Annotated in this window: 58 protein-coding genes and 1 riboswitch (1 of these 59 only partly in view); of the genes, 28 read left to right on the top strand and 30 right to left on the bottom strand. The window is 67.4% G+C overall.

Going from position 1 to position 55,662, the window contains the following annotated elements; translation table 11 throughout:
• Positions 1-35 precede the first annotated feature (35 nt).
• The 8 genes from gcvP to RQG82_RS17090 form a co-directional block, all read right to left on the bottom strand.
• The gene (gene gcvP, locus RQG82_RS17055; protein ID WP_396653635.1) at positions 36-2,867 is read right to left on the bottom strand and encodes an aminomethyl-transferring glycine dehydrogenase; all 2,832 of its coding nucleotides are present in this window, start codon (positions 2,865-2,867) and stop codon (positions 36-38) included.
• A gap of 61 nt (positions 2,868-2,928) precedes the next feature.
• Positions 2,929-3,306: a glycine cleavage system protein GcvH gene (gene gcvH, locus RQG82_RS17060; RefSeq protein ID WP_311259990.1), complete on the bottom strand. Its 378-nt coding sequence runs from the start codon at positions 3,304-3,306 to the stop codon at positions 2,929-2,931.
• The gene (locus tag RQG82_RS17065; RefSeq protein WP_311259991.1) at positions 3,303-4,487 is read right to left on the bottom strand and encodes a glycine cleavage system aminomethyltransferase GcvT; all 1,185 of its coding nucleotides are present in this window, start codon (positions 4,485-4,487) and stop codon (positions 3,303-3,305) included. The genes gcvH and RQG82_RS17065 overlap by 4 nt, the downstream gene beginning before the upstream one ends.
• A gap of 151 nt (positions 4,488-4,638) precedes the next feature.
• Positions 4,639-4,733, bottom strand: a riboswitch (glycine riboswitch).
• A 125-nt stretch (positions 4,734-4,858) separates the two neighbouring features.
• Positions 4,859-5,695, bottom strand: coding sequence for an ATP-binding cassette domain-containing protein (locus tag RQG82_RS17070; RefSeq protein WP_311259992.1), 837 nt, complete (start codon positions 5,693-5,695; stop codon positions 4,859-4,861).
• Entirely contained in the window at positions 5,692-6,555 is an 864-nt protein-coding gene (locus tag RQG82_RS17075) for an ABC transporter ATP-binding protein (protein ID WP_311259993.1), read from the bottom strand. The genes RQG82_RS17070 and RQG82_RS17075 overlap by 4 nt, the downstream gene beginning before the upstream one ends.
• Positions 6,552-7,532, bottom strand: coding sequence for an ABC transporter permease (locus RQG82_RS17080; protein ID WP_311259994.1), 981 nt, complete (start codon positions 7,530-7,532; stop codon positions 6,552-6,554). Before RQG82_RS17080 ends, RQG82_RS17075 begins: the two co-directional genes overlap by 4 nt.
• Complete coding sequence (locus tag RQG82_RS17085; RefSeq protein ID WP_311259995.1) at positions 7,525-8,520, bottom strand: ABC transporter permease; 996 nt, start codon at positions 8,518-8,520, stop codon at positions 7,525-7,527. The genes RQG82_RS17080 and RQG82_RS17085 overlap by 8 nt, the downstream gene beginning before the upstream one ends.
• A gap of 39 nt (positions 8,521-8,559) precedes the next feature.
• Positions 8,560-10,251: an ABC transporter substrate-binding protein gene (locus RQG82_RS17090; protein WP_311259996.1), complete on the bottom strand. Its 1,692-nt coding sequence runs from the start codon at positions 10,249-10,251 to the stop codon at positions 8,560-8,562.
• Positions 10,252-10,496: 245 nt separating this feature from the next.
• On the opposite strand from RQG82_RS17090, the gene RQG82_RS17095 reads away from it, so the two are divergent.
• The 7 genes from RQG82_RS17095 to RQG82_RS17125 are packed head-to-tail and all read left to right on the top strand — an operon-like array spanning position 10,497 to position 17,833.
• Positions 10,497-11,213: an NrtR DNA-binding winged helix domain-containing protein gene (locus RQG82_RS17095; protein ID WP_311259997.1), complete on the top strand. Its 717-nt coding sequence runs from the start codon at positions 10,497-10,499 to the stop codon at positions 11,211-11,213.
• Positions 11,210-12,547 (top strand): quinolinate synthase NadA, encoded by a 1,338-nt coding sequence (gene nadA / locus RQG82_RS17100; RefSeq protein WP_311259998.1) that lies wholly within the window; start codon positions 11,210-11,212, stop codon positions 12,545-12,547. Before RQG82_RS17095 ends, nadA begins: the two co-directional genes overlap by 4 nt.
• Entirely contained in the window at positions 12,544-14,058 is a 1,515-nt protein-coding gene (nadB, locus tag RQG82_RS17105; protein ID WP_311259999.1) for an L-aspartate oxidase, read from the top strand. The genes nadA and nadB overlap by 4 nt, the downstream gene beginning before the upstream one ends.
• Positions 14,058-14,909: a carboxylating nicotinate-nucleotide diphosphorylase gene (gene nadC / locus RQG82_RS17110; protein ID WP_311260000.1), complete on the top strand. Its 852-nt coding sequence runs from the start codon at positions 14,058-14,060 to the stop codon at positions 14,907-14,909. The genes nadB and nadC overlap by 1 nt, the downstream gene beginning before the upstream one ends.
• A gap of 5 nt (positions 14,910-14,914) precedes the next feature.
• Complete coding sequence (locus tag RQG82_RS17115) at positions 14,915-16,054, top strand: cysteine desulfurase family protein (RefSeq protein ID WP_311260001.1); 1,140 nt, start codon at positions 14,915-14,917, stop codon at positions 16,052-16,054.
• Positions 16,055-16,091: 37 nt separating this feature from the next.
• Positions 16,092-17,039, top strand: coding sequence for a glycosyltransferase family 2 protein (locus RQG82_RS17120; protein ID WP_311260002.1), 948 nt, complete (start codon positions 16,092-16,094; stop codon positions 17,037-17,039).
• A gap of 20 nt (positions 17,040-17,059) precedes the next feature.
• The gene (locus tag RQG82_RS17125) at positions 17,060-17,833 is read left to right on the top strand and encodes an SDR family oxidoreductase (protein ID WP_311260003.1); all 774 of its coding nucleotides are present in this window, start codon (positions 17,060-17,062) and stop codon (positions 17,831-17,833) included.
• 7 nt (positions 17,834-17,840) lie between these two features.
• Here RQG82_RS17125 and RQG82_RS17130 read toward each other — a convergent pair whose 3' ends face one another.
• Entirely contained in the window at positions 17,841-19,886 is a 2,046-nt protein-coding gene (locus RQG82_RS17130; RefSeq protein ID WP_311260004.1) for an ABC transporter ATP-binding protein, read from the bottom strand.
• 171 nt (positions 19,887-20,057) lie between these two features.
• On the opposite strand from RQG82_RS17130, the gene RQG82_RS17135 reads away from it, so the two are divergent.
• On the top strand, positions 20,058-21,536 hold the full coding sequence (locus tag RQG82_RS17135; RefSeq protein ID WP_311260005.1) for a DHA2 family efflux MFS transporter permease subunit: 1,479 nt from the start codon (positions 20,058-20,060) through the stop codon (positions 21,534-21,536).
• Between the two features lie 28 nt (positions 21,537-21,564).
• Here RQG82_RS17135 and RQG82_RS17140 read toward each other — a convergent pair whose 3' ends face one another.
• Positions 21,565-21,708: a hypothetical protein gene (locus tag RQG82_RS17140; RefSeq protein ID WP_311260006.1), complete on the bottom strand. Its 144-nt coding sequence runs from the start codon at positions 21,706-21,708 to the stop codon at positions 21,565-21,567.
• A 92-nt stretch (positions 21,709-21,800) separates the two neighbouring features.
• On the opposite strand from RQG82_RS17140, the gene RQG82_RS17145 reads away from it, so the two are divergent.
• Both RQG82_RS17145 and RQG82_RS17150 read left to right on the top strand, forming a co-directional pair.
• Positions 21,801-22,382 carry a 1-acyl-sn-glycerol-3-phosphate acyltransferase gene (locus RQG82_RS17145; protein ID WP_311260007.1) on the top strand — a complete coding sequence of 194 codons (582 nt, stop codon included), beginning with the start codon at positions 21,801-21,803 and terminating at the stop codon, positions 22,380-22,382.
• Positions 22,383-22,488: 106 nt separating this feature from the next.
• Positions 22,489-23,022 carry a DUF6328 family protein gene (locus tag RQG82_RS17150; protein WP_311260008.1) on the top strand — a complete coding sequence of 178 codons (534 nt, stop codon included), beginning with the start codon at positions 22,489-22,491 and terminating at the stop codon, positions 23,020-23,022.
• A gap of 22 nt (positions 23,023-23,044) precedes the next feature.
• On the opposite strand, the gene RQG82_RS17155 is transcribed toward RQG82_RS17150, so the two are convergent.
• Positions 23,045-23,587, bottom strand: coding sequence for a DNA starvation/stationary phase protection protein (locus RQG82_RS17155; protein ID WP_311260009.1), 543 nt, complete (start codon positions 23,585-23,587; stop codon positions 23,045-23,047).
• A gap of 97 nt (positions 23,588-23,684) precedes the next feature.
• Here RQG82_RS17155 and RQG82_RS17160 point away from each other — a divergent pair, with 97 nt between their 5' ends.
• The 3 genes from RQG82_RS17160 (at position 23,685) to RQG82_RS17170 (ending at position 25,077) form a co-directional block, all read left to right on the top strand.
• Entirely contained in the window at positions 23,685-24,224 is a 540-nt protein-coding gene (locus RQG82_RS17160; RefSeq protein ID WP_311260010.1) for a GNAT family N-acetyltransferase, read from the top strand.
• Positions 24,225-24,300: 76 nt separating this feature from the next.
• Positions 24,301-24,600, top strand: a complete 300-nt coding sequence (locus RQG82_RS17165) for a Fe-S cluster assembly protein HesB (RefSeq protein WP_311260011.1) — start codon at positions 24,301-24,303, stop codon at positions 24,598-24,600.
• A gap of 132 nt (positions 24,601-24,732) precedes the next feature.
• The gene (locus tag RQG82_RS17170; protein ID WP_311260012.1) at positions 24,733-25,077 is read left to right on the top strand and encodes a LysR family transcriptional regulator; all 345 of its coding nucleotides are present in this window, start codon (positions 24,733-24,735) and stop codon (positions 25,075-25,077) included.
• Between the two features lie 3 nt (positions 25,078-25,080).
• Here the strand turns inward: RQG82_RS17170 and RQG82_RS17175 are convergent, their stop codons facing one another.
• Entirely contained in the window at positions 25,081-26,745 is a 1,665-nt protein-coding gene (locus RQG82_RS17175; protein WP_311260013.1) for an ABC-F family ATP-binding cassette domain-containing protein, read from the bottom strand.
• A gap of 139 nt (positions 26,746-26,884) precedes the next feature.
• Between RQG82_RS17175 and RQG82_RS17180 the strand changes: the two genes are divergently transcribed.
• Positions 26,885-27,547 (top strand): hypothetical protein, encoded by a 663-nt coding sequence (locus RQG82_RS17180; RefSeq protein WP_311260014.1) that lies wholly within the window; start codon positions 26,885-26,887, stop codon positions 27,545-27,547.
• Between the two features lie 31 nt (positions 27,548-27,578).
• Here the strand turns inward: RQG82_RS17180 and RQG82_RS17185 are convergent, their stop codons facing one another.
• Complete coding sequence (locus RQG82_RS17185) at positions 27,579-28,115, bottom strand: isochorismatase family protein (protein WP_311260015.1); 537 nt, start codon at positions 28,113-28,115, stop codon at positions 27,579-27,581.
• Between the two features lie 5 nt (positions 28,116-28,120).
• On the bottom strand, positions 28,121-28,684 hold the full coding sequence (locus tag RQG82_RS17190; protein ID WP_311260016.1) for an alpha/beta hydrolase: 564 nt from the start codon (positions 28,682-28,684) through the stop codon (positions 28,121-28,123).
• Between the two features lie 249 nt (positions 28,685-28,933).
• On the opposite strand from RQG82_RS17190, the gene RQG82_RS17195 reads away from it, so the two are divergent.
• Positions 28,934-30,040: a N(5)-(carboxyethyl)ornithine synthase gene (locus RQG82_RS17195; protein ID WP_311260116.1), complete on the top strand. Its 1,107-nt coding sequence runs from the start codon at positions 28,934-28,936 to the stop codon at positions 30,038-30,040.
• A gap of 138 nt (positions 30,041-30,178) precedes the next feature.
• On the opposite strand, the gene RQG82_RS17200 is transcribed toward RQG82_RS17195, so the two are convergent.
• Positions 30,179-30,334, bottom strand: a complete 156-nt coding sequence (locus tag RQG82_RS17200; RefSeq protein ID WP_153302151.1) for a hypothetical protein — start codon at positions 30,332-30,334, stop codon at positions 30,179-30,181.
• A 40-nt stretch (positions 30,335-30,374) separates the two neighbouring features.
• Positions 30,375-32,141 carry a GNAT family N-acetyltransferase gene (locus RQG82_RS17205; RefSeq protein WP_311260017.1) on the bottom strand — a complete coding sequence of 589 codons (1,767 nt, stop codon included), beginning with the start codon at positions 32,139-32,141 and terminating at the stop codon, positions 30,375-30,377.
• 84 nt (positions 32,142-32,225) lie between these two features.
• Between RQG82_RS17205 and RQG82_RS17210 the strand changes: the two genes are divergently transcribed.
• Both RQG82_RS17210 and RQG82_RS17215 read left to right on the top strand, forming a co-directional pair.
• A complete protein-coding gene (locus tag RQG82_RS17210; RefSeq protein WP_311260018.1) occupies positions 32,226-33,005 on the top strand; it encodes an alpha/beta fold hydrolase in 780 nt (259 codons plus the stop codon).
• A gap of 76 nt (positions 33,006-33,081) precedes the next feature.
• Positions 33,082-33,372: a hypothetical protein gene (locus tag RQG82_RS17215; RefSeq protein ID WP_311260019.1), complete on the top strand. Its 291-nt coding sequence runs from the start codon at positions 33,082-33,084 to the stop codon at positions 33,370-33,372.
• A 60-nt stretch (positions 33,373-33,432) separates the two neighbouring features.
• Here RQG82_RS17215 and ychF read toward each other — a convergent pair whose 3' ends face one another.
• Positions 33,433-34,506, bottom strand: a complete 1,074-nt coding sequence (gene ychF / locus RQG82_RS17220) for a redox-regulated ATPase YchF (protein WP_311260020.1) — start codon at positions 34,504-34,506, stop codon at positions 33,433-33,435.
• A gap of 59 nt (positions 34,507-34,565) precedes the next feature.
• Positions 34,566-35,312, bottom strand: a complete 747-nt coding sequence (locus RQG82_RS17225) for a class I SAM-dependent methyltransferase (protein ID WP_311260021.1) — start codon at positions 35,310-35,312, stop codon at positions 34,566-34,568.
• Between the two features lie 59 nt (positions 35,313-35,371).
• Here RQG82_RS17225 and RQG82_RS17230 point away from each other — a divergent pair, with 59 nt between their 5' ends.
• Positions 35,372-35,965, top strand: a complete 594-nt coding sequence (locus RQG82_RS17230) for an exonuclease domain-containing protein (protein WP_311260022.1) — start codon at positions 35,372-35,374, stop codon at positions 35,963-35,965.
• Between the two features lie 44 nt (positions 35,966-36,009).
• On the top strand, positions 36,010-37,377 hold the full coding sequence (gene rmuC, locus RQG82_RS17235; protein ID WP_311260117.1) for a DNA recombination protein RmuC: 1,368 nt from the start codon (positions 36,010-36,012) through the stop codon (positions 37,375-37,377).
• A 2-nt stretch (positions 37,378-37,379) separates the two neighbouring features.
• Here rmuC and RQG82_RS17240 read toward each other — a convergent pair whose 3' ends face one another.
• Positions 37,380-37,676, bottom strand: coding sequence for a hypothetical protein (locus RQG82_RS17240; RefSeq protein WP_311260023.1), 297 nt, complete (start codon positions 37,674-37,676; stop codon positions 37,380-37,382).
• A gap of 157 nt (positions 37,677-37,833) precedes the next feature.
• On the bottom strand, positions 37,834-38,820 hold the full coding sequence (gene glpX, locus RQG82_RS17245) for a class II fructose-bisphosphatase (protein WP_311260024.1): 987 nt from the start codon (positions 38,818-38,820) through the stop codon (positions 37,834-37,836).
• 183 nt (positions 38,821-39,003) lie between these two features.
• Here glpX and fbaA point away from each other — a divergent pair, with 183 nt between their 5' ends.
• A complete protein-coding gene (fbaA, locus tag RQG82_RS17250; RefSeq protein WP_056376098.1) occupies positions 39,004-40,032 on the top strand; it encodes a class II fructose-bisphosphate aldolase in 1,029 nt (342 codons plus the stop codon).
• A gap of 60 nt (positions 40,033-40,092) precedes the next feature.
• Here fbaA and RQG82_RS17255 read toward each other — a convergent pair whose 3' ends face one another.
• From RQG82_RS17255 to RQG82_RS17265, 3 genes are all read right to left on the bottom strand, one after another.
• A complete protein-coding gene (locus RQG82_RS17255; protein WP_311260025.1) occupies positions 40,093-40,632 on the bottom strand; it encodes a DUF6264 family protein in 540 nt (179 codons plus the stop codon).
• A 281-nt stretch (positions 40,633-40,913) separates the two neighbouring features.
• Positions 40,914-41,714 (bottom strand): IclR family transcriptional regulator, encoded by an 801-nt coding sequence (locus RQG82_RS17260; protein WP_311260026.1) that lies wholly within the window; start codon positions 41,712-41,714, stop codon positions 40,914-40,916.
• Positions 41,707-42,765 carry a 4-hydroxy-3-methylbut-2-enyl diphosphate reductase gene (locus RQG82_RS17265; protein ID WP_396653636.1) on the bottom strand — a complete coding sequence of 353 codons (1,059 nt, stop codon included), beginning with the start codon at positions 42,763-42,765 and terminating at the stop codon, positions 41,707-41,709. Before RQG82_RS17265 ends, RQG82_RS17260 begins: the two co-directional genes overlap by 8 nt.
• A 75-nt stretch (positions 42,766-42,840) precedes the next feature.
• Between RQG82_RS17265 and xseA the strand changes: the two genes are divergently transcribed.
• Genes xseA through RQG82_RS17290 form a run of 5 tightly spaced genes read left to right on the top strand, consistent with a single transcriptional unit; the run spans position 42,841 to position 47,149 of the window.
• Complete coding sequence (gene xseA, locus RQG82_RS17270; protein ID WP_311260028.1) at positions 42,841-44,133, top strand: exodeoxyribonuclease VII large subunit; 1,293 nt, start codon at positions 42,841-42,843, stop codon at positions 44,131-44,133.
• A gap of 31 nt (positions 44,134-44,164) precedes the next feature.
• Positions 44,165-44,404 carry an exodeoxyribonuclease VII small subunit gene (locus RQG82_RS17275; protein ID WP_311260029.1) on the top strand — a complete coding sequence of 80 codons (240 nt, stop codon included), beginning with the start codon at positions 44,165-44,167 and terminating at the stop codon, positions 44,402-44,404.
• On the top strand, positions 44,401-45,039 hold the full coding sequence (locus RQG82_RS17280; RefSeq protein ID WP_311260030.1) for a DUF4245 family protein: 639 nt from the start codon (positions 44,401-44,403) through the stop codon (positions 45,037-45,039). Before RQG82_RS17275 ends, RQG82_RS17280 begins: the two co-directional genes overlap by 4 nt.
• Before the next feature lie 2 nt (positions 45,040-45,041).
• Positions 45,042-45,731, top strand: a complete 690-nt coding sequence (locus RQG82_RS17285) for a carbonic anhydrase (RefSeq protein WP_311260031.1) — start codon at positions 45,042-45,044, stop codon at positions 45,729-45,731.
• Positions 45,728-47,149, top strand: coding sequence for a class II fumarate hydratase (locus RQG82_RS17290; RefSeq protein WP_311260032.1), 1,422 nt, complete (start codon positions 45,728-45,730; stop codon positions 47,147-47,149). Before RQG82_RS17285 ends, RQG82_RS17290 begins: the two co-directional genes overlap by 4 nt.
• A 69-nt stretch (positions 47,150-47,218) precedes the next feature.
• Here the strand turns inward: RQG82_RS17290 and RQG82_RS17295 are convergent, their stop codons facing one another.
• From RQG82_RS17295 to RQG82_RS17310, 4 genes are all read right to left on the bottom strand, one after another.
• A complete protein-coding gene (locus RQG82_RS17295; RefSeq protein WP_311260033.1) occupies positions 47,219-47,425 on the bottom strand; it encodes a YbdD/YjiX family protein in 207 nt (68 codons plus the stop codon).
• Positions 47,425-49,656 carry a carbon starvation CstA family protein gene (locus RQG82_RS17300; RefSeq protein ID WP_311260034.1) on the bottom strand — a complete coding sequence of 744 codons (2,232 nt, stop codon included), beginning with the start codon at positions 49,654-49,656 and terminating at the stop codon, positions 47,425-47,427. The genes RQG82_RS17295 and RQG82_RS17300 overlap by 1 nt, the downstream gene beginning before the upstream one ends.
• 147 nt (positions 49,657-49,803) lie before the next feature.
• Entirely contained in the window at positions 49,804-51,078 is a 1,275-nt protein-coding gene (locus RQG82_RS17305) for a PhoH family protein (protein ID WP_311260118.1), read from the bottom strand.
• A gap of 290 nt (positions 51,079-51,368) precedes the next feature.
• Complete coding sequence (locus tag RQG82_RS17310) at positions 51,369-52,148, bottom strand: isoprenyl transferase (RefSeq protein WP_311260119.1); 780 nt, start codon at positions 52,146-52,148, stop codon at positions 51,369-51,371.
• Positions 52,149-52,291: 143 nt separating this feature from the next.
• Between RQG82_RS17310 and RQG82_RS17315 the strand changes: the two genes are divergently transcribed.
• Positions 52,292-52,972 (top strand): hemolysin III family protein, encoded by a 681-nt coding sequence (locus tag RQG82_RS17315; protein WP_311260120.1) that lies wholly within the window; start codon positions 52,292-52,294, stop codon positions 52,970-52,972.
• Positions 52,973-52,988: 16 nt separating this feature from the next.
• On the opposite strand, the gene RQG82_RS17320 is transcribed toward RQG82_RS17315, so the two are convergent.
• The gene (locus tag RQG82_RS17320; RefSeq protein ID WP_311260035.1) at positions 52,989-53,273 is read right to left on the bottom strand and encodes a hypothetical protein; all 285 of its coding nucleotides are present in this window, start codon (positions 53,271-53,273) and stop codon (positions 52,989-52,991) included.
• 69 nt (positions 53,274-53,342) lie between these two features.
• Between RQG82_RS17320 and RQG82_RS17325 the strand changes: the two genes are divergently transcribed.
• Both RQG82_RS17325 and greA read left to right on the top strand, forming a co-directional pair.
• Positions 53,343-53,729 (top strand): DUF4307 domain-containing protein, encoded by a 387-nt coding sequence (locus RQG82_RS17325; protein WP_311260036.1) that lies wholly within the window; start codon positions 53,343-53,345, stop codon positions 53,727-53,729.
• A 96-nt stretch (positions 53,730-53,825) separates the two neighbouring features.
• Positions 53,826-54,314 (top strand): transcription elongation factor GreA, encoded by a 489-nt coding sequence (gene greA / locus RQG82_RS17330; RefSeq protein ID WP_311260037.1) that lies wholly within the window; start codon positions 53,826-53,828, stop codon positions 54,312-54,314.
• A gap of 80 nt (positions 54,315-54,394) precedes the next feature.
• On the opposite strand, the gene ilvA is transcribed toward greA, so the two are convergent.
• Positions 54,395-55,624: a threonine ammonia-lyase gene (gene ilvA / locus RQG82_RS17335; RefSeq protein ID WP_311260038.1), complete on the bottom strand. Its 1,230-nt coding sequence runs from the start codon at positions 55,622-55,624 to the stop codon at positions 54,395-54,397.
• Positions 55,621-55,662, bottom strand: partial view of an AI-2E family transporter gene (locus RQG82_RS17340; protein WP_311260039.1) — the 3' portion only. Its footprint extends 1,155 nt past the window's final position; 42 of the gene's 1,197 nt are visible here — the last part of the coding sequence; the start codon falls outside the window, past its right edge; its stop codon occupies positions 55,621-55,623. The genes ilvA and RQG82_RS17340 overlap by 4 nt, the downstream gene beginning before the upstream one ends.

Here is a 55,662-nt window from a genome sequence, read left to right on the forward strand (position 1 = left end):
CCCCCCCCCCCCCCCGCCGCTCGTCAGGATTCGTCTCAGGCGAATGCCTCGATCGGCGGGCAGGCGCACACGAGGTTGCGGTCGCCGTAGGCCTGATCGATGCGGCGCACCGGCGGCCAGTACTTGCCCGCGACCAGGGCGTGCACCGGATAGGCGGCGTCCTCTCGCGTGTAGGCGTGGTTCCACTCCCCCACGATCAGCGAGACCGCGGTGTGCGGAGCGTGGACCAGCGGGTTGTCGTCGGCGGGCCAGCGGCCCGCGGCGACGGCATCCGCCTCGGCCTTGATCATGATCATCGCCTCGATGAACCGCTCGATCTCGCCGAGGTCCTCGGACTCCGTGGGCTCGACCATGAGCGTGCCCGCGACGGGGAACGACATGGTCGGCGCGTGGAAACCGTAGTCGATGAGGCGCTTGGCGACGTCGTCGACCGTGATCCCGGTCGCCTCCTTGAGCGGACGAAGGTCGAGGATGCACTCGTGTGCGACGCGGCCGTCCTCCCCCGCGTACAGCACCGGGTAGTGCTCACCGAGGCGCGCGGCGATGTAGTTCGCCGACAGGACGGCGGCGGCAGTGGCGTGACGGAGGCCGTCTGCCCCCATCATCCGCACGTAAGACCAGGAGATCGGCAGGATGCCGGCCGATCCGTACGGCGCAGCGGATACGGCGCCGCCTTCGAAGACGTATCCGCCCGCGTGCTCCGCCCGCTGCGCGAGCGGGTGCGACGGCAGGTACGGAGCGAGGTGCGCCTTCGCGGCGACGGGGCCGACGCCAGGGCCGCCGCCACCGTGCGGGATCGCGAAGGTCTTGTGCAGGTTGAGATGCGAGACGTCGCCGCCGAGATCGCCGAACCGGGCATAACCGAGCAGCGCGTTGAGGTTCGCACCGTCGACGTACACCTGGCCACCCGCGTCGTGCACTGCGGTCGTGATCTCGACCACGTCCTGCTCGTAGACTCCGTGCGTCGACGGGTAGGTGATCATCAGGGCGGAGAGCTCGTCGGCGTGCGCCGAGATCTTCGCCCGCAGGTCGCCGAGGTCGACGTTGCCGAGCTCGTCGCAGGCCACGACGACGACCTTCATGCCGGCGAGCACCGCAGAGGCCGCGTTCGTGCCATGCGCGGACGACGGGATCAGGCACACGGTGCGCTGGGCATCGCCGTTCGCGAGGTGGTAGCCGCGGATCGCGAGCAGGCCGGCGAGCTCGCCCTGCGAACCCGCGTTCGGCTGCAGCGACACTGCGTCGTACCCGGTGACCTCCGCGAGCCACGCCTCGAGCTGCGTGATCATGTCGAGATACCCCTCGACATCGGACGCCGGTGCGAACGGGTGGATGCCCGCGAACTCGGGCCACGTGATCGATGCCATCTCGGTCGCCGCGTTGAGCTTCATCGTGCACGACCCGAGCGGGATCATGCCGCGGTCGAGCGCGTAGTCGCGGTCGGCCAGGCTCTTGAGGTATCTCATCATGGCGGTCTCGCTGCGGTGAGCGTGGAAGACCGGGTGCGTGAGGAACTCGTCCTGACGGAGCAGGTCGGCGGGAAGGCCGCCCTGCGATCCTGATCCGAAGAACCCGAAGGCGCGCTCCCGGGCCCCGCCGAACACCTGAGCCACCTGGTGGAGCTCGGCGACCGTCGTGGTCTCGTCGACCGAGATCCCGATCGTGTCGGCGTCAGCGGCGTGCAGCAGGATGCCGAAACCGTGGTGAGCCTGCTCCGCGAACTCCGCCGCGCGTCCGGGGACCCGCACCTGGAGGGTGTCGAAGAACGAGTCGTGGACGACGTCAGAGCCTGCGTCGACGAGCCAGTCGCGCAGCATCGCGGTCTTCGCCGCGACCTCCCGAGCGATCGCCTTCAGCCCGTCGGGTCCGTGGTAGACCGCGTACATCGACGCCATCACCGCGAGCAGCACCTGCGCGGTGCAGATGTTGCTGGTCGCCTTCTCGCGGCGGATGTGCTGCTCGCGGGTCTGCAGAGACAGCCGATATGCCGGCTTGCCGTCGGCGTCGACCGAGACGCCGACGAGGCGCCCCGGCAGCTGTCGTTCGAGTCCTGCGCGCACCGCCATGTAGCCCGCGTGCGGGCCTCCGAAGCCGATCGGCACGCCGAAGCGCTGGGTCGTTCCGACCGCGACATCGGCGCCGAGCGAACCGGGCGACGAGATGAGAGTGAGAGCGAGCAGGTCGGCTGCGACGACGGCGAGCCCGCCGGCGAGGTGCGCAGCATCGATCACGGCGCTCGGGTCCCAGACCCGGCCGGAAGCGCCGGGGTACTGGACGAACACGCCGAACAGCTCGTCGGGCAGCTCCTCCCCTGCGGCGAAGTCGACCGACACGAGTTCGATGCCCACGGCCTCGGCACGGGTCTCGAGCAGCGCCTTCGTCTGCGGGAACGCATCTGCGTCGACGGCGAACACGTTCGACGCCTTCTTCGACGCACGGCGCGCCAGCAGCATCCCCTCCACCACGGCCGTCGATTCGTCGAGCATCGACGCGTTGGCGGTGGTGAGACCGGTCAGCTCGGCCACCATGGTCTGGAAGTTGATGAGCGCCTCGAGGCGACCCTGCGAGATCTCCGGCTGGTACGGCGTGTAGGCGGTGTACCAGGAGGGGTTCTCGAGCACGTTGCGCTGGATCACCTGAGGGGTGACCGTGCCGTAGTACCCGAGACCGATCATCGGACGGTTCACCGTGTTGCGAGACGCGAGCGCCCGCAGCTCGGCGAGCGCCTCCGTCTCGCTCGCCGCGCGCGGGATGACCGAGTCCGTGGAGGCGGGGGTGAAGATCGAGGAGGGCACAGCCTGACGCATCAGCGCCTCGACGGGGCTCCAGTCTTCGAGCTGTGACTCGACGCCCAGGGCATCGAGCATCTGACGCTGGGCTGCGGCGGTGGTTCCGATGTGACGATCGGCGAAAGAGACCACTGGTCGATCAGCCCTCCGTGAGAGCGACGTACGCGTCGCGGTCCATCAGGCCCTCGAGGGCGCCGGCGGCGACGGAGACCTTGATGAGCCATCCTCCGGCGAAAGGCTCGGCGTTCACGAGCGACGGGTCGTCGACGACGGCGTCGTTGATCTCGACGACAGTGCCGGTGACCGGGGCGTAGAGCTCGCCGACCGACTTGGTCGACTCGATCTCGCCGACGACCGAGCCCGCGGCGATCTCGGTGCCGACGGCCGGGAGCTCGACGAACACGACGTCGCCGAGCTTGTCGGCCGCGAAGTCGGTGATGCCGATGGTCACGGTGTCGCCGTCAGCGGCGATCCACTCGTGCTCGTCGGTATAGCTGAGTGCGTTGAGATCGGTCATTTGGTCCTCCGGTAGAAAGGCAGGGCGGTCACGGTCGCGGGGATCCTGGTTCCCCGCACATCAAGGAATACTGCGGTTCCCTCCGCAGCGGAAGAAGAGGCGACGTAGGCCATCGCGATCGGATGGCCGAGTGTCGGGCTCAGGGCGCCACTCGTGATCTCGCCCAGGACGACACCGTCTGCGTCGACCACGGAGTAGCCCGCGCGTCCGGCGCGCTTTCCCTCGGCGACGAGGCCTACGAGCACGGGAGCATCGGACGAGGCATCCACCGCTCCCTTGCCGATGAAGTCGTCCTTGTCGGAGACGACGACCCGACCGAGACCTGCCTGCGACGGCTTCGTCTCGCGCGAGAGCTCATGCCCGTAGAGCGGCATACCCGCCTCGAGTCTCAGCGTGTCTCGCGCCGCGAGACCCGCGGGAACGAGGCCGTGCTCCTGGCCCGCCTCTACGAGTGCGTCCCACAGAGCGGGAGCATCAGCGACTCGTACGAGCAGTTCGAAGCCGTCTTCGCCGGTGTATCCGGTGCGGGCGAGGAGCAGCGGCGCACCCAGGAACATCGCGTCGGCCCACGCGTAGTACTTCTGCTCGGCCCACGGCGTGCCGAGGTCGGTGATGCCCGTCGTCGACGCGACGATCGTCTCAGAAGCCGGGCCCTGAACAGCGAGCAGCGCGTACTCGTCGGAGACGTCCTCGACGTCGACTCCTCTGTCTCCGATGAACCCGGCGAAGCTGCGGTCCTCGCCTTCGGCTCTGGCGGGCAGCTCGCGCTCGATCCGCGAGGGGAACGATCGCACGCGCGACGCGAATGCCGAGTCGACGAACCCGCGGTTGCCCGCGTTCGCGATCACCAGGAAGCGGTCCTCAGCGAGCCGATAGACGATGACGTCGTCGATGATCCCGCCGTCTTCGGCCAGCATCAGCGAGTACTTCGCCTTGCCCACAGACATGGCCGAGAGCCGACCCGCGAGCGAATAGTCGAGGAAAGCCGCGGCGAAGTCGCCGGTGACGAGGAACTCCGCCATATGAGAGATGTCGAAGATGCCTGCGGCGTGCCGCACGGCATGGTGCTCGGCGAGATCGGAGGTGTACCGCACCGGCATCTGCCATCCGCCGAAGTCGGTGAACGATGCACCGAGCGCTTCGTGGCGATCACGCAGAGGGGTGTAGCGAGGGTCGGACATGAAGTTCTCCCGGGCTGGGTCGGGCGGAACAGCGGCGACGCTGCTCCTGGGAACTCCCCCTCTGTCATAGGCCTGAGAGCTTCGCCCAGAGACTGGGCTTTCACCGTCGGCGGATCACGGGCGATTGCTCGTTCTCGCTTTTCAGAGTGGCCGGAACCGCGCGGTACGCGTACCTGAGAGATTGGCGGGGAGGCTTGCTCCTTCGGTGCCCGGCTGCATTCGCCGGGGCTCTCCCGCGTGGGTCATTCGGCCTGTCTTCAGTTGTGGCCTCAGTCTAGCGGGTCGACATCATCGGCACAGGCCGCAGAAAGCCGCACTCTCCTGTGGCCGCCTCACGGACGGCGACAGGAGAGCGCAGGGCGACGATGCTTTCAGCGTCCCGCCAGTTCGGCTCTGACCTCGTCACGAAGGCGCCCGAGGTTCTCGGGCTCTGGCGCTGCGCCCAGCAGTGTCTTCGTGTACTCGTGCTGAGGGTTGAGGATGACGTCGTCGGCAGGGCCGCGCTCGACGACATCGCCCTTGTAGAGCACCATGATCTCGTCGCTGAAGTGGCGGGCCGTGGCCAGGTCGTGTGTGATGTAGAGCACCCCGAGGTTCTCCTCGCGCTGCAGATCGGCCAGCAGGTTCAGCACCCCGAGGCGGATCGAGACATCGAGCATCGAGACCGGCTCATCCGCGACGATGAACCGCGCTCCGGGGGCCAGCGCCCGCGCGATCGCCACGCGCTGTCGCTGACCGCCCGACAGCTCATGCGGACGACGTTCGGCGAAGCTCTCGCCGGGTGACAGCCGCACGCGCTCGAGCAGCTCGATGGCGCGCGCACGCACCTGCGCGCCCGAGAGCTTCGGGTGGTGGAGCCTGATCGGGCGCTCCAGGTGATGGATGATCGTGTGGAACGGGTTCAGCGAGGCGAACGGATCCTGGAAGACCATCTGCACCTGCGAGCGGTAGTCCTCGACCGCGCGGCCACGCATCCCCGCATCCTTGCCGTCGAGCAGGATCTGCCCGCTCGTCGGCGTCTCGAGCTTCATCAGCATCCGGGCGATCGTCGACTTGCCCGACCCTGATTCGCCGACGAGGGCGACCGTCTTGCCCGCTTCGATGGTGAACGAGACGTCCTTGACCGCGTGCAGGATCGAGGTCTTGAGCCCTGATCGCAGGGTGAAGTCCTTCACCAGGTTCCGCGCTTCGAGGGTGGGAGCGCTCATCGGATCTCCTCCTGGCTGGGCTGGTTGCCGGTGCGGACGAAGTCGCCGCGCTCGCCGGTCAGACTCGGGAAGCTCGACAGCAGCTTCTTGGTGTACTCGTGCTGCGGCGTGCGGTAGATCTCCTCGGCCGTGCCCTCCTCCACGATCTGCCCCTGCAGCATCACGGCGATGCGGTCGCTGATCTCGATCAGCATCGGCAGGTCATGGGTGATGAAGATCACTGCGAAGCCGAGCCGCTCGCGCAGCCGCATGATCTCGCGGATGATGCCCCGCTGCACCACGACGTCGAGTGCCGTGGTCGGCTCGTCCATGATCATCACCTGCGGATCCAGCGCGAGCGCCATGGCGATCATCATGCGCTGACGCATGCCGCCGGAGAGCTCGTGCGGGAAGCTCGTGAGCCTCGACGGGTCGACCCCCACGAGAGTCAGCAGCTCTTCGGCCCGAGCCTGCTTGTCCTTCTTGGACATGCCCGGTCGGTGGGTGTCGAAGATGTCGAAGATCTGCGCACGGACGCTGATGACCGGGTTGAGCGAGTTCATCGCACCCTGGAACACCATCGAGATCTTGTCCCACCGGAACGCCCGCAACCCGTCTCCGTCGAGTGCGACGATGTCGATGTCGTGGCCGTCACGGTCGTGGAACACGATCTCGCCGCCGGTCATGAGCGCCGGCGCCTTGAGCAGCCGATTCATGCCGTACGCGAGAGTGGTCTTGCCGCAGCCCGACTCGCCGGCCAGCCCGAGGATCTCGCCCCGGTTGAGGGTCAGCGAGACGTTGCGAACCGCCTTCACCGGCGGGTCTACCTCGTACTCGATCGACACGTTGCGTGCGGTCAGCACCGCATCCGGAGCGCTCATGCGGAGACTCCCTTCGTCTTGGCTGCCTTGCGCACGCGGCGCGCCGCATCTGGGGCGTTGCGGAGCTTGGGGTTGATGACCTCATCGATCGCGAAGTTGATGAGAGCGAGTCCCGCACCGAACACCGCGATCATGATTCCGGGCGGCACGAACCACCACCACGCACCTCGACCGAGCGCCTGGCCGGACTGCGCATCGTTGAGGATGGTCCCCCAGGTGATGGAGGAGTTCGGGCCGAGACCCAGATACGAGAGTCCCGCCTCGCCGAGGATCGCGAAGATGATCGCGAAGAGGAACTGAGCCGTGAGGAGCGGCAGCAGGTTCGGCATGATCTCGACGAGGATGACCCGCACGGATTTCTCCCCGGCAACCTTCGACGCGTAGACGTAGTCACGGGTGCGCAGGGATCGAGTCTGCAGACGCAGCACGTACGCCGCACCGGCCCAGGAGGTGATGCCGAGCACGAACGCCACGAGCTGCCAGCTGCGCTGGGGCACGAACGACGCGATCACCATCACCAGCGGCAACCCGGGGATCACGATCATCACGTTGGTCAGTAACGCGAGGGTGTCTTCGCGCCATCCGCCGAGGTAGCCGGCGAGGACTCCGAAGAGCAGCGACAGGATGATGGCGATGCCGCCGGCGACCACGCCGACCAGGAGAGACCCCTGGGCGCCGATCGCGAGCTGGGCGAACATGTCGTTGCCGAGCTTGGTGGTGCCGAGCCAGTGCTCCGGCGACGGCGGGAGCAGGGCCGGGTTGTCGGTGCTCCGCGGGTTCTGCGAGAAGATCGGCGCGATGATCGCGAACAGGACGATCGACAAGACGATGACAGCGCCGACGACGAACTTGGGCGAGGTGATCGGGAGCACGCGGCGGCGCGTGCGCCCCCGCTGGGTCGCCAGCGAGATGGTGCTCGCGGGCTGGGTTGTGGGCTGATCCTTCGTGATCAGCACTGCGTTCTCGAAGTCAGACATTCTGGCGCGCCCTCGGGTCGATGAAGCCATAGACGAGGTCCATGATGAAGTTGGCGGCGAGCACCGTGATGGTGATGACGAGGAAGAGCCCCTGCATCAGCGCGTAGTCGTTGTTCGTGACCGCCTGGAACATCAGCTTGCCGATGCCCGGATAGGTGAACACCTGCTCCATCACGATCGACCCCGCCACGACGAATCCGAGGGTGATGGAGAAACCTGCGATCGACGGGATCGCAGCGTTGCGGGCCGCGTACGTGGTCATGATGCGGCGCGGACGGAGTCCCTTTGCTTCGGCCGTGAGCACGTAGTCCTCGGCCATGGTCTGCACCATCATGTTGCGCATGCCGAACATCCAGCCGCCCACCGACGAGATGACGATGGTGATGGCGGGGAGGATCGCGTGCGACAGCGCATTCGTGAAGAACGCCCATGTCGGCTCAGGGCCGTCGGGGAACTCGAAGACGTCATAGCCGCCGAAGATCGGGAACCACCCCAGTCCGACCGCGAAGATCGAGACGAGCAGCAGCGCCATCCAGAAGTAGGGGATCGACTGCAGAAAAGTGGTCGCGGGGATGAGGTGATCGACCCAGGTACCGCGCTTCCACCCGGCCCAGGCGCCGAGCACAAGGCCAAGGATGAAGGAAAGCACCGTCACCGTGCCGACCAGGACGAGCGTCCAGGGCAGCGCCTGCCCGATCAACTCGCTCACAGGTGCCGGGAACTTGGTGACGGAGATGCCCAGGTCACCCCGGAACATACGCCCCCAGTACGCGATGTACTGATCCCAGAGGGACGAGTCATCACCGCCGAGCAGCAGTTTGATGTTGCGGATCGTCGTCTCGGAGACATCACCGCCCGCCCGCTGCATCTTGGCGATCATGATGTCCGCCGGGTTCCCCGGCATGAGCCGGGGAAGCAGGAAGTTGAGTGAGATCGCGGCCCACAGCGTGAAGGCGTAGAACCCGATTCTTCGTGCATAGAACTTCATGTCACTGACCTTGCTTCCTGCTCCCCCGACATCATGTGCTTAGTTCGCCGGCTCGAGCTGCGTCAGGACGTAGCCCGCTGCGATCGCGCCCCAGGACGGCGGGAAGGCGTAGAGGTCCTCCTCCGTCGGCCAGCCCGTGAAGTCCTTCGTGTTGTAGAAGGTCTGAGTCGCATTGACCACCAACGGGATGTAGGGCAGGTCTCGCACGATCTCGGTCTGGATCGTGGCGTACAGCTCCTTCTTCTCGGCCTCGTCGTTCGTGCTGACCGCCGCCTGGACGGCGGTGTCGACCACCGGGTTGTTGTAGCGGCTGAAGTTCCAGCGCGTCGCAGGGATCTCTTCCCCGACCGGACCGGTCGAACCGACGGCCGTGCCACCGAACCAGTCGCGGTAGATCTGGAACGGGTCGGCGACTGACGTGCCGACGACACCGCCGACGATCAGCTGGAAGTCGCCGCCCTGGCGCGCGTCGGAGAACTCCTGCCACTGCACCGTGGATGCCGTGACCTTGATGCCGGCCGCCTCGGCCTGCTCGGCGATCAGCTTCGCGGCGTCGTTGTAGTCGGTCCAACCATCAACCGAGATCAGGCTGAGCTCGAGCGGCACGCCATCCTTCGCGTAGTAGTCGCCGTCCTTGGTGTAGCCGGCGGCCTCGAGGATCTCGCCCGCCTCTCCGGCGTCGGCCTCTTGGGGGCTGACCTCGTTGGCGGAGTCCGCGACCCACTTCTCATCACGCGGGAGCAGAGCGAAAGTGGGCGAGATGTCGCCGGTCAGGCCGACGAACGCCTTGTCCTTGATCGCCGCACGGTCGATGGCGACGTTGAGCGCCTGGCGAACCGCGACATCGGTCTGCGGACCCGTGCAGCCGAGCTCGGCGTTCGAGCAGGTGTAAAGCACCGTCGGGTCCTGCGGGGTGTTGATCCATTCGATCGCACCGTTGCCCGTGACGTCATCGGGGTTCGGGATGAACATGCCCGTCCAGTCGAGCTTGCCCGCGGCGAGCAGGTCCTGAGCGGTCTGGTTGTTGTCGACCGCGATGTACTGGACCTTCTTGACTCCGAGCTCGTCGGCGTCGCGGAAGTTCTCGTTGGCGACGAGCGTGTACGACTCGCTCGTCGTCTTGTCGACGACGTAAGCGCCGGAACCGACCGGCTCCTCGTTGGCGAAGTTGGCGAAGTCGGTGACCTCCGACCAGACGTGCTCGGGAAGGATGTAGGTCGAGCCGAGACGCTGGAACTCGGTCGTGTACTGCGCGGACGTATAGGTGAGCACGACGGTGGTGTCGTCGGTCGCCTCGGCGGAGACCAGTCCGTTGCCCTCGGGGTTGTTCGCCTCGTACGTGAAGGAGAATGCGACATCCGCCGCAGTGAGCGGCTCTCCGTCGCTCCACTTGAGGTCGGGCTTGATGGTGATCGTGATCACCGTGCCGTCCTCGTTGTACTCGAACGAGTCGCCGATCAGACCGACCGGTTCAGCATCGGCCGTCTTGTTGAAGAAGAACAGCGGCTCGTAGATCGGCCCGAGCGCACCGTGGAGCACAGTCGGGGCGAACGGGTTGTAGTTCGCGGTGATGGGGGTCTGGCTGCCGGCCCAGACACGAAGAGCGCGGTCGCCGTCGCCACCGCTCCCCTCATTGCCTCCACCTGCGCCACAGGCGGTCAAGCCCAGAGCGAGGACGGATGCCCCCGCCACAGCGGTGAGCGCGATCTTGCGCCTTCCGTTACGGATCATTCTGTATTTCCTCTCGGTGCTGCACTGCAGGAGGGATTTCTCCGGGTGGAGACGAACTCCGGGAAGGAGTTCGTAACAGATCCCGGAAAGGGATTTGTTAGGACAGTAACCTAACAAATCACTTTCATAGCGACAAGAGCCCAGAACGCTGGTATATAACGTTTCGGCCTCAGGGCCCGGCTCGTCACGAAGGTGCACTAACAGTCTCGATGACACTAAGATCGGAACAGGAGGTTAAGGTACTTATGACCCAAAGCAGAGGAATCGACGTCGCCGTGTCGACTGTGATCCTCACCCTTCGGCGCACCGACGACGGTTCGGCAGTGCTGGCGCTGCCCCTGGTGCTGCGCACGCGCGAGCCCTTCGCCGGCCAATGGGCCCTCCCCGGCGGCTGGCTCACCGAGACGGAATCACCGGTCGATGCCGCAGCTCGGACCCTGGCGGAGACCACGGGCCTCACCCCGAGCTACCTCGAGCAGCTCTACGCCTTCGGTGCGGTCGACCGCTCCCCCACACGAGTCGTGTCGATCGTGTACTGGGCGCTGCTTCGCCAGGACGACGTCGATGCGCAGAGCGCTGCGCATCAGGCGTCGGGTCGCGCTCCTGAGAACGTGCGATGGGTCGATCTCGGCGACCTGCCGCCGCTCGCCTTCGACCACCGGAAGATCGTCGACTACGCCCTCTGGCGCTTGCGCAGCAAGGTCGGCTACAGCCGGGTCGCCCACGGCTTCCTCCCCGCCGAGTTCACTCTGGCCGACCTCCGCGAAGCGTACGAGGCGATCCTCGGCAAGCACCTGGATCCCGCGAACTTCCGCCGTCAGGTCGAGTCCGCCGGCAACCTCCTGCCCACCGACCGCTTCCGCACCGGCAGTCACCGCCCCGCCCGCCTGTACCGCTACAACACCGATGTCGAGCTGGCCGATCACGGCCCTCTCGGCCCTGAGGAGACGAGCACCCGATGACCATCACCTTCGTTCCGACACCGGTCGTCCAGCCGGTCGACGCCTCCGTCGACCACGCGATCCAGTCGATCGTGTCGGGCGCCTCGACCGACGCGACGTGCACGACCGACCTCGCCGTCGGCCCGTGGGACTTCGACTCGCGCCCCGGCTACGGCCCCGGGTCGTCGATGGGCGATGTCATCCCGACCGGAGCACCGCGACAGGGAGAGCTCCCCGCCGAGTACCGCGAGGCGAGCGAAGACGACCTCGACGAGCGCATCCGCGTAGCGAAGGCGGTGCTCGGCGACCGCGCCGTCATCCTCGGGCACTTCTACCAGCGCGAAGAGGTCGTGCGGCATGCCGACTACGTGGGCGACTCCTTCCAGCTCGCGACCGCGGCGAAGGAGCGCCCGGATGCCGAGGCCATCGTCTTCTGCGGCGTGCACTTCATGGCCGAGACCGCCGACCTGCTCTCCGGCCCCGATCAGGCCGTGATCCTGCCGAACCTCGCGGCCGGATGCTCGATGGCTGACATGGCGGACATCGACCAGGTCGAGGACTGCTGGGAGCAGCTCGCAGAGGTTCTCGGCGACCTCGACGCGCAGGACGAAGACGGTCGCGTGCCGGTCATTCCCGTCACGTACATGAACTCCTCCGCCGCGATCAAGGGCTTCGTCGGCCGACACGGCGGAATCGTCTGCACCTCGTCTAACGCGCAGACCGTGCTCGAGTGGGCCTTCGAGCGCGGGCGGCGAGTGCTGTTCTTCCCCGACCAGCATCTCGGACGCAACACCGCGAAGGCGATGGGCGTGCCTCTCGAGCAGATGCCCATGTGGAACCCGCGCAAGGCGCTCGGCGGCTCCTCGGCATCCGAACTCGTCGACTCCCGCGTGATCCTGTGGCACGGGTTCTGCTCGGTGCACCGTCGGTTCACCGTCGACCAGATCGACCAGGCGCGAGCCGAGCACCCCGGTGTGCGGGTGATCGTGCACCCGGAGTGCCCCATGGCCGTCGTCGACGCCGCTGACGAAGCGGGTTCGACCGACTACATCCGCCGCGCGATCGCCGCAGCGACCACGCCGACGACCTTCGCGATCGGCACCGAGATCAACCTCGTCCGCCGCCTCGCCGCGCAGTTCCCCCAGCACGAGATCTTCTGCCTCGACCCGGTGGTGTGCCCCTGCTCGACGATGTACCGCATCCACCCCGGGTACCTCGCCTGGGTGCTGGAAGAGCTCGTCGCAGGTCGCACGCCGAACCGGATCACGGTCACGGCAGATGTGGCCGACCCCGCACGCATCGCTCTGGAGCGGATGCTGGCGGCGAAGCCGCCCGTGGTGGCGAGCGCACGATGAACGTCATCGTCGTCGGCTCGGGGATCGCCGGGCTCACTGCGGCGCTGCATGCGCGGGAGGCCGGACACTCGGTCACCGTCGTGACGAAGGGCGCGATCGGCGACGGCTGCACGGGCTACGCGCAGGGCGGCGTCGCCGGGATCTACGGCGCCGGCGACTCTGCGGCGCAGCACGCGGCTGACACGATCGATGCGGGGGCAGGGCTCTCGGATGAGGCCGCAGTCGGGATTCTCGTGCGCGACGGCGCGGCCCGGATCGCCGAGCTGATCGCCCGAGGCGTCGCCTTCGACCGCTCACCGGACGGTGAGCTCCTGCTCGGACGCGAGGCCGCTCATCGTCACGCTCGCATCGTGCACGCCGGCGGCGATGCCACCGGAGCAGCGATCGCCCAGGCGCTGGTGGCCGCTGTCCGCAGCGCGGACGTCACCGTCGTCGAAGGCGCATTCCTCGCCGACATGATCGTCGAACACGGCATCGCACGTGGCATCCGCGTGGTGGTCGACGGTGTGACCTCCGACCTCTCAGCCGACGCCGTGATCCTCGCGACGGGCGGTGCCGGTCACCTCTACGCACACACCACGAACCCCCTGGGCGCCACGGGAGACGGCATCGCCGCAGCCCTCCGCATCGGCGCCGCTGTCGAGGACCTCGAGTTCGTGCAGTTCCATCCGACGATCCTGGCCGAGGGCCCCGCGTTCCTCGTCTCCGAAGCCGTGCGCGGCGAAGGTGCGACCCTGATCGACGCGGCCGGTCGGCGATTCGTCTTCGACACCCACCCCGACGGCGAACTCGCCCCGCGGGATGCCGTCGCACGGGCGATCGCCCGACAGGCCGCCCGGCAAGGCTCCCCCGTGCATCTCGACGCGACGATGATCGGCGGACGCCGGCTCGCAGATCGGTTCCCGACGATCGATCGGGTCACGCGTGAACGCGGTTTCGACTGGGCTTCCGAGCCAATTCCCGTGACACCGGCAGCGCACTACCTCATGGGCGGCGTCGTCACCGACCTCGACGGGCGCACGTCCATCCACGGCCTGTTCGCGGTGGGCGAGGTCGCGCGCACGGGGGTGCACGGAGCGAACCGCCTCGCCTCGAACTCTCTGCTCGAGGGCGCCGTCTTCGGCGCGCGCGCGGCAGCGGCACTCGGCGCACCGTGGCAGCATCCCCGGATGGACACGCGTGTCGAGCCCAGGAACGACACGATGCACGACGATGGCCAGGACTCGGACGACGTGAACGCCCACGGCACCGCGTTCACTCGCGCAGCACTTCAGCGAGTGATGTGGGAACACGTGGGCCTTCTGCGCTCGGAAGACGGTCTCCGGCACGCCGTGATCACGGTGCGTCGCTGGCTCGCCGTTGCACCCGACCCGACGACCGTCGCTGAGCGCGAGGACGCGAACCTGCTCCTGCTCGCCGAGGCGACGGCATCCGCAGCTCTCGCCCGCACCGACTCGATCGGTGCGCACTTCCGCGACCCCGTCGCCGCACCTCTCCTGGAGACCGTCTGATGCTCATTCCCGCCCACATCACCCGCGTCGTCGGCGCAGCGCTCGAGGAGGACGCTCCCTGGGGCGACCTCACCAGCACGACGCTGCTGCCCTCGGATGCCACCGCCACCGCCGACCTGGTAGCTCGCGAAGCGGGGATCTTCAGCGGGGGTGAGGTGTTCTCGGCCGCGTTTCGTCTCACCGATCCGACCATCTCGATCGACGTGCACGCGGGTGACGGGGACGCGTTCGCGGCGGGTGACGTGCTCGCCTCGGTGTCGGGATCCGCCCGCGGGATCCTCACAGCCGAGCGCATCGCGCTGAACTTCACGCAGCGGATGAGCGGCATCGCGACCGTCACCGCCGCCTACGTGCGGGCGATCGAGGGAACGTCGGCACGCATCGCGGACACCAGGAAGACGACCCCGGGACTCCGCGCCTTCGAGCGGCATGCCGTGCTCTCGGGGGGCGGACACAATCACCGCCACTCTCTGTCAGACGCGGTGATGGCCAAGGACAACCATCTGGCAGTGCTGAAGCGCTCAGGCGTCGACCTCGCCACCGCCCTGCGCGACGCGTTCTCGCACCTGCCCCACACCACCCACGTGGTGGTCGAGGTCGACCGGCTCGATCAGATCCCGGCAGTGCTCGACGGCGGTGCGCACACCGTGCTGCTTGACAACTTCTCGCTCGATGACCTGCGCGCGGGGGTGGCTCTCATCGGCGATCGCGCGCAGGTCGAGGCCTCGGGCGGGGTGAATCTCGACACGGTCGGCGATATCGCGGCGACCGGGGTCGATGTGATCTCGGTCGGCGCGCTGACGCACTCGGCCAGGGCGCTCGACCTCGGCCTGGACGTGCGGATCGGCTGAAGCGGATGCTGTATCTCGACCACGCCGCGACTGCCCCGGTGCGCCCGGAGGTGCTCGACGCGATGCGCCCCTTCCTGACCGGGGTGTTCGGCAACCCGTCGAGCCATCACACATTCGGCGAGGCTGCGGCGAGCGCGCTCGATGACGCACGCTCGCGGGTCGCTCGGGTGCTCGGGATGCGCTCCGGAGATGTGATCTTCACCTCCGGAGGAACAGAGTCGAACAACCTCGCGGTGAAGGGGATCGTGCTCGCAGCTCTCGCGCGCGGCCGTCGGCATCTCGTCGTCTCGCCGATCGAACACGAGTCGATCCTCGAGTCCGCCGACTACCTGCGTCGCTTCCACGGTGTCGAGGTGACTGCTGCTCCGGTCGATGCCCTCGGCAGGATATCCGGTGCCGCCCTGACGCAGACCCTGCGGGAGGACACCGCGCTGGTGGCCATCGGACACGCGAACAACGAGATCGGCACGATCCAGGACGTGCCCGCACTCGCGGCAGCTGCCAGGAACGCCGGTATACCTCTGCACGTCGACGCCGTGCAGTCGGCGGGGTGGCTGCCGCTCGCCGACCTCGGGGCGGATGCGATAGCGGTGGCCGGGCACAAGCTCGGGACGCCCAAGGGCATCGGAGCGCTCGCCGTGCGGGGGCGCGTCGCGCTCGAACCCCTCCTGCACGGTGGCGGCCAGGAGCGGGGCCGCCGCTCGGGCACCGAGAACGTCGCGGGAGCCGTGGCCCTCGCCACGGCGCTGGAGCTCGCCGACGCCGAGCGCGACGAGGTGACCGCCCGGCTCAGCGCGTCGACGGGACGATTCATCGAGACGGTGCAGGCGCTCGTGCCGCAGGCGTCGCTCACCGGCGACCCGATGGCGCGGCTTCCCGGCACGGCGAGCTTCACGTTCGCCGGCGTCAGCGGCGAGGCTGTTCTGCTCGAGCTCGAGCGACGGGGAGTCGTGTCGTCGAGTGGCTCTGCCTGCGCTGCCGGAAGCGACGAGCCTTCGCACGTGCTCCTCGCGTGCGGGGTGTCCCCTGCGGTCGCGCAGACCTCCGTGCGCTTCACATTCGGACGCGAGGCGCTGCCCCCCGATCTGCCTGAGCGGCTCGCTGCGCTGGTGGCCGAGTCGGTGCGCGCGGTCGCCCACCGCTGAGCGGCGAGAGCGGCGTGAGCGGCCATAGACTCGGCTGGTGACCGCCACCGCCCCGATCGTGACCCTGATCGTCCCCGGCCGCGACATCGGCGCCTTCGCTCCGGCCGCACTCGACTCGCTGCGCTCGCAGTCCGAGACACGGTGGCGTGCTCTTCTCATCGACGATGGCTCCGTGGACGACACCGCAGAGATCTTCACCGCAGCCGCCGCGTCGGATCCACGGTTCCGCAACCTGCGGCACGAGGCATCCCGAGGGCTCGGTGCTGCACGGAATGTGGGCCTCGATCTGGTCGACACCCCCTTCGTCGGATTTCTCGACGGTGACGACGAGCTCACCTCGACGGCCCTGGAACGCCTCCTCGGCACCATCGCCGAGACCGGCAGCGATTTCGTCGCAGGCGCCTACGTACGATCGCGCTTCGACGGCAAGGGCTATGTCCCCGGGCGGGTGCAGCCATGGGTGTCGGCGGCGACGTCTCCGGCACGACTGGGCACCACGATCATGGAGCACCCGCGTGCGAGCGCCAACATCGTGGCATGGTCGAAGATCAGCCGCACCGACTTCTGGAGCGATCTGAGGTTTCCCGAGGGCGTGGCCTACGAAGACCAGGTCGTGGCGCAGCTGATGTACACGCGCGCCCGCCGCTTCGACGTCATTCCCGACACCGTCGTGCGCTGGCGTCTGCGGGCCGACGGCACCTCGATCACGCAGGGCCGGGCGCAGCTCCCGGTGCTGCGCGACTACCTCGAGGCGCTGCGCGGAGGAATCCGGGTGCTGCACGAGGCGGGCGCCCAGGCCGCCGTCACGGCCCGACTCGAACTGATCCTGGCCATGGACGTGCCTCCGCTGCTCGAGATCGCACGAACCCACGCCGATCCCGAGTACTCGGCGGAGATCGACGCGTTCGTCGCCGAGATCGAAGCACTCCCCGAGCACTCCGACGCCCGCCCCGACCCCGCCCTCACCGCCGCGCTGGCGTGGTGAGCTTCGCGATCAGGAGACCGATGAACCAGTACCTCGCCGACCTCTTCTCGCTCGAGGGCCGCACAGCCGTCGTCACCGGCGGCAGCTCGGGCATCGGACGAGGCATCGCGACCGCACTCGCGCGTGCGGGGGCCGCCACGGTGATCGTCGCGCGCGGCGAAGCCCGGATCGCCGAGACCGTCGCCGAACTCACTCGCACCGGATGCCGGGCGGCCGGAGTCGTCGGCGATCTCGGCTCCCGAGAGGGGATCCGCGCCCTCGCCGAAGCTGCCGCCGAGCCGTTCGGCGAACCGGACATCCTCGTGAACTCCGCAGGGATCAACATCCGCCCGCCGTTCGCCGAGATCACCGAGGACGACTGGGATGCGACGATGACCGTCAACGCGCTCGCCCCGTTCCTGCTCGGACAGCGCTACGCCGCGGGCATGGCCGAGCGCGGCTTCGGGCGCCTGATCCACATCAGCTCGCAGCAGGCGCATCGCGCCTTCGTCGGCAGTGGCATCTACGGCGCATCGAAGGGAGCCGTGGAATCGCTGATGCGCTCGGAGGCCGAGGCATGGGGCGGCACCGGAGTCACGAGCAATACCCTGGTTCCCGGGTTCGTGCTCACCCCGCTCAACGCGCGGTTGCAGGAGGATCCCGAGCAGATCGCCGCACTCGCCGCCCGCACGATGATCGGCCGCAACGGCCTGCCCGCCGACTTCGCGGCGGCAGCCGTGTTCCTCGCCGGCGTCGGCTCGAGCTACGTCACCGGGCAGTCGTTGTTCATCGACGGCGGCCTGTCGGTGCACTGAGCGAGTCTCACCCCTCGGCCGGGTACACCCGCTCGTCCGCGCGAGGCACGTCGAGCAGCGGAACCGGCGCGGTGAGCGCGTCGACCGCATCCGCTCCAGCCGAGTCCTCCGGCGCCCGGTCGGCTCTGCGGTCGGCAAGAGCGGCACGCATACCTCCCGACACCGTCGTCTCGATGACCATCTCCGTGTCGAGCACACGCGACGCGGCGACCTGCTGTGCGGCGAGCTCGGCGTAGAGACCTCCCAGAGCGAGGAGCTCGGCGTGCGTGCCCGACTCCACGATCAGACCGGCCTCGACGACGTGGATGACGTCTGCGCCCATGATCGTCGAGAGACGGTGCGCGATCGTGAGGGTCGTGCGCCCCTTCGCCGCCTCGTCCAACGCCTCCTGCACGACGCGCTCCGACACGGTGTCGAGGGCGGAGGTGGCCTCGTCGAGCAGGAGCACGGGCGGATCCTTCAGCAGCACGCGCGCGATCGCGATGCGCTGCTTCTCGCCGCCTGACAGACGGTAGCCTCGCTCCCCGACCACCGTGTCGTAGCCGTGTTCGAACCCGCTGATGATGTGGTGGATGTTCGCCGCGGTGCAGGCCGCGATCATCTCCTCATCGGTGGCCTCCGGACGGGCGTAGAGCAGGTTCTCGCGGATCGTGGCGTGGAACAGATAGGTCTCCTGAGACACGATGCCGACCTGATCGATGATCGACTCCTGCGTGAGGGTCTTCACGTCAGCCCCCGCGAAGAGCACGGCGCCACCGTGCGCTTCGTACAGCCTGGGAGCCAGGTACAGCACCGTCGTCTTGCCTGCGCCCGAGGGGCCGACGAATGCGACATGCTGCCCCGGCTCGGCGACGAAAGACACACCCTGCAGCGTGGGACGAGCGTCGGGCGCCGCATCCGGATAGCGGAAGACGACGTCAGCGAACTCGATCCGCCCGCGCGGCCCCGGCGATTCGGCGACCGTGATCGCATCCGGAGCATCCTGGATCTCGGGCACGAGGTCGAGGTACTCGAAGATGCGCGCGAACAGCGCAGACGAGGTCTGCAGGTCGAGCGACACCCGCATGAGACCCATGAGCGGCTGCAGCAGCCGCGCCTGGACGGTCGTGAAGGCCACGACCGTGCCGGCGGTGATCGCGCCGGTTCCGCCCGCGATGAGGTACCCCGAGACGAGGTAGATGACGGCAGGCACGCTCGCCATCAGCACCTGGACGACGGCGAAGAAGCCCTGGCCGCTCATCGCCCGCCGCACCTGCAGGACCACTTGATTGCGGTTCTCTGCCTGGTATCGCTGGGACTCCGTGCGCTGGCGGTTGAACGCCTTCGACAGCAGCATCCCCGACACGCTCAGCGTCTCCTGCGTGATCGAGGTGAGCTCCGAGAGGGACTCCTGAGTCTCTCCCGCGATTCGCGCACGCACCTGGCCCACGCGGCGTTGCACGATGATCAGGAACGGCATCAGCACGACCGCGATCAGGGTGAGTCGCCAGTCGATGAGGATCATCGCGACGAGCGACGCGATGACCGTGACGACATTGCCCAGGATGCTGGTGACGGTGTTCGTCAGGACGCCCGAGACGCCGCCGACGTCGTTCTGCAGGCGGGACTGGATCACGCCGGTCTTCGTCCTCGTGAAGAATCCGAGTTCCATCGCCTGGAGGTGCTCGAACAGGCGCACGCGCAGATCACCGGTGACGCTGTTGCCGACTGTCGAGGTGAGCCAGGTCTGGGCGACGCCGAGAACGGCGGACACGAGGAAGAACCCGACCATCGCCGAGACGAGCCAGATCAGGAGCTGCAGCTGCGGGCCCCCGCCGTCGACGGGGAAGAGCGCGTCGTCGAAGATGCGCTGCACGATCAGTGGCGGTATCACCGCGATCGCGGCTCCGATGACGACCAGCACGCCGGTCCAGAAGATGCGCCACCGGTACGGCCGGAACAGGGTGATCACCCTCGCTCCGAGTCCGCTGATCCGCGGAGCCTCGGCGTTGAGCCGACGCTGAGCGCTCTCATCCATGCCGCGGAATCCGCCGCGCCCACCACCCATGCTCATCCCGCAAGCGTAGCCAGCGGGGATGACCCCGGGGTCGAGCGCCGTCCCTGATCGTCCGCTGAGAGCGGATTCGCCCGGATCCGGAATGGAATGTCCGAAGCTGTGGTTACGCTGAGTGGTTCCAGCGCACTCGCGCGACTTCCCTTTTTTCTTTCGTGCCCAGGAGGCCGTATGTCTGCCGTCGACACCGGTTCGATCACCACGCCCCCGGCCACGGCGAGCGGCGAGATCGCCCGCAGCGATATGCGCGTGATCTGGCTGCTTCTCGTCGCCGCCTTCGTCGCCATTCTCAACGAGACGACGATGGGGATCGCGATCCCCCATCTGAACACCGATCTGGGCATCCCGCCCGAGCTCGGCCAGTGGCTCACGAGCGCCTTCATGCTGACCATGGCCGTCGTGATCCCGACGACCGGCTTCATCCTGCAGCGCTTCACGACCCGCCAGGTCTTCATCGCGGCGATGATCTCGTTCTCGCTCGGCACCCTCGTCGCCCTTGTGGCTCCCGGTTTCGAGATCCTGCTGGTCGGCCGCGTCATCCAGGCTGCCGGCACCGGAATCATGATGCCGCTGCTCATGACGACGATCATGAACGTCGTGCCTCCGCAGTCGCGAGGTCGCATGATGGGCCGGGTCGGCCTCGTCATCTCGCTCGCTCCCGCCATCGGCCCGACGCTCGCGGGCGCGGTGCTCGAGACGCTCCACTGGCGCGCGCTGTTCGCGATCATTCTGCCGATCGCCCTGATCTCCCTCTTCATCGGGGTCAAGTGGATGACGAACCTCGGCGAGACCCGCAAGGTTCCCCTCGACGTGCTCTCCATCCCGCTCGCGGCACTCGGCTTCGGCGGAATCGTCTTCGGCCTCAGCCAGTTCGGCGGCGAGGGCGGGTCCGGCGAGACCACCGGCGTGATCGCGCTCGTCGTGGGTGCAGTCGCACTCGCACTGTTCGTGTGGCGTCAGCTGGTGCTGCAGCGGATCGATGACGCTCTGCTCGATCTGCGGGTGTTCCGCTCGGCCAACTTCACCTTCGCCGTCATCATCATGGCGATCCTCGCGCTGTCGATGTTCGGCACGCTGACCCTGCTGCCGCAGTACCTGCAGAACGTCGCAGGACTCAACGCCCTCGAAGCAGGTCTCATCCTGCTTCCCGGCTCTGTGCTGATGGGTCTGCTCGGCCCCATCATGGGTCGCGTCTACGACGCTCGTGGAACGCGCCCGCTGCTCATCCCCGGGACGATCCTCGTGTCGGCAGCGCTGTTCTACTACTCGACCGTCGGAGAGCACACCGTGTGGTGGGTGCTGATCATCGTGCAGGCCGCGATGTCGGTCGGGCTCGCGATGTCGTTCACGCCGCTGTTCTCCGCATCGCTCGGATCGCTGCCGCGTTCGCTGTACTCGCACGGCTCTGCGGTGCTGAACACGCTCCAGCAGGTCGGCGGGGCAGCCGGTGTCGCCGTGCTCACCGTCACCTACTCCGCCATCCTGCACGCAGGAGAGGCCGAGGGACTCGACACCGCGGCCGCCGGAGCACCGGGTGCCCGGATGGCGTTCCTCATCGCCGCGATCATCTCGCTCGCCGCCGTCGCGCTGAGCGCGTTCGTCCGCAAGCCTGCAGACGATCTGGCCGACGCTATGCACGGCGGCCACTGACCATCACCGCTGCGGCGGCGTCTGATCGCTACTGCGTCTTCGGCGCAGGGAAGTGGCAGACGCCGCCGCTGCAGTACCCGGCGGCGTCGTCATCAAGCAGGTTCGGAGTTCCGGTCAGCGGCTGAAGCACGGTCGGTGCGTTCTGCTCGGCGGAGTCCTGTGTCTTGGCCATCATTCGATCGTACGCCTGTGTCGACGGGATGGCGCGAAAAACCCTTGCCGCACGACAGCGGCGCGACGGGAGTTCTGCCCTACGGTTGACGAGTGCTCAAACGACTCCTCGCCCGCCTCTTCTGGGCAGTCAGCCGCTGGACCCTCACCGCCGAGGCGACGCCTTCGCGACCCACCATCCTGATCGGTGCGCCGCACACGTCGAACTGGGACTTCGTGCTCATGCTGGCGATCGCGTGGCGGCTCGACATCGAGGTGCATTGGCTCGGCAAGAACAGCCTGTTCCGCGGCTGGCGGGGCCCGATCATGCGGAGCATCGGCGGCATCGCGGTCGACCGCGCCGACCCCGCCCGAGTCGTCAACGACGTCGTCGACCAGGTGCACTCCGGCAGCGTCTTCGGTCTCGTGATCACGCCCGACGGCACTCGTGGAGGCAACGAGTACTGGAAGTCCGGCTTCTACCGGATCGCGAGAGAGACCGGGATGCCGGTGACACTCGGATTCGTCGACCGCACCACGATGACCACCGGTCTCGGCCCCACCCTCGAGCTGACGGGTGACGTCGCCGCCGATATGGACAGGATCCGTGCGTTCTACGCCGACAAGGCCGGCCTGCGTCCGGAGCGCCGCACGACACCCCGACTGCGCGAGGAGCAGCCGAGTCAGGACAGCTGACTCCTCGACTCACGCCGCAGCGTCAACGATGACCTGCACACGGGTGTGATCGAGCCGACGCGCAAGTGGCTGGACAGGATCCGAGGCCTCCCGCGAGACTGGCGGCATGGAACCCGATGACCGACCCGCGCACTCCGCGGAGCTCGACGACCGCCGCGACGGACGCGATGAGACGCGCAACGAGCGAGCAGACCGCAACTGGGAGGAGCTGCTCCAAGAACTGCGCGTGATGCAGACCGGCACCCAGATCCTCACGGGGTTCCTGCTCGCCGTGGCGTTCACTCCTCGATTCGAGGATCTGGACGAGTTCCAGCGAGACGTCTACGTGGTGCTCGTGGGTCTCGCCGCGGTGGCCACGATTCTGGCATTGGCACCGGTGGGCATGCATCGGGCGCTGTTCGGCCGGCGCCGCAAACCCGAACTCGTGCGGGTGGCCGCTCGAATCGTGAAGATCGATCTCGTGGCGATCGCCGCGCTCACGATCGGCGTCACGACCCTCATCATCGACTTCACCGTCAACCGAGCTGCGGGGCTCATCGCACTCGTGTCGTCGTTGCTGGGCGTGCTCCTGCTCTGGCTCGTCCTCCCCCGCCTCGTTCGGCGCGAGGCCGACCGAGGCGGGGTGAACGACGAGGCCTGACCGAGGCTCCCCCGTCTGCGGATCAGCGACCGGCCGGGGTGCGGTTCTCGGCGCTGACCATCCAGGCGAACTGCTCGAGGCTCTCGAGCACGGCATGCAGGATGTCGGCGGATGTGGGGTCTTCTTCGTCGACCGCATCGTGCACGTCGCGGATCGTCGCCACAACGGCATCCAGACGCGCGGTCACGAGATCGATCGTGTCGGTCGTCGACACCTCGCCCATCGGGAACGCCGGAAGCGACGTCGACTCTGCGATCGTGTCGGTGCGTCCGTCGGGCACTGCGTGCAGCGCGCGCATGCGCTCTGCGACCGTGTCGCTGAACGTGCGCGCGGCGTCGATGATCTCGTCGAGCTGTCGGTGCGTGTCCCGGAAGTTGCGGCCGACGACGTTCCAGTGCGCCTGCTTGCCCTGCAGCGAGAGCTCGATCAGGTCGACGAGCACCAGCTGCAGATTGGCGGCGAGCGTCGCCGATGCCGTGAATCCCTGCTCGGCGTTCTGTCGTCTGGTCGTCTTCGCTCCGCGCTTTGATGCGTTGGCGGTCTTGGACGCGGTCTTCTCAGCCATGGAGTCCTCCTGGGGTTGGGAACTGCGAGGTTAGCTCCGCGCGCGGCCCGGATCGAGGGGGTTGACAGTCCCCCCGGTCTCATCAGATCGTGGCGCAGTGACGAATTCAGAGACAACACAGACGGACATCGACGAGAACGCATCAGACGTGGTGATCGGGCCCGTCTCAGAGTCGGATGCGGGTGAGGTGCTCACCCTTCAGCGAGCGGCGTTCGTCTCGGAAGCGCAGATCTACGGCAGCGCCGACATGCCTCCGCTGACCCAGACCCTGCCCGAGGTCGAGGCCGAGCTGCGGTCGAGCAACGGGCTGACGGCGCGGAAGAACGGCCGGCTGGTGGGGGTGATCCGATTCGTCGAGGCCGACGGAGTGCTGCTGATCGGCCGGATAGCGATAGCTCCCGACGCACAGGGCGAGGGCATCGGGCGCACCCTGCTCGACGCGGCCGAGCGCTCATCGACGGCGGACGTGGCCGAGCTCTTCACCGGCAGTCTCAGCGAGGCCAACATACGTCTCTACAAGGCCTGCGGCTATGAGGAGGCGGAGCGGGTGCCCCAGGGCGACGGCACCGAGCAGGTGTTCCTGAGAAAACCTCTGCATCAGGTGGGAGACCCCTCTGAACCGGGCGCGTCGGGTTGAATCGCGCCGAGGTGTGAGGAATCGTGGCCCGGACACGCCGCACCCGCGTCGTGACAGCAACCGGAAGGAGAGTCTCGTGCTCACCCTCACCGATAACGCCACCGCAATCGTGAACACCCTCGTCAGCCGTCAGACCGACGCCACCGACGCAGGCCTTCGCATCCACTCCACGCCTGCCCCCGGACCGGACGGAGGCGCACGCCTCGCGGTCCTCGTGACGCCGGACCCCGAGCCGGATGATCGAGTGGTCGAGGTCTCTGGCACCCGTCTGTTCCTCGACGAGGCCGCTGCTGCCGCGCTCGACGACAAGGTGCTCGACGCCGGCGTCGACGACGAGGGCTCCGTCTCCTTCGCGGTGCTTCCGCAGGTCGCCTGACCGAGAGATTCACCGGATGCCGCGGCTCATCGAGCCGCGGCATCCGTGCGTGTGGGGCGGCCGTGCACTCGCCTCGCGTAGGTTAGATGGGGAACCGCGATCGTCGCGGATTCAGAAGGATCGTTCACCCGCATGAAGCTGGCATTGCTCCGTCGCTACGTCGTCCTCGCCAAGACGCTGCACTTCCCCCGAGCCGCCAAGCAACTGGGCATCCCCCTGGCATCGCTCTACACCTCTCTCGACAAGCTCGAGGACGAGGTCGGGCACACTCTGATCAACCGCGAAGGGACACCGCGGCTGACGAACGTCGGCGAGCTGTTCCTCGTCGAAGCTCAGGCGACTGTGGCCGCTGCTCCCCCGCCTGCGCCGAAGACGGCCGGCCCAGCCGGCGGCAAGGCGAAGGCGTCGAAGGGCAAAGGGCGCGCGCCAGTCGTGAAGGGCCAGCCGAAGCCGTACAAGAAGCGTCAGGGGCGCTGAGCCTCAGAGCTCGCTCACCTGGCCGTTCTCGACGCTCCAGCGACGGTTCGTCTGCACGGCCTCCAGCATCCGCCGGTCATGCGTCACCAGCAGCAGCGTGCCCGCGTACGACTCCAGCGCCTGCTCGAACTGCTCGATCGCCGGCAGATCGAGATGGTTGGTGGGTTCGTCGAGCACCAGCAGGTTGACTCCGCGAGCCTGCAGCAGCGCCAGCGCCGCCCGGGTGCGCTCGCCCGGAGACAGGGCGCCCACGGGGCGAGTGACGTGGTCGGCTCGCAGGCCGAACTTGGCCAGCAGGGTGCGCACCTCCGCCGATGACAGCTCGGGAACCAGAGCCTCGAACGCGTCTGCGAGCGCCGCGTCGCCGATGAGCAGCGAGCGGGCCTGATCGATCTCGCCGATCTGCACGCTGCTGCCGAGACTCGCCGTCCCTTCGACCGGTGCCTGCCGCCCGAGGAGAGCTCGGAGCAGGGTCGACTTGCCCGCTCCGTTGGGGCCGGTGATCCCGATGCGATCGCCGGCGTCGATCTGCAGCGACAGCGGCCCCATGACGAAGGTCCCCTGCTGGAACACGGCACCGCTGAGCGTCGAGACCACGCTGCTCGATCGAGGCGCCGAACCGATCGTGAATTCCAGCTGCCATTCCTTTCGAGGCTCTTCCACCTCGTCGAGGCGCGCGATCCGGCTCTCCATCTGACGCACCTTCTGCGCCTGCTTCTCGCTCGACTCGGCCGACGCCTTGCGCTTGATCTTGTCGTTGTCCGGCGACTTCTTCATCGCGTTGCGCACGCCCTGGCTCGACCACTCGCGCTGCGTGCGGGCCCGGGAGACGAGGTCGGCTTTCTTGTCGGCGAACTCGTCGTACTTCTCCCGCAGGTGCCGACGCACGACCGCACGCTCTTCGATGTAGGCGTCGTACCCGCCGCCGTAGAGACGATTCGATCCCTGCGCGAGATCGAGCTCGAGCACACGAGTCACGCTGCGGGCCAGGAACTCACGGTCATGGCTCACGAGCACGACACCGCCGCGGAGTCCGCGGACGAAAGACTCGAGTCGGTCCAGACCGTCGAGGTCGAGATCGTTGGTCGGCTCATCGAGGAACACCACGTCGAAGCGCGACAGCAGCAGTGCCGCGAGGCCGACACGAGCAGCCTGACCGCCCGACAGCCCGGTCATGAGCGCATCGCTCGCAACGCCGCTCCCGCTCGGGAGCCCGAGGTCGGCGAGCACCGCAGGAATGCGTTCGTCGAGATCGGCCGCGCCGCTTGCGAGCCACCGGTCGAGCGCCAGAGAGTATGTGTCGGCCGGGTCTGTGCCCGCCGGCGCGAGAGTCGGGTCTCCGAGTGCCGCCGCAGCCGCATCCATCTCGCTCGTCGCCTTCGCGCAGCCGGTGCGGCGCGCGATGTATTCGGCGACCGTCTCGCCTTCGACGCGCTCGTGCTCCTGAGGCAGCCAGCCGACGAACGCGTCGGTCGGTGCGAGCGAGATCGACCCTCCCATCGGCGCATCCACTCCGGCGAGAAGGCGGAGCAGCGTCGACTTGCCCGCTCCGTTCGCACCGACCACGCCGATCACGTCGCCGGGAGCGACCGTCAGATCGAGCCCCTCGAAGAGGATGCGGTGGCCGTAGCCGCCCGCCAGGTTCTGGGCGACGAGGGTGGCGGTCATCAGACCATCATCTCAGGCCCGCATGGGGTCATCGATCGCCGCGCCAGCTCACCCGCACCATCCCGGGGATGAATCACACTTCGGCAACGCCGCGGTCGGCGTGATCTCTGCCCGATTCGCGACATATACGCTCGAGAGCATGCGCCACCCCACTCCGATCCTTTTCGCCCTGGGAGTCACCGCCGTGCTGCTCGCCGCCTGCGCACCCCAGGCTTCTCCTGGAGCATCGACTCCCCGGCCGACGATGACCGCATCGCCGAGCGCCACCACCCCGCCATCGGCACCCGCTCGCATCGTCGTCCTGATCGACGGACTCGAGTATGTCCACGGCGAGGACACCGCGACGGCACCCTACGACGACGCCCAGGCCGTGCTAGAGCTGTTGAAAGAGGCCACCGGAGAGCTCCCGGATCCGACCGAAGTCGAAGACCTTCCCGGGTACGAGATGAACCTGGTCAGCTACGCGTGGGATGGACTCACCGTCGTCACCGACACGGGCGGCACGGGCCGTGCCCGCGTGGTTGTGAGCGCGGCGGATGTCGATGGCTCTCCCGTTGTGACCGAGGAAGGACTCTCCGTCGGTGCTTCGCGCAGCGACCTCATCGATGCCGGCGGATGGGATGGCTGGGACGAGAACGGCGACGGTATCGCCGACTACCTCGGCGTGGGCCATCAGGAGGCTCCGGGAACGACCTCCCTGAGCCGCCCGGGCGAGACCGGCATCCAGTATGTGATGTTCGCCCTGACCGACGACGTCGTCACGCGCATCAGCGCTCCTGCGAACGACTACAGCGACCTCTGAGCCACGGGATCAGGCTCAGGCGCGATCGCCCTCAGAGAGCGACCTGATCGTGCGTCGCGATCCCGAACTCCTGCTTCGGGTAGCGCAGTCCTGAGAAGTACATGTTGGTGTGTGCGACGATCTGCTCTCCCGAGATCGGCACGCCGTCCCACTCGGTGTCGACGGTGGTGTGGGCATCGCTCACGAGCGTGACGTCGTACCCCTCGGCTGCCGCGCGCTGCATGGTGGTGCGCACGCAGAAGTCGGACTGCGCGCCGGTGATCACCAGTCGGGTCGCCCCCAGCTCGTCGAGTGTCGCGCGCAGAGTCGTGTCGGCGAACGAGTCCCGATAGGCCTTGCGCACTAGTGGCTCGCCCTCTGCACGGTGCAGAGGAGCCGCCAGCTCCCACTCAGGGGTGCCCACGCCGACGGGGTCGTGATGCACCCAGACGACGGGCACTCCGACTGCGCGAGCTCTGTAGACCAGGGCCGCGGCGCGGGAGAGCACGCCCTGCTCGTCGAAGCAACCGGGTGTCACGCCGGCCTGCAGATCGATCGCGAGCACGACCGTGCGGCCAGGTGCTGCCATCGGGGTCAGTCCCAGTCCAGGTATTCCTCGATGATCACGCCGGTCTCGATCGGGTGATGCATCGGGAACAGGTGGTCGCCCGCGATCGTCTTGATGCTCGACCGGTCGGGGATCGTCGCCTGCAGCGCTTCGGCGTTGGCCGCGGGGGTTTCGACGTCTTCGGTTCCCTGCACGATGAGCACGGGGATCGCCGGTGCGACCGCGATGTCGACGTCCTCGACACCGAGCAGCAGCAGGCCGTTGGCCCGGTCGCTGTGCGCTGCCACCAGTGCCCGTGCGATCGTCCCGCCGAAGCCGTGACCGCCGACCCAGGTGTCTTCGATGCCGACGTGATCGATCACGGCGATGACGTCCTCGACGCGCTCGTCGAGTGTCGCCTCGGACTCCGACCGGTGTCCGATCCGCAGCACGTGGAAGCCTGCCTCCTCGGCGAGGTAGTGCGCGGCGACGCCCAGGACGTCTGCAGCGAGCCCCTGCTCCTGGATCAGAACCAGCTTCACAGGGCCGTCTCCCTCGTCCACGAAGGGGATGGCGCGGCCCTCTGGCTCGAAGATCTGGGTATCGGTCATGCGCGCGCGGCTCCTCGTTCGGCTGTCAGGGATCGACATCAAGCGTAGCCCGAGCAGGATGCGAAGATCGGCCCCACGCGACGCCCCGCTCGCCCGGGGGCATAGAGTCAGGGCAGGAGCTGACCCTGGTTCCCCAAAGATGGGAACCCGTTGTCCGACACGACACGCTCGTCCGCAGTTCGCACCTCACCCTCGACTTCGACCGCGACGGAGGGGCTTCTGACCCTCGGTGTGCTGGCGAACTCCTCGATGGAGAACGAGCGACGCCTCCCCATTCATCCCCGTCACCTCGATCGCATCGACGCGGACATTCGTGCTCGCATGATCGTCGAGCGCGGCTACGGCACCGACTTCCAGCTCGAGCCCGGCTACGTCGAAGCCCGCGTGGGACGAGTCGCCGAGCGCGCAGAGGTGCTCGCCTCCGCCGACGTCCTGCTGCTGCCCAAACCGCAGCTCGCGGACGTCGCCGAGATCGCCGACGGGCGGATCCTCTGGGGCTGGCCGCACTGCGTGCAGGATGCGGCACTCACGCAGACCGCGATCGACAGCCGCCTCACACTGATCGCGTTCGAGGCCATGAACCACTGGACCTCACAGGGCGACATGAGTCTGCACGTCTTCCACAAGAACAACGAGCTGGCCGGTTACTGCTCGGTCATCCATGCTCTGAGCCTCGTCGGTTCGACCGGCGACTACGGGCCGCGACTTCGCGCCGTCGTCATCGGTTTCGGCGCAACGGCACGAGGCGCAGTGACCGCACTGAACGCGCACGGAGTCCACGACATCGAAGTCCTCACGCAGCGCGGGGCAGCGGCGGTGGGCTCTCCCATCCACAACTCTCATCTCACCCAGCTCAACACCGACGACGGGCCCACGCACCTCAGCACAGTCGAGACGGAGGACGGCCCCGTGCTCCTCCCCGATTTCCTGGCGACGTACGACATCGTCGTCAACTGCACCCTGCAGGACGTCGCAGCGCCGTTGACGTATCTGCGGACCGAGGACCTCGACCGATTCGCATCGGGCAGCCTGATCATCGACGTCTCCTGCGACGAGGGCATGGGCTTCGAATGGGCCATCCCGACGTCGTTCGACGAGCCGATGTTCACGGTCGGACAGGGCGTGAACTATTACGCGGTCGATCACAGCCCGTCATACCTGTGGAATTCCGCCACGTGGGACATCAGCGAGGCTCTGCTGCCCTTCCTCCGCACCGTGCTCTCCGGTCCCGAGGCATGGGCTGAGAACTCGACGCTCACACGCGCGATCGAGATCCGCCAGGGAGTGATCCAGAACCCCAGCATCCTGAGCTTCCAGGGCCGAGACGCCACCTACCCGCACCCACTCGTCGCGTAGCGAGTGTCCGAGCTTCGCAGACGGCGACGGCAGCCGCCGTCACCGGGTCCGAGGCGAGATCAAGACCGTGCGCGTGGCCTTGCGCGACCACGCGTGCCAGGCACGCGCCACGGCCTCACCCCAGCCTCAGACGCCTTCTCACTCGGAATGATCGCTGCGGTCTTCGAGGTCGGGTTCCGTCCGCAGCACATCGGCGATCTCCTCCTCCGGTCGCGGCGCGACGGTCTCGTCGAGTTCGAGTTCCGGGACCGACGGCTCGTCCGGGGCGGGTATGTGCACATTGTGATCAGACACGGCGAAGTCCTTCGGTCGGCAACACGGCTAGCGTACGCCGCTAGATGTGCCGTTTCAGCCCGACGTGGGCAGTCTGATATCCGAGTCGGGTATAGAAGGCGCGAGTCCGATCCCGTGCTTCGTCTGTGGTCACCTGCGCCAGTCGCGCGCCCCGCGCGCGACCGAATTCGTGTGCCCACTCGAGCATCGCCGTGCCCAAGCCCCGCGACCGCTCCCCCGGCGCAACCCGCAGTCCCTCGATCTGCAATCGGGTCGAACCACCGCGCGAGAGGCCGGGGATGACGGTCAGTTGCATCGTGGCGACCATCTGGTCGGCAGCGTCGCGGACAACCCCCAGATAGTGGGAACTGTCGCGAGCGACCGCGCTGAAGGCCGCCTCATATCGCTCGAGCTCGACGCTCTCACGGTCCGAGCCGAACTGATCATCGAGCAGCAGCGCGGCGATGGCCTCGATGTCATCACGGCTCGCACGCTCGAGTCGGAAGGTCCGGTCGGCGACCTGCAGTCGCCCACGGACAGAGGACCGCGCGTCCGCCTGCAGTCTGGCGACCAGCAGGTCGAGCCATCCGCCGACGTTGGCGCGAGCCTCAGCGGTGTCGGGATAACGGCATCGCAGGTGCAGGCCCGACTCATCGAGGATGAACCACAGCATGACGCCGTCGGTGTCGGTCGCCGCGCTGACATATTGGGCGTCGAGCGCGACGGAGTCGATTCGCACAGGCAGCCTGCGCAGGTCCAGCCACGAGATCGCGAACATCCCGGGCGCTACGGGCATGCCACCCCACGGAGCGAGTACGTCGGCGAGCGGCCATGCACCGAGTTGCACCGCCTCTTTCACCGCGGCCGCCGCCGCGCGCGGCTCGGCGACGTCCGACTCGAGGACGGAGTTGGTGATGAACCAGCCGACCGAATCATGCCAAGTGTCCTCGAAGCGGCTGTGCACGGGAAACACGGCTCGAAGCGGGGTACCGGCCAACTCGCGGGTCACCGCCGTCATCGCGACCACTGCGCGTGCGAGGGTCGAGACGCCGTCGTCACGGGCCTGCGCAGCAAATGCCGCGGCGTCGTCTACGTCGAACACGTCGCGCACTTCCACGCGCTCACGTTGCGGCTCTGGCGCGCCCAGTGGCAACGGGAACTGCGGCATCACACCGCCGCTGTCCTCGATGATGTCTTTCCATCGCCGACGCACGTGGTCTGGGGCAGCATCCCGATCGAGCAATGCTTGCGTGTGTTCGACGAACGCCGGCGCCGCCCCCGGCGTCGGCTTCGCGCCCGCCCTCCCCACTTCGAGCGCAGACAGCAGGTCGCGCGCGATCACCAGCATCGACCACATGTCGACGTGCGCGTGGTCCGCCGCGATCACGACCGTGAGCCCCGCGGCAGTCTCCAATACGCACAGCCGGTGCGAAGGATGTTGGTACGACGAACACGCCGCATCGAGAACGTCCCGCAACGCATCGTTGACAGCCTGACCGGGGGCGACCTGATGCTCGACCCAGCTTCCGGGGCCGATCTCGACCTCGTGAAGCACCGGATCGCCGTCAGCACCGGGCGCGAATGCCGATCGCAGCGTGCCGTGGCGAGCGACGACAGACAGCCAGGCATCGGCGATCGACTCACGGCGAGTCGGTGCGGGCAGCCGGAAGGACAGCGCCATCCAGGAGCCTGGTCGATCGCCAGCCCCGACGTGGATCCGCTGATCGAACGACACGGGGAGGCGTCGTCCGAGCGCAGACGCGCTGACGTCGTAACCCCAGAGCCGTCCGAACGGGAGGCGGAGGTGCGTGACGTTGGTCAGTCGCATGGGCAGTACCTTATCGCCCCCAGATAACCTGAAAAATCCACGACTGCCCGACCCGACGCGGTGAGTCACCGATCGAGGAGCCCGATGCCCACTTTCGAGGTAGCCGGAGCCGAGCTGGCAGTCGCCCTGAGCGATGAAGGCGGACACCCGGTCGTCCAGCTGCACGGCCTCACATCGAGCCGGGCCCGCGATCGAGTGCTCAATCTCGACCTCGGTCGAGGGCTCAGCGGAACTCGACTGCTGCGATACGACGCACGCGGTCATGGCCGGTCGACCGGGCGGAAGGTTCCCGAGGACTATCGCTGGCAGAACCTCGCCGAGGATCTTCTGCGGTTGCTCGATCACTGGTTCCCGGGCGAACGCATCCACGGAGTCGGTCCCTCCATGGGCGCCGCGACCCTCTTGCACGCTGCGTCGCTCGAGCCCGACCGCTTCACCGGGCTCACACTCATGGTGCCGCCCACTGCGTGGGAGACCAGGCCCGGTCAAGCCGCGATCTACCGAACGGCCGCAGCGCTCATCGAATCCGACGGTGTGGAAGCGTTCCACGCCGCCACGCGTGGATCGACACCACCCCCGGCCACCGTCGGTGCTCCGGAGACGTGGCCCGACGTCGCCGATGCTCTCCTGCCGTCGTTGCTCCGCGGCGCGGGTATCAGCGACCTCCCCGCCCCTGAGGCCGTGGCGCGAATCGATGTGCCGACGACGATCCTGGCGTGGGTGGATGATCCGGGCCACCCGCTGTCGACCGCCGAATCCCTCGCTGTACTGCTCCCGAACGCGACTCTGACGGTCGCGCGCACCCCGGCGGATGTCGAAGCGTGGCCCGAGGTCTTGCGTCAGGACGTCGACGGTCGGGGCTAGACCGGCTGTTCGCGCCGAGTGATATCTTCATGCGGTGAGGCCAGAGTTCCGGGATACCGCAAACGCGGCTTTCGTCGTGACCATCGTCGTGGACATGCCGATCACCAAGCTCCATGCGCTGGACGTCATCGCTTTCGCGGCGGACAGTGCCATCGGAGACGCACGCACCGCGTCCCCTCGGGTACCGCTTTCGTCCAACGCCTGGGCAGAGGTGCAGATACCACGCTTTGCCGATCCGCCGCCGATCGCCGTCGACGTCTGCTCTGACGCAAGCTTCGAAGTCGCGCGCGCTGCCGCCGACCGCCTTGCGGAGGCATTGGTTCAGGTCGGCTGGACCGTGCGTGCTCGACGTAGCGACGAGACCTGATTCGCGACCCGCGGCTTCGTACGAGCCGCACCCGATCTCAGCACTCGGGCAGGACCCCGCTCAGTTGTTGAAGCGGAACTCCACCACGTCGCCGTCCTGCATGACGTAGTCCTTGCCCTCGAGGCGGGCCTTGCCCTTCGAGCGGGCTTCGACGACGGAGCCGGTTTCGACGAGGTCGTCGAACGACACGATCTCGGCCTTGATGAAGCCCTTCTCGAAGTCGGTGTGGATGACTCCGGCGGCCTGCGGCGCCTTGGATCCCTTGGGGATCGTCCACGCGCGCGCCTCTTTGGGTCCGGCCGTGAGGTAGGTCTGCAGACCGAGGGTGTCGAAGCCGATGCGGGCGAGCTGGTCGAGACCGGACTCGTCCTGGCCGGTCGACGCGAGCAGCTCTGCAGCATCCTCGGGGTCGAGGTCGATCAGCTCGGACTCGATCTTGGCGTCGAGGAAGATCGCCTTCGCAGGAGCGACCAGAGCGGCGAGCTCGGCCTTGCGGGCATCGCTGGTGAGCACGCCCTCGTCGACGTTGAAGACGAAGATGACCGGCTTGGCCGTGAGAAGCCCGAGTTCACGGATCGGGGTCAGATCGATGCCGGCGACAGACAACAGCACACCGCGCTCGAGAGCATCCTTGGCCGCGTTGGCGGTCTCGAGGACGACGGGCTCGATCTTCTTGCCGCGCACCTCCTTCTCGTACCGCGTGATCGCCTTGTCGACGGTCTCGAGGTCGGCGAGCATGAGCTCGGCGTTGATGGTCTCCATGTCGGATGCCGGGTTGACGGCGCCGTCGACGTGCACGACATCGTCATCTGCGAAACCACGCACGACCTGGGCGATCGCATCGGCCTCGCGGATGTTCGCGAGGAACTTGTTGCCCAGCCCCTCGCCCTCGCTCGCGCCGCGCACGATGCCGGCGATGTCGACGAACGACACCGCAGCCGGCAGGATGCGCTCGCTGCCGAAGATCTCAGCGAGCTTGTCGAGACGCGGATCGGGAAGGTTCACCACCCCGACGTTCGGCTCGATCGTCGCGAACGGATAGTTCGCTGCGAGCACGTCGTTCTTGGTCAGAGCGTTGAAGAGGGTGGACTTGCCGACATTGGGCAGGCCGACGATTCCGATAGTGAGAGCCACGGGGTAGGAGTCTACCGGTCGTGGGCGCGACCATCCTGCGGGATGCCGCTGGCGGCCCCTCAGTCCCGCACGGCGCGGAACGCGTGCGTGACGTAGGGCAGCTCGATCATGCCGTCGGCGACCCCGAGTTCATCGAAGAGCCGGTCCATCTGCCGGAGGATCTCCTCGCGCTCTTCTGCGGGCGCGGAGATCAGGTAGCTGCGCGAAAGCGCCATCTGGTGCAATTGCGTCCTGGTCATCGACCGGGTCCACTCCCAGCGCTCCGTCTCGACCTGGCCGAACGGCGCTTCGATGCGCGGCCCCTCGGTGCCAGGACCGTTCACCAGGTTCTCCGCCGGGCTGCTGTGCATGATGTCGGTCAAGCGGCGCACCCAGTCCGTGCGCTCATCGCGGATGTTCCAGATCAGCCCCAGCACTCCCCCGGCGCGGACGACCCGGCCGATCTCCGCGGACGCGGCGACCGGCTCGACCCAGTGCCATGCCTGGCCAAGAACGACGGCATCGGCGCTCGCGTCTGGCAGCGGCATCCGTTCGGCAGAACCCTGGAAGGTCGGGATGCCGGGAACGCTGCGGCGCAGGGCGGCAAGCATCTCAGGATCAGGGTCGACAGCGACGACCTCGGCATCCGGAGCCTGGGCCAGCACTCTGGTGAGCTTGCCCGTTCCGGCGCCGACGTCAGCGATCCGGCGGGTTCCGTGCGGCATGCGCTCGAGCATCCACGCGACCGCCTCGAAAGGATAGTCGGGTCTTCCGGCCTCGTAGTTCGCGGCTTCGGCGCCGAAGGATGTCGCTCGGTCGGTACTCATGTCGCCAGCCTACGGCGAGTCATCCTGGGGCGTCTCGGATGCCGGGAGAGAGTGGGGATGTGCCATTGGACTTCACCGCTATCGACTTCGAGACGGCGAATTCCAGCCCCGCCTCCGCCTGCTCCGTCGGCCTCGTGCGTGTGCGCGACGGCCGGATCGTCGCGACGGCCGGATGGCTGATCCGTCCGCCGGCAGGGCACGACGAGTTCCAGGAGTGGAACACGAAGATCCACGGCATCCGTGCGCACGACGTGCTGGACGCAGCCACCTGGTCGGATCAGTTCGACCGCCTGTGCGCCTTCGCGGGCGCCGACGTGCTGGTGGCGCACAACGCCGGCTTCGACCTCAACGTGCTCCGCCGCGCGTCGGAGGCCACCGGTGGCGACTGCCCGCCGTATCGCTCGCTGTGCAGCCTGCAGGTGGCACGCAAGACCTACGAGCTCGAGTCCTACCGGCTCCCGAAGGCCGCCGAGGCTGCCGGCTTCACCGGCTTCTCGCACCACGACGCGCTCGCTGACGCGCTCGCCTGCGCCCACATCATCATCGATGCCGCACGCAGGAACGGCGCGTCCGACGTCTTCTCCCTGGCCGACGCACTCAAGCTGCGCGTGACCGACCCGGTCGTCGCGACTCCGGAGCGCGCAGTCGCCTGAGTCGCAACGGACGAATGTCCGTGGCCGAGCGCATCATGGAGCACATGGATGCTCTCACGCTCGTTCTCCTCCTGGCCGCGCTCGTGGCCGGGGCCGCAGTGGGATGGTTCCTGCACGGCTCGCGCGGTGCGGCGGATCTCGCCCGCACCGAGGCAGAGCTCGCCGCCGCCCGAGACGATCGCGACCGACAGTACGACCTGTATCGGGATGCCGTCGAGCACTCAAGAATCGAGCAGCGCGCCGAAGCGCAGCGCGTGCAACAGCAGAATGCCGTGCTCACGGCACTCGCCCCCGTTCGCGAGAGCCTGCAGCAGATGCAGCAGAAGGTCTCGGCCATCGAGCAGGAGCGGCATGCGCAGTTCGGCTCCCTCGCGGAGCAGCTCAGGCGAGCGCAGGAGTCCGACGAGGCGCTGCGATCGACGACCGAGTCACTCGCCGGAGCCCTGCGGTCGACAGCCACACGCGGCGTCTGGGGCGAGACCCAGCTGCGCCGCGTCGTCGAGGCCGCAGGGCTGATGCGTCACGTCGACTTCGACCTGCAGTCGACGATCTCGTCAGACCGGGGTCATGGCCGCCCCGACATGGTGATCCGCCTGACCGGCGGCACGTCGATCGCGGTCGACGCGAAGGTGCCGCTCGACGCCTATCTCGAGGCTTCGGCGCTGCCGATCGGAGACGCTCACGAGGCTCAGCGTCGTGTGCACATGCAGAAGCATGTGAAGGCCGTGCGCGCCCACATCGACGCACTCGCCAAGAAGGCCTACTGGTCGGGTCTCGACGCGAGCCCCGAGTTCGTCATCTGCTTCCTGCCGAGCGAATCGCTCCTCGCGGCGGCCATCGACGAAGACCCGACGCTGCTCGACTACGCCTTCAGCAAGAGGGTGGCGCTCGCATCGCCGGTGAACCTGTGGGCGGTGCTCAAGACGGTCGCCTACAGCTGGACGCAGCAGGAGGTGTCGACCGAAGCACGAGCGCTCTTGAATCTGGGGACGCAGCTGTACGACCGACTGGGGGTGCTCGCCGGTCATGCAGATGATCTTCGCCGTGCGCTCGAGCGCACGGTCGACAGCTATAACCGGTTCGCCGGCTCGCTCGAGAGCCGGGTGCTCGTGACAGCTCGGCAGTTCCCCGGCATCAGTTCTTCGACACTCGACTCGGCTCCACCCGCGGTCGCCGCACAGACCCGACGATTCACCGCGCCCGAGCTCATGATCGACTCGGAGAAGGATCGCGACTCGAACGTCGGCATCCACCACACCGGCATCCACCACACCGACAGCGACGCCTCCGAGGAGCCGGGTTCATCGATTCAGGCAGACGTCGGAGACGTCCGGTCTCGCCTCGGCAACGGAGATTCGGCGCAGACTGGATCAGTCTTCGGAGCGATCGACCCCGAAGAGACCCGGAACTGAGGTCAGGCGGCGCCCGGTACGCCGCTGAGCAGGAGGATGACGAGGCCGCTGGTCACGACGAAAGCGCCGATCATCCACCAGGAGCTGACTTCGTGCCCCTCATCGAGGCGCTTTCGGAACAGCACGTCGGCGCGGCGAGCGGGGTCGGTGACAGTGGTCTTGACCACAGGCGGCGCCGGAGTCCCTGTCGGAAGAGGCACACCGGCCTCATCGACGTTGATCCGCATGATTCGACCGGTGGGCGTCGTCACGATCTTGGTCGGCGCGGCCTTGGAACCATTCGTGTGCTGCGTTGTCATCGGTCTGCCCTCCTGTGCCTGCGGTGCCTGGCGGCTCCGTCGACGGCGACAAATCCAGTGACAATTGTGACACGGACGCGCGAGAAACCTCGGCTCGGCGCTGCGCACGGCGGTACCGGGTCGGTAACGATGACCGGTTCCGCTCAGATCTCAGAGATCAGAGCCACTTCGAGACGAGGTGCTCCGAGGCGATCCTCCGAAGGGTTCCCGACGCACCGCGCAGCACGACGCTCTCGGTGTAGATGTATCCGCCCTCTCGGCGCACGCCGGCGACAAGCTGGCCATCCGTGACGCCCGTGGCGACGAAGATCGTGTTGTCTCCGCGCACGAGGTCATTGGCTTCGTAGACCTTGTCCATGTCGAGGCCCGCATCGATGCCACGCTGACGCTCGTCGTCGTCGCGAGGCCAGAGCCTCCCCTGGATGTGCCCACCGAGCGCCTTGATGGCACACGCCGTCACGATTCCCTCGGGGCTGCCTCCGATGCCCACGCACATGTCGGTGCGGGCGGCATGCCTGGCCGCATTGATGCCACCGGCGACGTCGCCGTCGCTCATCAGTCGCGTACCGGCGCCGGCATCCCGGATCTCCTGGATCAGCTGCTCATGACGGGGACGGTTCAGCACCGATACGACGATCTCGTCCACCGGCTTTCCGAGAGCTCCCGCGAGCTTGCGGATGTTCTCGCCGATCGGAAGGCGGATGTCGACAACCCCGACGCCGGCGGGCCCCGTGACGAGCTTGTCCATGTAGAAGACGGTCGACGCGTCGAGCATCGATCCTCGGTCGGACACCGCGATGACGGAGAGCGCGTTCTGGCGCCCCGCCGCAGTCAACGACGTGCCATCGATAGGGTCGACCGCGATGTCGCACTCCGGGCCACTGCCCGTACCGACTTCCTCGCCGTTGAAGAGCATCGGCGCGTTGTCCTTCTCACCCTCGCCGATCACGACACGGCCCTGGAAGGCCACGGTTCCGAGGAAGGCACGCATGGCATCGACGGCTGCACCGTCGGCCGCCTCCTTCGCGCCGCGACCGATGAAGGGAACAGCACGGATGGCGGCTGCCTCAGTGGCCCGCACCAGCTCCATCGCGAGATTTCGATCGGGACGAAGGGGGCTCAGATCCGCTGTAAGACTAACCATGCGGTCAGCCTAACCATTCGGCGGGTCTGAAACGCCTGTTTTCGCCCGAGACCGGACGAAGGAACCTCGATTCTTAACGTGGGCGCAGGAGGAGGTGGTCGGCCGATCGGCTCCGACAGCATCCGACAGTCAGCCCCGATAGAGTGACTGCTGTCCCGGCTTCCCCAAATCGCAGGAGTTCTCATGCCCGTCGCCACCCCGGATCAGTACGCCGAAATGCTCGACCGCGCGAAGGCCGGCGGCTTCGCGTATCCGGCTTTCAACGTCTCCAGCTCGCAGACCATCAACTCGGTCCTCCAGGGCCTGACCGAGGCAGGTTCCGACGGAATCATCCAGGTCACCACCGGTGGAGCGGACTACTTCGCCGGCCACACGGTCAAGGCACGCGCGACCGGCGCACTCGCCTTCGCCCGCTTCGCGACCGAGGTCGCGAAGAACTACCCGATCACCGTCGCGCTGCACACCGACCACTGCCCGAAGGATGCCCTCGCCGGCTTCGTCGAGCCGCTGATCTCCGCCTCTGAAGAAGAGGTCAAGGCCGGACGCAACCCGATCTTCCAGTCGCACATGTGGGACGGCTCGGCTGTCCCCCTGGCGGAGAACATCGAGATCGCCAAGGATCTCCTCCCCCGCATGAAGAACATCAACGCGATCCTCGAGGTCGAGATCGGCGTCGTCGGCGGCGAGGAAGACGGTGTCGCGCACGAGGGCTCCAACGACGCGCTCTACACGACTTTCGCGGACGTCGACCAGGCCGTGCAGGCTCTCGGCCTCGGCGAGCAGGGTCGCTACATCGCCGCTCTCACCTTCGGCAACGTCCACGGTGTGTACAAGCCCGGCGGAGTGAAGCTGCGCCCCGAGCTCCTCGGCGAGATCCAGCAGCAGGTCGCCGCGAAGTACAACACCGGCCCGAAGCCGCTCGACCTCGTCTTCCACGGCGGCTCGGGCTCGACCGACGACGAGATCGCCCTCGCGGTGGCCAACGGCGTCATCAAGATGAACATCGACACCGACACGCAGTACGCGTACACCCGTGCGATCGCGGACTACATGTTCAAGAACTACGACGGCGTCCTGAAGGTCGACGGCGAGGTCGGCAACAAGAAGCAGTACGACCCGCGCGCCTGGGGCAAGATCGCCGAGACGGCCATGGCCGCTCGCGTGATCGAGTCCACGCGTCAGCTCGGCTCGTACGGACAGTCGAAGAGCTGATCCGTTCCGCATGACAGATGCCCCCGGCCGATCGGCCGGGGGCATCTGTCGTTCAGGCGGTCACTGCCCGGCTGTCTTGGCGACGAAGTCGATGAAGGCGGGGTCGTTCATCAGCGGGATCGAGGCGCAGACGGACGCCACAAGCAGAGTGATCGCCGCGCCGACGAGCGGCACCCACCAGGAGCGCTTGCCGGTGCGCAGGCGACGGATCGAGAAGAAGGCGGTCAACGACCAGCCGACGGCGAGGACGATCGCGGCGATCGTGCCCCAGGTCCTGCCCTGAGCGAAGTTCGTGAACTCTCCGTCGACGCCGAGCACGCTCATCATCTGATTCATCGCGGTGGAGAAGTCGAGGTATGACAGGCCCGTCATGACCACGTTCACCAGACCGTAGGCGAGCAACGCGATCGTCACGAAGCGATCGACCGGACGCGGACGCGCGGCGGCCGAACCTGTCGGGGCGCTGTCAGCCTGAGCGGGCTGGCTGGTGGGAGCACCGACCTCGGTGGTCGGCACGTCGCCCAGCGGAGGCAGGCCCGCTGCCCTCCGCTGCTCTTCGAGGGTGGCGATTTCGCCGTACTGCGGCCGCTGGTCCGTCATGCCAGCATGCTAGTCCGATCGGCTAGGAGGTCCTCACAGGGAGCACCTCAACCGCCCGCACATGATGGCGGCCCCGGAGGAGTGGGGACTCCTCGGGGCCGCGGACTCGGAACGCTGGGGACGCTCGTCATCCAAGTGGGTCGAGGAACGCTGGGGACGTTCCACCACCAGTAGCGCCGAATGCACAGACGACTACAACTCACATGTTATGGAAAGCGTGTGCCCGAGCACCAGTGGCACTTCTTCAGATAGTGAAGACGCAGACGCGTGAGCGGCGAGCGTCAGAACGAGGGCGCGAGACGAGAGGCGCTATCCCCCAGCGCGTCCGCACCCAGCTGCAGCGACAACCGCCGTGCCACCAGTCGGAGCTTCTCGACGAGACCGCCATCGAGCCGCGGATGGCCTACCGGAAGCGAGACGGCGAGCGACGCCCTGATGTTCGGAGCGATCACCGGAACGGCGACACAGGCATTGCCGATCGCGTATTCCTCACAGTCCACGGCGAATCCTCGGGAACGCTCGAGCGCCGTCAGCAGAGCCTGCGGGTCTCGTATCGTGCGGGACGTGAGCTGCTCCAGCGGGTGGCGCGAGAGATAGTCCATCCGCTCCTCGCGACTCAGGTCCGCGAGGATCTGCTTGCCGAGCGCTGTCGCGTGCGCGCTCGAGTCGAGACTGATCGACAGGTCGATCCGCGGGCTGCGAGCAGCATCCACGATGTCGACGAGGTGCAGCTCACCATCGTTGTAGCGGGAGAGGTAGGCCGTCGCGCCCACCTCCTCGGTGGCGCGGCGCAGCGCCACGCGGACATGGGCGAAGAACACCCCGCCCGCGTCGGACCGCGACCGGAACGCGGGGAAGTTCTCGCCGAGGACCACACCGTCAGGCTCACTCACGAGATACCCCTCATGCATCAGCGTCCGCACGAGGTTGTACGTCGTCCCGGGAGTGAGACCCGTTCGCGCCGCGAGACTCTTGACCGGTACGGGACGTGGCGAGTTCGCCACGATGTCGACCAGTCGGAGCGCACGCTGAACCGAGCCGATCAGCGTCGGTGCCGCCTCAGTGGCGCCACTGTCACGCATTCCCACTGGAGGAACGACCTCCCAGCGCACGCGCGTCGCGCTGGCCCGCAGCATCCTGCCGCAATTCCTTCGGCAGCGAGAACATCAGGTCCTCTTCCGCCGTCTTGACCTCTTCGACGTCGCGGTATCCGGCTCCTTCGAGCGCCTCGAGCACCTCATGCACGAGGACCTCGGGAACAGAGGCGCCGCTGGTGACGCCGACCGTGGCGACACCGTCGAGCCACTCCTGCTTGACCTCTTCGGCATAGTCCACGCGATAGGCGGCCTTGGCGCCGTACTCGAGTGCGACCTCGACCAGTCGAACCGAGTTCGACGAGTTCGACGAACCGACGACGATCACGAGATCGGCGTTCGCGGCGACCTTCTTGATGGCGACCTGACGGTTCTGCGTCGCGTAGCAGATGTCATCGGACGGCGGATTGTGCATCTCGGGGAACCGAGCCCGCAGGCGGTTCACCGTCTCCATTGTCTCGTCGACCGACAGCGTGGTCTGCGAGAGCCAGACGACCTTCGAGGGATCCTTCACCTGCACGGTGTCGGCTTCGTCCGGCGAGTTCACGATGGTCACGTGCTCGGGGGCTTCCCCGGCAGTACCCTCGACCTCTTCGTGGCCTTCGTGGCCGATGAGGAGGATCTCGAAGTCGTCGCGGGCGAATCGGACGGCCTCGCGGTGCACCTTCGTGACCAGCGGGCAGGTCGCGTCGATCGCGTGGAGCCCTCGGTCCGATGCCGCCTCGACGACGGCAGGCGAGACACCGTGCGCGCTGAAGACGACATGCGCGCCCTCGGGAACCTCGTCGACCTCCTCGACGAAGATCGCGCCCTTGTCTTCGAGCTCGGTCACCACGTGGATGTTGTGCACGATCTGCTTGCGCACGTAGACGGGAGCGCCGTAGCGCTCGAGGGCCTTCTCGACAGCGACCACAGCGCGATCGACGCCGGCGCAGTACCCGCGCGGAGCGGCGAGCAGAACGCGCTTGTTCCCCACCACCGGGTTATCCTGAAGCCGCCCGGCCGCCCCACGTACTCGTGGAACGCGCGGAAGGGGCAGATGAACGGCAGTCGAGGTCACCTCTGAATTCTACCGCCGACAACCTGAGCAGGAGCGGGAAGGTGCATTGAGCGGATGACGGTCTTCGAAGCCTCGACGAGCCACGGCGAGACTCCACCGGCGGATGCGGTCGCTCCGCGCGACTCATCGGCCGACGCTCCGACGTCGGTCGCACGCCTGAACGGCACGATCCGCGACTTCGTCGCCCGCTGGAACACCGTGTGGGTCGAGGGCGAGATCACCTCCTGGAATGTCCGCGGCGGCAACATCTTCGCCCGCCTCAAGGACACCCGCTCCGACGCGCAGATCTCGATCCGGATCTGGTCGAGCGTGCGCCCGCGCATCCCCGGCGACCTGGCAGTGGGCGATCATGTCGTGGCCGCGGTCAAGGCCGACTACTTCGTGAAGGCCGGCGACTTCAGCTTCGCCGTCTCCGCGATGAAGCACGTCGGTCTCGGTGATCAGCTCGAGAAGCTCGAGAAGCTCCGTCTGCAGCTGCGCCAGGAGGGCCTGTTCGACCCCTCGCGCAAGAAACGCCTGCCCTTCCTTCCGCACGTGATCGGTCTGATCACCGGCGAGAAGTCCGATGCCGAGGAGGATGTGCACCGCAACGCGGAGCTGCGCTGGCCCCAGGTGCGGTTCCGCACCGAGTACGCCGCCGTGCAGGGCGACCGGTGCGTGCCGGAGACCCTCGCAGCGCTGGCGCGTCTTGACGCCGACCCCGATGTCGACGTGATCGTCATCGCCCGAGGCGGTGGCGACCCGCAGACCCTTCTCGGATTCAGCGACGAGCGACTCGTGAGGGCAGTGGCTGCAGCATCCACTCCGATCGTCAGCGCGATCGGACACGAGAACGATCACCCGCTGCTCGACGACGTCGCCGATCTGCGTGCCTCGACTCCGACGGATGCCGCGAAACGCGTCGTACCCGACGTCAGCGAGCAGAGGGCTCTGATCGCCCAGCTGCGCTCTCGAGCGACGACGAGACTGACGCAGCGGCTCTCGCACGACATCGCGCAACTCGAGCAGCTGCGCTCGCGCCCCTCGCTGCGGTCTCCCGACCCGATCATCGACTCGCGGTCTCAGGACGTGTGGCTGCTGCTCTCTCGCGGACGCGACACGATCACGCGCCAGCACGATGCGGCGGGCCGAGCGACCAGCGAGCTGCGAGCCTCGCTGCGAGCGCTCTCTCCTGCTGCCACGCTGTCGCGCGGCTACGCGATCGCTCACCTCGACGGCGGAGTGATCCTTCGGGACGCCGCGGATGCTCCGGCGGGCAGCCAGTTGACGATCACCGTCGACCGCGGCTCTCTCGCGGCGCGTTCGGAGGGCGAGATCGAGGAGGCACCGGTGCCCCGCTCCGGCTGATCGTGTCCTGCGCACGGCGTAGGATGGAGGCGTGAGTGCGCTGAACGACACCCCCGTGGACACGCTGTCATTCGAGGCCGCTCGCGACGAGCTCGTGAAGGTCGTCTCCGAACTCGAACAGGGCGCTCCGACCCTCGAGCAGTCGCTCGCTCTCTGGGAGCGCGGCGAGGCACTCGCCGCTCGCTGCGAGGAATGGCTGCTCGGCGCGAAGCGTCGCCTCGATGCCGCGCGCGCGACGTCAACCGGCAGCGCCGACGGAGACGAATCGTGAACAAGCCCGCTCCCATCGTCGCCGAGCTCGGGCGCCCGGAGACCCCCGAGGAGACGGCCGCACGCAAGGCCGCCTCGAGCAAGGCCTATCGCTCGAGTCAGACCGTGCGCAGTCTGGTGGCCGCGCTGATCGTCACGCTCGCCATCGTCGCGGTGATCGTGCTCGCGGTTCCGCGCGGAGAACCTGCGACCACGCAGAAGATCGACGTGGTCGGCATCGCCGCCGACGTGGAATCCACCATGGATCGCCCGGTGATCGTGCCCGACCTCGCCGACTTCTGGCGGGTCAACACCGCCGAGCTCACGAGCGGCGACACCGTGGTCTGGGACGTCACCCTGGCACCATCCGCCGAGGAAGAGCGCGGATTCATCAAGCTCGCCCAGGCCTTCGACGCCGACTCCTCATGGGCCCCTCAGCGCCTCAACGGCACCGCGCCCACCGACACGACGTCGATCGGCGGTCTTGAGTGGGATGTCTATGACCTCGGCGATGCCGGCGCGAAGCAGAACCTCACCTACGCCATCGGCACCCAGTCGGGCGACGACTACCTGCTCCTGTACGGCTCACGTTCCGCAGACTCCACCGCGGAACTCGCCGAGTCTCTCGTCCCCCAGATCCGCGACCTCTCGGAGTGACCATGACCCACGCGCTCACGCCCGCCGCTGCCTGGAAGCAGATGCAGGACGGAAATCAGCGTTTCGTCGATGACGCACCTCAGCATCCGAATCAGGACGTGGCTCGCCGCAAGCACCTCGCGGCGGCACAGCATCCGGTCGCGACGCTGTTCGGCTGCTCCGACTCGCGCCTCGCCGCGGAGATCATCTTCGACCTCGGGCTCGGCGACCTGTTCGTCGTGCGCAATGCCGGTCAGGTGATCGGCGAGTCGATCGTCGCGAGCCTCGAGTACGCGGTCGCCGTGCTGAATGTGCCTCTGATCGTCGTCCTCGCGCATGACTCGTGCGGCGCCGTGCGCGCCGCCATCGACGGAACGGCCATCGATGCCGCTCCCCTGCCGCCGCACATCTGGAAGCTCATCGCCCCGATCGTCCCGGCGGCCCGCAAGGTGCTGGCCGAGAGCGGTGGCACCACAGTCGACGAGATCGACGCCGATCTCGTCGGCGCAGAGCACCTGCGCAACACCGTCCGCGACCTGCTGCAGTCGTCGGAGGTGATCTCCAGCGCCGTCTCCGAGGGCCGCCTGGGCATCGTGGGCGCCAACTACCGTCTGGCCGAGGGCACTGCGGTGCCTGTCATCACGGTCGGAATCGACACCGACGGAATCGACACCGAGGGGCAAGGCCCCGCAACCAAGGAGGGTTCGGAATGACCGACACCGACCAGCGCAGCGGCGAGAACTCGCAGGGCTACCGCATCGAGCACGACACCATGGGTGAAGTGCGGGTTCCCGTGAACGCGCTCTACGGCGCACAGACTCAGCGCGCCGTAGAGAACTTCCCGATCTCGGGCAAGGGCCTCGAGTCGACGCAGATCGCTGCGCTTGCGCGCATCAAGAAGGCTGCCGCGCTCGCGAACAAGGAACTCGGCACGCTCGATGGAGCGATCGCCGACGCGATCGCCGAGGCCGCAGACCAGGTCGCCGCAGGTGCCCACGACGGCGAGTTCCCCGTCGACACGTACCAGACGGGCTCCGGCACATCGTCGAACATGAACATGAACGAGGTGCTCGCGACTCTCGCGACCCGCATCCTCGGTGCGAACGTGCACCCGAACGACCACGTGAACGCCTCGCAGTCGTCGAACGATGTTTTCCCGACCTCCGTGCACATCGCCGTCACGCAGGCGCTCATCGACACGCTCATCCCCGCGCTCGACCACCTCGCCGTCGCCTTCGAGGCGAAGGCCGTGCTGTGGAAGGACGCCGTGAAGTCCGGCCGCACGCACCTCATGGATGCCACCCCGGTCACGCTCGGCCAGGAGTTCGGCGGATACGCGCGTCAGATGCGTCTGGGCATCGAGCGCGTGCAGTCTGCGCTCCCCCGCGTCGCCGAGGTCCCGCTGGGCGGCACTGCCACCGGAACCGGAATCAACACCCCGCTCGGCTTCCCGCAGAAGGTCATCGAACTGCTCGCAGCCGAGACCGAGCTGCCGATCACAGAGGCGAAGGACCACTTCGAGGCGCAGGCGAACCGCGACGGACTCGTCGAGGCGTCGGGCGCACTGCGCACGATCGCGGTCTCGCTCACCAAGATCAACAACGACCTGCGGTGGATGGGCTCCGGCCCCAACACGGGACTCGGCGAGCTGCACATCCCCGACCTCCAGCCCGGATCGTCGATCATGCCCGGCAAGGTCAACCCGGTCGTCCCCGAGGCTGTGCTCATGGTCTGCGCCCGCGTGGTCGGCAACGACGCGACGGTCGCCTGGGCCGGCGCTTCCGGTTCGTTCGAGCTGAACGTCGCCATTCCTGTCATGGGCACCGCTGTGCTGGAGTCGATCCGACTGCTCGCGAACGCCTCGCGCGTGCTCGCCGACAAGACCGTCGACGGCCTGCAGGCCAACCTCGACCGCGCCGCGGCGTTCGCCGGCATGAGCCCGTCGATCGTCACCCCGCTCAACAAGCTCATCGGCTACGAGGCCGCGGCGAAGATCGCCAAGCACTCGGTCGCGAAGGGCATCACGGTGCGTGACGCGGTCATCGACCTCGGATACGTCGAGCGCGGCGACCTCACTCTCGAGCAGCTCGACGAGAAGCTCGACCTGCTGTCGATGACCCACCCGGGTTGATCATCAAGCTTTGACACACGGATGCCGCAGGGACTCGTTCCCTGCGGCATCCGTCGTCTTCGGGCCCGGTCAGCAGCAGCGGGCCCCCGGATCGGCATCCTGCTGCGCATAGTGTGCCCGCCAGAACTCGCGCTCGCTGAGCGGTTCCCGATCGGGATGCCGAGCCTGCTCGTGGGCCACGTAGTCCGCGTACCGAGACTGGCCCGTCACGCCGTTCACGTACCAGGCGACCGCCTGCCAGGCCCGACGAACATGATCGGTCACGACGGCGGCCATCAGTGCCCCCTCGTCGGCTGAGCGGAGGAGGGCAGTGCGTTCCACTGCTTCTCCACGGCCCGTTCTTCGGACGACGCGATGAGGCCGGCCGGCGCGAAGCGGCGCGACGGCACCTCAGGGTCCTCGTGGTCGACGACAGGGCCGGGGCGCACGGCCTGGATGACCTTGATGATCGAGATGGTGATGACGATCACCGACAGCACGAGGAACGTCACCGACAGGATGCCCTGGATCATGGTGTTGCGCACGACTGCTTCCATGGCCGCCACGCTCGTGGCCGTGCCGAAGGACGTCTCGCCCGCTGCGAGAGCGTCGCGGAAGGCGACGTGGTTCGCGAAGTAGCCGACCTGCGGCACGGTCGAGAAGATCTTCTGCAACGAGGCCGTCACCGTGACCACCGTCACGAACGCCAGAGGCAGAGCGACCACCCACAGAACCTTGAACGTGCGCCTGCGCGCCACGATGGTGAGCACCACGGAGAGGGCGATGGCCGCCAGCAGCTGATTGGCGATGCCGAACAGCGGGAACAGGGTGTTGATGCCGCCGAGCGGATCAGTGACCCCCATGATCAGCACCGCGCCCCACCCCGCGACCATGACGGCCGTGCAGATCCACGCACCCACCCGCCACGAGGTGTCCTTGAAGCGCGGGATGACGTTGCCGACCGAGTCCTGCAGCATGAAGCGCGCGACCCGGGTGCCGGCGTCCACGGCCGTCAGAATGAACAGCGCCTCGAACATGATCGCGAAGTGATACCAGAACGCCATCATCCCGGTGCCGCCGATCCACTGCTGCATGATGTTCGCGAGGCCGAGGGCCAGCGTCGGCGCCCCGCCGGTGCGGGAGACGATCGATTCCTCACCTACGGCCTCGGCCGTGCTCGTGAGCATCTCGGGTGTCAGGTTCACCCCGGTCAGGCCCAGGCTGTTGACGAACTGCACGGCACCCTCGACGGTGCCGAGCGTCGCCGCCGGCGAGGAGTTCATGGCGAAGTACAGCCCGCGGTCGATGGAGATCGCGGCGACGAGAGCCATGATCGCGACGAACGACTCCATGAGCATCCCGCCGTAGCCGATGAAGCGCGTCTGCTTCTCCTTCTCGATCATCTTCGGCGTCGTGCCCGACGCGATCAGCGCGTGAAATCCGCTCAGCGCCCCGCAGGCGATCGTCACGAAGAGGAACGGGAAGAGCGCTCCGGCCCACACGGGCCCGGTCTCCCCCGCGGCGAACTCGCTGAAAGCCGGGACGGTGATCTCGGGCCGCACGAACAGGATCGCGACGGCGAGCGCGACGATCACGCCGATCTTCATGAACGTCGAGAGGTAGTCGCGCGGAGCCAGCAGCATCCACACGGGCAGCACCGCGGCGATGAAGCCGTAGATGATGATGCCCCACGCGATCGTCGTCCGGTCGAGCGTGAAGATCGCCTGACCCCAGTCGGTCTCGGCGACCATGCCGCCGCCGATGATGGCCGCCATCAGCAGCACGAAGCCGATGATCGACACCTCGGTGATCTTGCCGGGCCGGATCCACCGGAGGTACGCGCCCATGAACAGGGCGATCGGGATCGTCATCGCCACAGAGAACACGCCCCAGGGGCTCTCGCCGAGGGCGTTCACGACCACGAGGGCGAGGATCGCCGTGATGATGATCATGATGAGGAGCGTCGCGACGATCGCAGCCGTGCCGCCGAATCGACCCAGCTCGTCGCGGGCCATCTGCCCGAGCGAACGTCCGCCCCGCCTCATCGAGAAGAACATCACGAGGTAGTCCTGCACGGCACCGGCCAGCACGACTCCGACGATGATCCAGATCGTGCCGGGAAGGTAGCCCATCTGCGCGGCGAGCACCGGACCGACGAGTGGGCCGGCGCCGGCGATGGCGGCGAAGTGGTGACCGAACAGCACCCGACGATCCGTCGCGACGTAGTCCTTGCCGTCTGCCTTGTACTCGGCGGGGGTCGCTCGCCGGTCGTTCGGCTTGACCAGGTTGCGTTCGATGAACTTCGAGTAAAAGCGGTAGAACACGAGGTAGGTGCAGACGGCCGCGAACACGAACCAGATCGCGTTCACCGTCTCTCCCCTGACGATGGCGAGCATCGTCCAGGCGATGCCACCCAGCAGCGCGATCGCCACCCAGAGCGCGATCTTCAGCGGTGTCCACCGCGGCTTCTCGTCCACCGCCACGGGCGGCAGCTGGTCATCTTCTACGGTCTTCGTCGCATCACTCATCGCGCATCACTCCATCGTCTGCGTTCGGTGCCACGAGCGTATGCCGACGTCTGCGCAGACGGAAGCGAATCGCCGACGCATCCTCCGGAATACACGACAGCGGATGCCGTGAGACCACGGCATCCGCTGTCGAAGGGTCAGCTCAGCTCAGCTGAGCTCGCCTCCCTCGAGAAGCTCTGTCACGAGGGCGGCGATGGCGGAGCGCTCCGAGCGCATCAGGGTGACGTGGGCGAAGAGGTCGTGTCCCTTCAGCGTCTCGATCACGCTGGCGATGCCGTCGTGGCGTCCGACGCGGAGGTTGTCGCGCTGACCGACGTCGTGGGTCAGGATCACTCGGGAGTTCTGCCCCATGCGGCTGAGCACCGTCAGCAGCACGTTGCGCTCGAGCGACTGCGCCTCGTCGACGATCACGAACGCGTCGTGCAGCGACCGACCACGGATGTGCGTGAGCGGAAGCACCTCGAGGATGCCCCGTTCGACGATCTCCTCCATGACGTTGCCCGAGACCACCGAGCCGAGCGTGTCGAAGACCGCCTGCCCCCACGGCCCCATCTTCTCGCCCTGGTCACCGGGCAGGTAGCCGAGTTCCTGGCCCCCGACGGCGAACAGCGGCCGGAACACGATGATCTTCTTCTGCTGCTGGCGCTCGAGAACCGCCTCGAGGCCGGCGCAGAGCGCCAGTGCCGACTTTCCGGTGCCCGCACGCCCGCCGAGCGAGACGATGCCGATGTCGGGGTCGGTGAGCAGGTCGATCGCGATGCGCTGCTCGGCGGATCGCCCGTGCATGCCGAAGATGTCGCGATCACCACGGACGAGCTTGTACTCGCCGTCGCCGGTCACCCGGCCGAGTGCGGACCCGCGCTCGGAGTGGATGATGAGCCCGGTGTTGACGGCCAGGCCCCTTGCGTCTTCGCTGATGCCGACCTCGCTCTCGTACAGGTCGCTGATCTCGTCGCCCGACAGGTCGAGCGTGGTGATGCCGGTCCACCCCGAGTCGATGGCCTGCTCGGCGAGGTACTCCTCGGCGCGAAGGCCCAGGGACGCCGCCTTGACCCGCATCGGGAGGTCCTTCGAAACGATCGTGACGTCCTGCCCGTCCTGCGCGAGGTTCATCGCGACGGAGAGGATGCGGGTGTCGTTATCGCTCAGCCGGATCCCGGCGGGCAGCACCGAGGCGTCGGTGTTGGCCAGCTCGACGCGGAGCGTGCCTCCTTCGCCGACCTCGACCGGAAAGTCGAGGCGCCCGTGTTCGACACGCAGGTCGTCGAGGTGACGCAGCGCCTGACGGGCGAAGTAGCCGATCTCGGGGTCGTGCCGTTTGCCTTCGAGTTCGGTGATGACCACGACCGGGACGACCACCGAATGCTCGGCGAACCGGAAGAAGGCCTGAGGATCACTCAGCAGGACGGACGTGTCGAGCACGTAGGTCCGGAGATCCTGATCAGGATCAGCGGACGCTGCTCGCGTCGTCGTCTTACGGGTGGACTGCTGCGCTGTACGTGAGGTCACGACCCACTCCCGACCCGGGGAATCCCGGTTGTTCGAACGAGTCGACCAGGGGGTCACGAGTCGTCAACCTGAGGCCGACCCGACGGGCGCTTTGCCCGATGCCTAGAAGCTACGACCAGGTGCCGACATTCGCTCGGCTCGACACGCCACCAGTTCGTTACGTGTTGATTAACGCGTCGTGACCGATCGTCTGGCACGCCGCGTCAGCGGCCGAAGCGCCGATCGCGATCGGAGAAGTCACGGATCGCCCGAAGGAAGTCGACCTGGCGCAGATCCGGCCCGAGCGCTTCGACGAAGTAGAACTCGCTGTGGGCGCTCTGCCACAGCAGGAAGTCGCTCAGACGCTGCTCTCCGCTCGTGCGGATGACGAGATCGGGATCCGGCTGGCCGCCGGTGTAGAGGTGCTCTCCGATCATCTCGGGCGTGAGATGCGCGGCGAGGTCTTCGATCGTTCCTCCGGATGCCTGGTGCGCGGTGACGATGCTGCGCACGGCGTCGACTATCTCGTTGCGGCCGCCGTAGCCGACCGCGAGGTTCACGTGCAGTCCCGTGTGATCGCGCGTGCGCTCCTGTGCGTCGTCGAGCACTCTCGCGAGCTCCGCGGGCAGGATGTCTGAGCGGCCGACGTGCTTCACTCGCCAGTTGCCCTCACGCGACAGAGCCTCGGCGAGCTCCGCGATGATCTCGATCAGGTCGGCCAGCTCGGCCGAGTCGCGCTTGAGCAGGTTGTCACTCGACAGAAGATAGAGCGACACGACGCGGATGCCGAGCTCGTCGCACCATCCGAGAAACTCCCGCATCTTGGCGGCACCGGCACGATGTCCCTCCGCCGGGGTCTCGTAACCCAGCTGACGCGCCCATCGCCGATTGCCGTCGATCATCATCGCGACGTGATGCGGAACCCTCTCCGGGTCGAGGTGTCGGCGAAGCCTGCTGGTGTAGAGCCGGTACAGCGGCCCCCGCCCCTGAACATCGCGTGACATCACCTCCCTACGCTATCGTGCCGGAGCCGCAGCGACAGGGCTGACGCTCAGGTTATGTACGCGCCCCCGCGCGATCACCCGCCTAAAATGAGGGCGTGAGCACTCCCGACTCCTCGGCGCCCGACGTTCCGCAGCTGCCCCTCATGGAGGAGGCGGCGCACGACGACGCCGTCGAGCTCAAGCCCACCTGGCGGGGCTGGATCCACGCGGCCACGTTCCCGATCGCGATCATCGCGGGCGTGGTGCTGGTCATCGTCGCGCAGGGCGGCGCAGCCAAATGGGCCGCAGCCGTCTTCATGGCGAGTTCGATGCTGCTGTTCGGCAACTCGGCGCTCTACCACCGGTTCGACTGGAGCCCGAAGGTCAGGATGACCCTCAAGCGGATCGACCACGCGAACATCCTGCTCCTGATCGCCGGCACCTACACACCGCTCGCGGTCCTCGCACTCCCCCCTGGCAAGGGCGCGCTGCTTCTCGTCTTCGTCTGGACGGGTGCGCTGATCGGCATCCTGTTCCGGGTGTTCTGGATCAACGCCCCGCGGTGGCTGTACGTCGCGCTCTACCTGCTGCTCGGATGGGCGGCGGTCATGTATCTCGCCGACCTCTTCGTCGCGAACGCGACGATGATGGTCCTCGTCATCGTCGGAGGCCTGCTCTACACCGGCGGCGCGGTCGTCTACGCGCTCAAGAGGCCGAACCCGTGGCCCGGCCATTTCGGCTTCCACGAGATCTTCCACGTGTGCACGGTGCTCGCGTTCCTGTGCCACTGGTTCGCGTGCCTGCTCATCGCGATGGAGCCGCTGTCCCCGTCACTCGGGGCCTGAACCGCTCAGCGACCGGTCAGCGCTTCTCGGGGTCGTCGTCGCCCTCGCGGACGATCGGCAGATCGGCATCCGTCTCGGTCGCCTCGTCAGCCGCGAGCGCGGCCTCTTCGGCATCGAGCTCGTCCCTGACCTCTTCGCGGTAGCGAACGCGACGGATCCGACGGTTCATGTCGAGGATCAGCAGGATCACCGCGACCAGGATGATCACGACGGCGGCGAAGCCGACGAATCCGGGCGTGACCAGCTGCGGGTCGACCGTCATCGAGGGCGTCGGCATCGGGGTCTCGGTCAGAGCGAGCATGGAGTCTGCCTTTCATGCGCAGGTCGCATAACCTGGAGTTACCAGCCTAACGACCGGAAGACCCACCCCGTGACGACCGCACAACAGCTCGACGACCGCTATGGCCGCACCCGCACCCGACGGGGTCCGTGGATCGTCGTCATCACCCTCGCCGTACTTCTCGTCGGCGCGTTCGGCTGGATGATCGTCACATCGCAGATGAACGCGGTCGACTCCGACGACCTCGGCTTCGACCTGGTCGACGAGCACAGCGTCACCGTGCGCTTCCAGATCACCGGAGTGCAGGGAAAGGACGTCGCCTGCGTCGTCGAGGCGCTCGATGAGGAGTTCGGAGTGGTCGGGTGGAAGGTCGTCGAGATCCCCGCCGGAGACACGCATTCGCAGGCGCTCTCGGCCACGGTTCCGACCGTCGCAGCCGCGACGACAGGTTTGGTGAACAGCTGCTGGGTCGCCTAGACTCATGCCAGACAGATGACGCCCTGGCACCGTGCCGGGGCGTCTTGGCATATCCCCCGCGGAACGTCGCCGGGTACCTACCGAAGGAGCTTCGTCATGTCTACTGACGCTCAGGTTCCCTTCCTCACGCAGGAAGCGTATGACCGGCTCGTCGCCGAGCTCGAGCACCTCTCCACCACCGGTCGCGAAGAGATCGCCAAGCGCATCGAAGCGGCACGCGAAGAGGGCGACCTCAAGGAGAACGGCGGATACCACGCCGCCAAGGACGAGCAGGGCAAGCAGGAGGCGCGGATCCGCACCCTCGAGAACCTCCTCAAGACGGCCAAGGTCGGAGAGGCGCCCGCGAGCCGCGGCATCGTCGAGCCCGGCACCGTCGTCACCGCGATGGTCGCAGGCGGCGAAGAGGTCTTCCTGCTCGGCAGCCGAGAGATCGCCGTGGGCAGCGATCTCGACGTCTACAGCGAGGCCAGCCCCCTCGGACAGGCGATCCTCGGACTCAAGGTCGGCGAGAAGTCGTCCTACGAGGCTCCGAACGGTCGCGCGATCTCGGTCGAGATCGTCAACGTCGACACCTACACGGGCTGACGACTCTCAGCATCGGGCTCGCGCCCTGATGTGCAGATGCCCCGTCCGATCGGACGGGGCATCTCTGCGTTCGCGTCGTGTCAGTCCGGCACGACGATCGGCTGGAAGCCGGCGTGACGGAGCGTATCGAGGGTGTGCTCGGAGTGCTCGGCGCCGCGCGTCTCGACGCTGAGCTCGAGGAACACCTCGCTGATCTGCAGGCCGTGTCCGTGGCGCGTGTGCATGGCCTCGATCACGTTGGCACCCGCCTGGGCGATGAGCTCCGACACACGTGCGAGCTGACCTGGACGATCGGGCAGCGGGATGCGGATCGTGAGGTATCGGCCCGAGGCCGCGAGGCCGTGCGAGACGACACGCTGCAGCAGCAGCGGGTCGATGTTCCCTCCGGAGACGACGGCCATGGTCTTGCCGCTCGCCTTCACCTTGCCGGCGAGGATCGCCGCGACACCCACGGCTCCTGCGGGCTCCGCGATCACCTTGGACTGCTCGAGAAGAACCAGAATGGCGCGCGCGAGGTCGTCGTCGGTGACGGTGACGACCTCGTCGACGAGGTCCTTGATGATCTCGAACGGGATGGCTCCCGGTCGCGCGACCAGGATGCCGTCGGCGATCGTCGGCTTCGTCTCGATGTCGACCGGGTACCCGGCTTCGAGCGAGGGGATCATCGCCGCCGCGTTCTCGGCCTGCACGCCGATGATGCGCACCGAGCGCCCGAGTTCGGCGGCCTTGGCCTTCACCGCGGCCGCGACGCCGGCGATGAGGCCTCCGCCTCCGATTCCCAGCACGATCGTGTCGACATCCGGAGCGTCCTCGAGCAGTTCGAGTCCGAGCGTGCCCTGCCCGATGACGACGTCGCGGTGGTCGAACGGATGGATGATCACGGCGCCCGTGCGCTCGGCGAACTCAGCGGCGAGGCGCAGCGAGGTCGCCACGGTCTCCCCCTCGAGCACGACCTCGGCACCGTAGCTCCTCGTCGCCAGCAGCTTGGGCACCGGGATGCCGAGCGGCACGAAGATGGTCGCCTGGATTCCGAGCGTCTGGGCCGCGAGGGCGACGCCCTGCGCATGGTTTCCGGCAGAGGCCGCGACCACGCCGCGCGCGCGCTCCTCGGCGCTCAGCTGGGAGAGGCGGTATGCCGAACCGCGGATCTTGAACGATCCCGTTCGCTGCAGGTTCTCCATCTTGAGCACCACGGGGGCGCCGAGGACATCCGACAGAGCGCGCGACGGCAGGGTCGGCGTTCGCGTGATCACCTCGGCCAGACTCTGAGCGGCATTCTCGAACTCGGTCAGGCTGGGGACTGCGCTCATCGATTCCTCCGTGTGCGCTCGCGCGGCACTGTGCTCCA

This window comes from Microbacterium sp. WCS2018Hpa-9, from assembly GCF_031843745.1.
Lineage (GTDB): Bacteria > Actinomycetota > Actinomycetes > Actinomycetales > Microbacteriaceae > Microbacterium.

Bases quoted from the DNA above. Each gene is read 5' to 3' on its own strand.
- RQG82_RS17225 (WP_311260021.1), bottom strand. From the start codon at position 35,312: ATGAGTACCGACCGAGCGACATCCTTCGGCGCCGAAGCCGCGAACTAC.
- RQG82_RS17190 (WP_311260016.1), bottom strand. From the start codon at position 28,684: ATGACCGATACCCAGATCTTCGAGCCAGAGGGCCGCGCCATCCCCTTC.
- RQG82_RS17130 (WP_311260004.1), bottom strand. From the start codon at position 19,886: ATGAGCATGGGTGGTGGGCGCGGCGGATTCCGCGGCATGGATGAGAGC.
- RQG82_RS17185 (WP_311260015.1), bottom strand. From the start codon at position 28,115: ATGGCAGCACCTGGCCGCACGGTCGTGCTCGCGATCGATCTGCAGGCC.
- xseA (WP_311260028.1), top strand. From the start codon at position 42,841: ATGACGGTCTTCGAAGCCTCGACGAGCCACGGCGAGACTCCACCGGCG.
- RQG82_RS17240 (WP_311260023.1), bottom strand. From the start codon at position 37,676: ATGACAACGCAGCACACGAATGGTTCCAAGGCCGCGCCGACCAAGATC.
- RQG82_RS17065 (WP_311259991.1), bottom strand. From the start codon at position 4,487: ATGTCCGACCCTCGCTACACCCCTCTGCGTGATCGCCACGAAGCGCTC.
- RQG82_RS17315 (WP_311260120.1), top strand. From the start codon at position 52,292: ATGGAGGAGGCGGCGCACGACGACGCCGTCGAGCTCAAGCCCACCTGG.
- greA (WP_311260037.1), top strand. From the start codon at position 53,826: ATGTCTACTGACGCTCAGGTTCCCTTCCTCACGCAGGAAGCGTATGAC.
- RQG82_RS17090 (WP_311259996.1), bottom strand. From the start codon at position 10,251: ATGATCCGTAACGGAAGGCGCAAGATCGCGCTCACCGCTGTGGCGGGG.
- nadB (WP_311259999.1), top strand. From the start codon at position 12,544: ATGAACGTCATCGTCGTCGGCTCGGGGATCGCCGGGCTCACTGCGGCG.
- nadA (WP_311259998.1), top strand. From the start codon at position 11,210: ATGACCATCACCTTCGTTCCGACACCGGTCGTCCAGCCGGTCGACGCC.
- glpX (WP_311260024.1), bottom strand. From the start codon at position 38,820: ATGGTTAGTCTTACAGCGGATCTGAGCCCCCTTCGTCCCGATCGAAAT.
- RQG82_RS17095 (WP_311259997.1), top strand. From the start codon at position 10,497: ATGACCCAAAGCAGAGGAATCGACGTCGCCGTGTCGACTGTGATCCTC.
- RQG82_RS17085 (WP_311259995.1), bottom strand. From the start codon at position 8,520: ATGAAGTTCTATGCACGAAGAATCGGGTTCTACGCCTTCACGCTGTGG.
- RQG82_RS17205 (WP_311260017.1), bottom strand. From the start codon at position 32,141: ATGCGACTGACCAACGTCACGCACCTCCGCCTCCCGTTCGGACGGCTC.
- RQG82_RS17155 (WP_311260009.1), bottom strand. From the start codon at position 23,587: ATGGCTGAGAAGACCGCGTCCAAGACCGCCAACGCATCAAAGCGCGGA.
- fbaA (WP_056376098.1), top strand. From the start codon at position 39,004: ATGCCCGTCGCCACCCCGGATCAGTACGCCGAAATGCTCGACCGCGCG.
- RQG82_RS17260 (WP_311260026.1), bottom strand. From the start codon at position 41,714: ATGCGTGACAGTGGCGCCACTGAGGCGGCACCGACGCTGATCGGCTCG.
- RQG82_RS17210 (WP_311260018.1), top strand. From the start codon at position 32,226: ATGCCCACTTTCGAGGTAGCCGGAGCCGAGCTGGCAGTCGCCCTGAGC.
- RQG82_RS17150 (WP_311260008.1), top strand. From the start codon at position 22,489: ATGGAACCCGATGACCGACCCGCGCACTCCGCGGAGCTCGACGACCGC.
- RQG82_RS17300 (WP_311260034.1), bottom strand. From the start codon at position 49,656: ATGAGTGATGCGACGAAGACCGTAGAAGATGACCAGCTGCCGCCCGTG.
- ilvA (WP_311260038.1), bottom strand. From the start codon at position 55,624: ATGAGCGCAGTCCCCAGCCTGACCGAGTTCGAGAATGCCGCTCAGAGT.
- RQG82_RS17255 (WP_311260025.1), bottom strand. From the start codon at position 40,632: ATGACGGACCAGCGGCCGCAGTACGGCGAAATCGCCACCCTCGAAGAG.
- RQG82_RS17135 (WP_311260005.1), top strand. From the start codon at position 20,058: ATGTCTGCCGTCGACACCGGTTCGATCACCACGCCCCCGGCCACGGCG.
- RQG82_RS17140 (WP_311260006.1), bottom strand. From the start codon at position 21,708: ATGGCCAAGACACAGGACTCCGCCGAGCAGAACGCACCGACCGTGCTT.
- RQG82_RS17070 (WP_311259992.1), bottom strand. From the start codon at position 5,695: ATGAGCGCTCCCACCCTCGAAGCGCGGAACCTGGTGAAGGACTTCACC.
- rmuC (WP_311260117.1), top strand. From the start codon at position 36,010: ATGGATGCTCTCACGCTCGTTCTCCTCCTGGCCGCGCTCGTGGCCGGG.
- RQG82_RS17125 (WP_311260003.1), top strand. From the start codon at position 17,060: ATGAACCAGTACCTCGCCGACCTCTTCTCGCTCGAGGGCCGCACAGCC.
- RQG82_RS17295 (WP_311260033.1), bottom strand. From the start codon at position 47,425: ATGGCCGCCGTCGTGACCGATCATGTTCGTCGGGCCTGGCAGGCGGTC.
- RQG82_RS17170 (WP_311260012.1), top strand. From the start codon at position 24,733: ATGAAGCTGGCATTGCTCCGTCGCTACGTCGTCCTCGCCAAGACGCTG.
- RQG82_RS17180 (WP_311260014.1), top strand. From the start codon at position 26,885: ATGCGCCACCCCACTCCGATCCTTTTCGCCCTGGGAGTCACCGCCGTG.
- RQG82_RS17075 (WP_311259993.1), bottom strand. From the start codon at position 6,555: ATGAGCGCTCCGGATGCGGTGCTGACCGCACGCAACGTGTCGATCGAG.
- RQG82_RS17310 (WP_311260119.1), bottom strand. From the start codon at position 52,148: ATGTCACGCGATGTTCAGGGGCGGGGGCCGCTGTACCGGCTCTACACC.
- RQG82_RS17285 (WP_311260031.1), top strand. From the start codon at position 45,042: ATGACCCACGCGCTCACGCCCGCCGCTGCCTGGAAGCAGATGCAGGAC.
- RQG82_RS17195 (WP_311260116.1), top strand. From the start codon at position 28,934: ATGGAGAACGAGCGACGCCTCCCCATTCATCCCCGTCACCTCGATCGC.
- RQG82_RS17115 (WP_311260001.1), top strand. From the start codon at position 14,915: ATGCTGTATCTCGACCACGCCGCGACTGCCCCGGTGCGCCCGGAGGTG.
- nadC (WP_311260000.1), top strand. From the start codon at position 14,058: ATGCTCATTCCCGCCCACATCACCCGCGTCGTCGGCGCAGCGCTCGAG.
- gcvP (WP_396653635.1), bottom strand. From the start codon at position 2,867: ATGCTCGATGCCCTGGGCGTCGAGTCACAGCTCGAAGACTGGAGCCCC.
- RQG82_RS17320 (WP_311260035.1), bottom strand. From the start codon at position 53,273: ATGCTCGCTCTGACCGAGACCCCGATGCCGACGCCCTCGATGACGGTC.
- RQG82_RS17290 (WP_311260032.1), top strand. From the start codon at position 45,728: ATGACCGACACCGACCAGCGCAGCGGCGAGAACTCGCAGGGCTACCGC.
- gcvH (WP_311259990.1), bottom strand. From the start codon at position 3,306: ATGACCGATCTCAACGCACTCAGCTATACCGACGAGCACGAGTGGATC.
- RQG82_RS17080 (WP_311259994.1), bottom strand. From the start codon at position 7,532: ATGTCTGACTTCGAGAACGCAGTGCTGATCACGAAGGATCAGCCCACA.
- RQG82_RS17175 (WP_311260013.1), bottom strand. From the start codon at position 26,745: ATGACCGCCACCCTCGTCGCCCAGAACCTGGCGGGCGGCTACGGCCAC.